The following is a 52970-nucleotide window of genomic DNA, read 5'->3' as shown; positions in this document are numbered from 1 at the left end:
TATCGCACCGTTGTGTCGATGTACTTATGGTGAGCTACAGGCTAAATAAAATCAACCAAAAGATAAGTCAAAGGCTAAAAAAATACCGCCAATCGGCGGCATTCTTTTGAAATTGAAGTGAATTTATTTTTCTCTGGTAGTCGGATCTACGTTGTCAGAGTAAAAATCTTTGAGTTTTTGTAGCCGCATTTGGAATGCAGCCAGCATGTTGCGCCTCTCGATAGGCGGCAATTCGCGGAAAACTTCAATAAGTGCAATTTCGTCTTCAGTGTATGTCCCGCCGAGTTCCTCTGCTCCTGTAAGTATCCATGAGAGCGAGGTTTTAGCGGCCTTGGCTAGCTTGGCTGCTGACTCCTTGCTTATGGTTTCCCTCTTAAACCAGTTGGTTACAGAGGTAGGACTAACTCCCGCAATCCGAGCCATTTCTGTGCGAGACCAATGATTCACTTTCATCAGCTCATCAAGTCTTGCGGCAAGCGTGCTTTGTGGCTTTGAGCCTGATTCATGCTGGGTTTCTGTCTTCATAGCAACAATTGTAAGCCACTGGCTAACACATTAATAATTTCTTGTTGTTGATTTTTTTTAGCCATTAGCTCAATATAATTGCACAATGGCTAAAAGAGAGGTTCACATGTCAGGTCTTGATAAGGCAATTACAGCTGCAGGTGGCAAACGTCGGCTTGCACTTGCCTTGAACATTAAACCGTCGTCGCTGAGTCGATGGATCCATAAGTACCAGGGGCAAGTTCCACCAAAGCGCGTAATTCAGGTTTACGAGGCAACTGGAATTACTCCGCATGAGTTGCGTCCTGATCTTCACCCAAACCCAACCAGTGGCCTTCCTGAGAATGATACGGCTACAGCACAGAAGGAGTCTGATTGATGGAAATCAAACACGAGCACGTTGAAATGGTTCTGCTGGCCTGGGCTGCAGAAGTTGGTCAGGCGTTCGCGGCAAATGCTATCGCTGAGGAATATGCACGTATTGGCGGTAATCAACTGCGCCTGGTTCCGGGGAAAACCTGGAGTAACCAGCAGAACATTTTCCACCGCTGGTTGAAAGGTGAGACCGAACTACAGCGCGAGAAAATCCGTTTGCTGCTTCCGGCAATCCTGCGTGTTCTGCCGCGTGAAATCCGTCATCGCTTGAGCATCTTCGACACCATTGAGCGCCGGGCGCTGCTTGCGGCTCAGCACGCTATTGGAACGGCAATTGATGCTCACGATGACGCTATTGAAGCCGTCTACAGCAAGGCTTATCAGCCTGGAGCTGTTGAAGTGCCGAAGTACCACTGATTCCGGAGGTGGCTATGTGTAACCAGTCTGCTGCTGAATTGATTGCACGCCTTAAAAAGGCTTATCCGTCGTATGTGCCATCCGAAGGGGATTGCGCAAGTAACGGGATACCCAAGGCGGGAGCACGCTTTCAGCACAGACACAAGGGGCACATGGTGACGGTACTCACGGCAACTGAGAAAGACGTTTCCTATCGGAGAGACTGCGGAACTGTTGGCTGGATGGGGTTACGTGAGTTTTTACGGCTACACAATGAGGTTTTGGTATGAGCAATCAGGTCTTTGAAATTGTTCAGGCCATGTCAGGGCAGGGGAACTGCATAACGATTCCCGGCCCGTATCTGGATTTCTTTGCAGGAGACAGGCAGCAGCATTTGCTGGCAGCGATTCTCAACCAACTGGTGTTCTGGTCGGGTAAGTCGAGTCTGGATGATGGCTGGTTTTACAAGGAGCATGCGGCGCTTGCGAAAGAGGTACGCGCTAAAGATGGCGATGTTGTCCGAAAAGCGATGTTCAAAATTACGGATCAGTACCTGTCAGGCGTCATCGAAGAAGAGCTTCGCCAGGTCGGTGGAACACCCATAAAGCATTACCGAATTGACCAGGAAGCGCTGATTTCACGGATATTCCCGCAAATACTGGATTCGGCTCAAGAGCCGAATGGGAATAAGTCACTGAAAGTAATGGAAACGGCTTATAAGCCGAATGCAATCGGCGCAAAAGCCGAATCGAAGCAAGTTACTGAAAATAATGGAAACGGCTCTCAAGCCGAATGCATTCGTCCCAAGAGCCGAATGGAAACGGCTCATGAGCCGAATCCTGGAAACGGCTCTCAAGCCGAATCCTATCTCTATACAGATCTTAAAAACAGATCATTACATACAGATCATAAAAACCACGCGGGAGAGATTTCTCCTGTGGATAACTTTTCTGAATCGACTCAAAAAACTGTCATCCCGGAAGCAGTCATTCCTGACGCTACCGAAGCCAGTAACCTGGCTACCGATGACGATTTCGACCTCGCTACGTGGTTCTGGTCGACCATCATCGAGCTGTACGAACGCGCAGCAGAGTTCGACGGCACTCTGGCAAAACCGAGAGAGCCGAACTTCTCAGCCTGGGCGCAAGAAATTTGCATGCTGCGCCAGGAGCACGGCTGCAGCCATGACCAAATCCGCACCATGATTGAGCGCATTCAGCGCGATCAGTTCTGGTGCTCCCGAGTTCAATCCGTGAAAACCCTACGCAGCAAATGGCAGGAGCTGGCTCTGAAGTTATGCCCGGCAAACCTGGCAACCGGCAGCTCGTTCGGTGTGAGCAGCAAACTGGATACCGACATCCCGAAAGGTTTCCGGGGATAGGTGTTTTACATGAAAACGACGATATCGAAGAAAACGCAACACAACGCATTCTGAGACGTTTTTATTTTAACCCTATGGGTTGGGGTTGGTTGTAGTGGTTAGTCTTCACTGCGGTCGATTCCGGCACACCATTTCTGATTATGAGAGTGAATCTGATGGAAAAAATTACTGACGTGCTGAAAGAACTGGAGAAGGTCACCTGCCGTGAGCTGGCTGTCTATTTCGACCTGACAGCACCTGAAATGCTGGCCCGCCTGATGGTGCTGGAGCGCGAAGGCAAAGCGCAAAACCTGAATGGCTACTGGATGCCGGGTGGAAGTACCGAGCCAGTAGCAGTAACGAGCAAACTCACAGCACTGGATATCAAACTGCTCCAGTCAGTGCCGGTTGGCGCCTGGTTTGAGTGGCAGTCCCTGGCTGGTTTCGTTGATCGCCCTCGCTACCGCTGCGAGCGTCTGGTGGCCGCCGGGTTTATGAATTCGAAGGTTACTAATCCTGGCAATCCGCACCACGGCACTAAATTCCAGAAAATCCGCGAGGTGACCCGGTGATGCGAGAGATACCTGATTGCCCGGTCTGCGGTTCAGCTGCTGAGTTTTATTTTCGGGATTACCAGGCTGGCGCCTGTTCCGGGGCCCTGCGATGCCCTTACGGACATCTCCGCGTACAGGATAGCTACTGGGCTGGTGGCAAGAGTAAATCGAAAATCCGGCTGATTGAAAAATGGTCTCAGCAGGTCGAACAGAAAAAAGGTGAAGTGAAAAATGGCTAAAAACTCGATCGACGCGTATGGCGCCAGCGGCAAAACCAACGTTCTGATGTTCGAACCGGAAAATCTGCACCTTGTTACCGACAAAACCCATCTTCTCTACGATGAACGTATCAACCTGCCGATCGACGAAGGGATGGTTATGAACATCAAGGAGCTGGGTGTACTGGAGCCTATCATCGTCTGGAAAGACCCTGAAACAGGTCTCACCTGCGTGGTGGTTGGCCGTCAGCGCGTTAAACATACTCTGGAGGCAAATAAGCTTCTTTTGAAAGAGGGTAAGGACCCGCTGCTTGTTCCCGGAGTCGTTAAGCGCGGATCCGCAAATCAGATGGCTAAATACATGGTCAGCGAAAACGAAATTCGCCGACCTGATACACCGCTTGGCCGGGCTAAAAAAATGTCAGACGCGCTCGACCGTGGGCTCGATGAGGACGACATTGCGGTGTTGTTTGGCTGCAGCGTTCAGACCGTGCGTGCAACGCTATCCCTGCTGGATGCCACCCAGGCTGTTCGCGATGCAGTGGAGTCCGGAACGGTCACCGTTACCCAGGCGCGTCAACTGGCGTCACTGAAACCCGAAGAACAGCGGGAGAAGGTCTCTGAAATCGAAGCGGCAACTGCTGGCACAACCGGCCATGAAAAAGCCCGGCGTCAGCGTCAGATCCTCGGCGAGGCAAAGCCGCGCCTGAAAACCCGCAAAGAAATCATCAAAGCCCTGGAATCAGCCGAGGGTGAGTATGCAAGCGCACTCCTTTGGGTGCTTGGAGAGGCCAGCCATGACTGATATCACCGAACTGGCGAGAGAGCGCCTGAAAGAGAAATTTGATGCGTGGTGGGAGCGCGAGTATAAACATCTCGAATCCTCGAAATATACCGATGCAGTGCCGCATATCAAATACGGTTTCTGGATGGCATATCAGGCCGGTGGCGCTGAGCTGGTAGAGGCGCTGGAGAAGGCGAAGGGGATGGAAGCCTACTGGAAAGTTCAATGCCGTGGGATAACGGACCATTGCGAGGTGTTGCAGGCGCGTATCGCCGAGCTGGAGCCCCGCACCGTGAAGCTGCCAGCTGAAAGATTTTGCCCTGCGGAGTACGCGGGTAGTCAATTATGGTCAGAAACTGAAGTTTGGAATAAGGCGATCACTGCATGTGCTGACGCACTTCGCGCCGATGGCATCAAGGTGGAGGCTGAGTGATGGGAATAACTGAAGGATTTTGCGCCGATTTGTATTGCGACTGTGATGGTTGTCAGTCAGGGAAAATCCATCCGCAGGGGCAGGCTGATTTTATTGGCCGGAATATGACCGACATTTCTCAGCAGGCGCGCAAAGCTGGCTGGCGCATCAGCAAAGACCGCCAGCGCTGCTATGCGCCGGGCCACAAAATTTCACGGGGAGCCAATCAATGACCAGCAAATTAACCAGAGAGCAGCTGGAAGAATGGGTTACACAATTTGATGAAGATGGCGGCTGCGATGCCACTGACAGGCAATTAGAGGCTCTCATTCGTCAATCGCTGGCCGCAATGGACAGCGAGCCAGTGGCTTACATCTTCAAGCATCCAGCAGGACGGTTGTTCTGGTCGCTGACGGATGAAAGTAACAAGGGTCACGATGATGTCATGCCGGTCTACGCCAGGCCGCAGCCAGCGCCGGAGGAATGGACTATTGCTGATGCCGTGAAGTTTTGCAAAGAAACTGGTAGGCAAGATGCCGGATCTGCAATGGACGCCTGGAACGCCTGCCGCGCCGCCATGCTCGCAGCCGCCCAGCAGGAGGTGCCAGATGGAAAATGACAGCGACAACGTCATCACTCTGGTGCAGCCAAAGCGCGACGAAGAGAAGCTACTTAACATCACCGTAACCGACAGAAAGGACTACAGGCAGCAACACTGCAAGCATAAAGCCGTAGAGGTCGATGAGAAGGGTCGGGTCATTCTGTGCCTGCAATGCAGCTGCGCTGTTGACCCTTTCCAGTACGTTCTACAGTGCGCGACTGATGGCGAGGCTGTGGTGAGAGAGATTCAGCAGCTTCATAACCGTCGTGATGAGTTGCGCGAGGCCGTCGCCAACCTCGAACGCGAAGAGAAAAACGCAAAGGCCCGCTTGCGCTCAGCCAGGACCGCAATTCTCTTTGCAGAGAACGACCTGAAAAACACAGAGCAAGGGACAAAACAATAAAACGCAAACGCGCTATTTGTTATCAACAAATCACAGGTTTGTATTTATGCGAATGATAACCAGAAAGAAACCGGCCTTCACTGAGCTATATCAGACCGGCGTACTGACTCGCATAGCCGCCGTAAAAAGTCCTGATGGCGGCGGCTGGCGATTGTTCGGCTTATGGCGGGGGAAGGATATAGCTGTGTTTGTGGAGGCTGCTCGCGGAGGGATTCGCGAATGGTCTGGGCTGGACTATCTTGCCAACTTCTGCGCGAGCTGCGGCATTAGCCTGTGGGAAGTTCACAGCAAGGTCGCCGAAAAATCCCCTCAATGAGACCCCGCTTCGGCGGGTTTGTTTAATCATAAGAGAATCTTGAACATTTATATTCATTATGTGAGTAAATAGGGGGTTGCACGCTATACAAAATGTGCATTCTTTGTCGCGGTGGTGTTTTCTGCTACTCAATTTTTCATGTAATTAATTAAATCCTGAAATTGGCTGAATTCTTCTATCTGAGTGAAATAGGGGGTTGCGCCGGAGAAAAAATGTGAATGACTTTTTTATGTTTTTTCCTTTCATTTAAGATATTGAATTTATATGTTTTTATATTTTTGTTTTCATTCACCCCTTCCCGTGAAAATAGGGTCTTGATGGGCGATTTAAATATGTCATTGTATTCCAGAACGTCGCGAGTTCATTTTTAGCCATCCCTGTACAGGAAAAGCAAAAACCAATATTTATGGAATAATCACAAGGTGCTAACTAATAAGTGAGAAAGAGATTATTGAAGCAATTCGCATTCTGGGGCGTTATGTCGTTGATAGTCTGCCAGGGGGGATTTTTGTTCTTACCCCATTAGAGGATGGGGAAATCATAAATACCGAGGAATCTCACAAGCAATGCAAAAGCTTCTTCCGGAAGAAGAAAAGCTGATTTATACTAATCACTTCGGCTGAACACCGAACCTATCGCGCCATCACCGGAGAAAAGTGATGACGCAAAAACGCAGTAATTCCATTCAACGCCGTGCCTTTGTGCGCGGTGTTTTTGCTTGTCTGTCGCACCATGGCGGTGCGATATGAGCAAATCTAAAACCAAGGCTGAAAAGCTCCATCTGAGCCGCGTAGCTGCGCTGGGTTGCATCGTATGCCGGAACCTCAATTACGGCGAATCACCTGCTGAAATCCATCACTGCAGCTCTGGTACTGGCTTATCTGTCCGCGCTGATAACTTCCATGTCATTCCGCTATGCCATGCCCATCACCGTACTGGTGGCTACGGCGTTGCTATTCATGCTGGCCGTAAGTCATGGGAAGAAAAGTTCGGTACTGAGGCTGAGTTACTGAGTCAGGTACTCCAGGAGTTAGGGGAGAGCGTGAATGACTAATTTTTACTGTGAGGCCCTTACGGCGCTGCGTTCAGCACCCCATCACTATTTAAAAGAAGTCGGCGACCAGTGGCGGACTCCGGATCTGCTGTTCTGGGGTATTAACGCGATGTTTGGCCCGCTGATGCTGGACCTGTTCGCAGACGACAGCAATGCAAAATGCCCTGTCTGGTACACCGCAGAAGATAACGCGCTGACACAAGACTGGTCGGAAATGCTTTCCTCAATCGGAGGCGCAGCCTACGGAAACCCGCCTTACAGCCGCTCTCAGTACCACGAAAAGCAAGCCATCACTGGCATGACGCACATCATGAATTACGCCGCTGCACAACGCGAGAAGGGCGGTCGCTATGTCTTCCTGGTGAAGTCAGCCACAAGCGAAACGTGGTGGCCGGAAGATGCGGATCACGTCTGCTTTATTCGTGGGCGAATTGGTTTCGATCTGCCCGAGTGGTTTAAGCCAGCCGACGACAAACAAAGGCCGACCAGTGCGTTTTTCGCTGGCGCCATTGTCGTTTTTGATAAGTCATGGGCTGGCGAGCGGTTTAGTTACATCAATCGAGCGGAACTCGAAGCGAAGGGCCGCGCATTTATGTCACTGGCGCAGTTTGCTGCTGGCCAGAGCAATACCCAAAATGAGGTGAATGTATGATCAACCCTTCTGAAGTTGGTAAGTCAGGTGAAATGATTCGCCTCCGTACGCTGGAAAGCATCTGGATACAGGGAAAGCTGCGCATGTGGGGCCGCTGGTCATACATTGGAGGCGGTAGCGGCGGCAACATGTTTAACCAGCTACTGGCGTCCGGGAAGATAACGAAGACTGCTATCAATGACGCACTGCGCCGTATGAAGAAATCGGGTATTACCAAACCTGAACTGGAAGCCTTCTTCAAGGAAATCCTCAGCGGTAAAAATAAAAGCGGCCTGGCGTTTTGTACTGACGAGGAGGGATTGAAAATTGATTCAGTGCTTAGCACCGAGCTTGTGCGCTCCGGGAATAAAGCTCTCTATAAGCTAATCAAGGATCGGTATGTTTATCGCATGAGCAAGAAGGCCATGGCAAAAGAGCTAAACGAAAAGCATCCAGAATGGTGCTTGAGGACTTGCGAGAGCAGGGTTGATGTTTGGCTAAATTTAGCGGAATCGATGCTTTACGCACCAATGTGTGATGCGTTTGGCACAAATAGCGACAGATTTTACTTGAATAGTTGCGCGGGAAGTGCTTGAATTGTGATAGGCTCGGGACGTTAAAGCGAACTGAGCAGCAAGAAAAAATTAAAAGCCCAAGGCTAACCCCCTTGGGCTTTGTCATTTCTGCAATCCGGTCAGGGCTCTTGGGTAGAGACGTGCTGCACGACACGTTAAAGCCTTACACGCGCAGAGCCCTTAACCAGATTGCATCTGTCGTAGTTTGGTAATTACGTCTGGCTTCCAACCAGAATATGCGGGTTCGATCCCCGCCAGATGCTCCAATCCCTCTACCTTGGGATCATTACGGCTACCCGCCGTCACTTTTTACCCTTGGTATTTCTTCCCGCCTTGAGCGGGTTTTTTATTGAGCATGCCCAGACCCTCGGAAATCATCCCCGACGTGCTTTGTTGATAAATCAGCCCGCAGGGTCTGGGCCTCTTTTCCCCTTTACGCACAGCGCCATCCGTCATCAACGGAGGTCAGAGGCCATGAAAATGAACAACCAAAACGAGAATATCGTTACCCATTTCTTTGCGTGGCTGGCTGCTGTTGCCTCAATGCTGGGGATCACTACACAGGACATGGTTTATATCCTCTTTGGTTTTATCGGCGTGGTGATTTCTCTCGCGTCGTTTGTGCTGGGGAGAATGGATGCACGGAAAGAGCGTAACGAAGACAGTAAGCGAACGCAGTTGCTGGCTGATTATCTCCATGGCGTGCAGCAGAAACCGGTTCGTGAACGCCCATCGTCTGCTGAAGTGATCACCGAATCAATGAACAGGATAAATAACGATGGTGCAACTGACTAAAAGAGCTGGTGCCACCGGCGCGGTTTGTTCTGTGGCAGCGATTATCGCAATAGTGCTGAATGCCGGTCATGTGCGCACCAACGAGCGTGGCCTTGAACTGATTGGCAATGCTGAAGGTTGTCGGCGTGATCCATATGTCTGTCCGGCAGCCGTGCTCACCGATGGCATCGGGAACACGCACGGAGTTAAGCCCGGTGTGCGCAAAACTGACAAGCAGATCGCCGCTGACTGGGAAAGAAACATCCTTGAGGCCGAGCGTTGCGTAAATACCTATGGCAATGGCCGACGGCTAAGCGACAACACATTTTCAGCAGTAACGTCGATCACCTTTAATGCGGGCTGCGCCAATATGCAGAAATCGACATTGTTTTCGTTGCTGCTGAAAGGTCAGGTTACGCAGGCATGTAACCAGTTCCCTCGCTGGGTGTACGGTGGTGGGAAAGTTCTTCCCGGCCTTGTGACTCGTCGCGCAGCAGAGAAACAGCTCTGCCTGGACGGTGTGAAATGAGCCGATTAACCGCCATTATCAGCGCCGTTGTGATCTGCCTGATGGTTTGCCTTGGGTGGCTGGTAATGCATTACCACAACGCTGCTTCTGAGCAGAAAACCCGAGCCGATAATGCAGAGCAACAGGTAAACGCAGCCCAGACCATTACATCCAATGTTCTGACCACCATGACCATCTTCAACACCATCGCCGAGGCCAATCAGCATGCAAAAGAGCAGATCGCACTGGACGCATCGGGAGCCTCGGCTGATATCCGGGTTGCTGTTGCGAATGATGATTGCACTAATCGCCCTGTGCCTGCTGGCGCAGTTAAGCGGTTGCAACAATTCGCGAACGGTCTACGTCAAAGTGCCGGTGGTCCCGTTACCGGCCATCCTGACGGCTGACACCCCGCAACCGGAAATCCCCGACAATCTGACGTGGGGCCAGAGCCTTGATTTAAACGTCAGTCTGCTATCAGCGCTGGGCCAGTGCAACCGGGATAAAGCGGATATCAGGCAGGCAGAGAAAAAACGAGCCTCGCAATAGCGGGGTTTTTTATTACCAGAAGCAGGAGAAGAAAATGTTTACCGTTAAGCAGATTATTAACAACGCAACCTCATTGTATGAGGCAAAAGAAATCACCGTTGCTCGTCCTGGCTCTGAGCAATGGCGTCAGGCTTTTGCTCTTGCTGATGAACTGGAGGTTATGGCGCCTGACATCATTGAGCATATCCCAATGTCCTATGAGGACCAAGATATGACGAAACCAGTTGGCGATGAGCATCAACTAATGGTCGAGCGTACTGGAGCAAACCGGGCTGATTGCATTGCCATTATTTGTTCAGGAATTCCTTCACCAGCTTTCCCTGACATTCCTGAGCTTGGTGGTGTTGGATACCAGTTCCTTTATAAGGGCGATCAGATTTACATCACCAACAGCCACGGTTCGACCATTGAAACCGTGAAGTAGGGCATTACAGAGCCACTTCATGAGGTGGCTCGATAATGTCAAGGCGAGGACAAAATTATGGCAACACCGGACTGGGAGGCCATCGAGTCGGCATACCGGGCCGGAGTCCTTAGTCTCCGTGATATAGGCGATAAATACGGCGTTACTGAAGGTGCTATCAGGAAGAGAGCGAAGAAGTTTGAGTGGGTACGCAAGGCCAGTACGCAGGTACGCAAAAATGGTACGCAAAGTGGTACGCAAAAAGGCAAGGTGCGTACCAGCGAGAAGCCCGTCAACTCTAGCGGTACGCAAAAAAGCGCGCAACCAAAAGCTGAGCCGCTTCCAGAAACGAAACCGATACGCGGAATGCGTACCGATCCCCCAACCAATCCATTCCAGACCGGTAATCAGCATGCTCTGAAGCATGGCGGTTATGGGCGTCGGATGTTGCTTTCTGATGCGACAACCGAAGACGCTCAGATGCTCACGCTCGACGATGAGTTGTTCTGGTTGCGCGCTGCGAACCTGACTGCTGCGGAGAATATCGGGCGCTGGCAGACAGAGCTGGAGACGGCAGACAGCGAGCAGGTCAAAGATTTGCACGACCTCATATCTCAGGCGCAGAAAGCCATGCATCGCAATACTGCTCGTATTGAATCACTGGAGTACACCAAGGCATCCATCATTAAGCAGCGCGCTGACGTTACCTATAGAGAGGCTGCTACTGATAAGGTGTCGCTGGAGGCCGATCGTCTTCGCCGTGATGCAGGTATTGATGATGGCAACGGAGAGCGTGACCTCAATGACTTCTACTCAGATATCCAAGCCGACACTGAATCCGGCTCTACGTCCGTTCTGGACGAAGAGAGCCAGGAATAAAGTCCTTTACGGTGGTCGGTCATCGTCGAAGTCGTGGGATGCCGCGGGGATTGCAATTTTCCTGGCAAATAAATACACCCTCCGTTTCTGCTGCGCTCGTCAGATCCAGAACAAAATTGAAGAGTCGGTGTATACCCTGCTCAAAATCCAGATTGACAGGTTTGGCCTGCGGCATCGTTTCCGCATTCTGAACAACAAAATCATTAACCGGGTGACCGGCTCTGAGTTCGTGTTTTACGGCCTCTGGCGCAATATCGAAGAGATTAAGTCGCTGGAGGGAATTGACGTGCTCTGGCTGGAAGAGGCTCACGCGCTGACGGAATACCAGTGGAAAATACTGGAGCCTACCATTCGTAAAGAGGGCTCAGAGTGCTGGTTTATCTTTAACCCCGGACTGGTGACTGATTTCGTGTGGCGTAACTTTGTGGTCGATCCGCCAGAGGATACGCTGATACGCAAAATCAACTACGATGAAAACCCGTTTTTATCCGACACCATGCTGAAGGTTATTGAAGCCGCCAAGCGTCGGGATCCGGATGGGTTTAAGCACGTATACGAAGGCGTGCCAGAGTCGGATGATGATGCGGCCATTATCAAGCTGTCATGGATTGAGGCTGCTGTGGACGCCCACAAAGTCCTTAATTTCGAACCGAGCGGGCGTAAGCGCATTGGTTTCGACGTTGCCGATAGCGGCGCCGATAAGTGCGCTAACGTCTATCGCCACGGTTCTGTCGTCTACTGGGCGGATGAGTGGAAGGCGAAAGAAGACGAATTGCTGAAGAGCTGCCAGCGTACGTATCAGGCGGCGCTGGAGCGCGATGCTGATATCGTCTACGACTCAATCGGTGTTGGGGCATCTGCGGGCGCTAAATTCTCAGAAATTAATGAGGATCGTAAGCGCGAAAACATGAACGCATCCCGCATCAACTATCAGCGGTTCAATGCTGGCGCTGGTGTGAATGAGCCGGACTACGAATATATTGGCATCCCGAACAAGGATTTTTTCGCCAACCTCAAAGCGCAAGCCTGGTGGCTGGTAGCGGATCGCTTTCGCAACACCTTCAACGCGGTTAAGAACGGTGAGCAGTACCCGGTAGATGAGCTGATAAGCATCGACTCATCCTGTCCACTACTGGAAAAACTCAAGCTGGAGCTAACCACTCCGCACCGTGACTTTGACAAAAACGGGCGTGTGATGGTGGAAAGCAAGAAAGACCTCGCCAAGCGCGATGTGCCATCGCCGAACGTGGCCGATGCCTTCATCATGGCATTTGCCCCAACCGATACGGCAATGGATATCTGGGAAGCGCTGGGAAACAGCTAAACCCCCGGAAATAAGCGTTTCACGCAAAATTACCGCTATTCATTTTTTGACCCTGTTTATGCATGTTTTATTCACGCGCTTTTAGCCACTTATCCCGGATAAATAAGCCTTTGGCGGACATTTCATCATGGGAGGGATCCGGCTGGTGCGGGTAACAGTCATTATGTTAAATCGGGTCATTTTTTAACAAATTATCCTATCCGCCACGACTACCGAAAAAGCCGGAGAATAATCACCATGGCGAAGAAAACAGGACGAGTCGCCACGGCGGATTCGTACGATAACTTTGTTGCCCGTGTCGGTATGCAGCAGCCTAACCAGCATGCCGCATCGACCTATCGGGCGAACTATACCAGCCGCAACCGCCTGCTCATCGAGTGGGCTTATCGGTCCTCCTGGATTATTGGCGCTGCTGTCGATTCGAAAGCGGATGATATGACCAAAAAGGGCGTGCGGATCACCAGTGAGATAGACCCGAAACGCCGTGGCGTTCTGGAATCACGGTTCGATGAGCTTCAGTTGTGGGATTGCATCAACGAGACGCTGAAATGGTCCCGGCTGTATGGCGGGGCGGTGGCGCTGATTCTGATTGAAGGTCAGGCACCACTAACGCCGCTGGTGCTGGATAAAGTAGGCAAGGGCAGTTTTAAAGGCCTGGCTGTGCTCGACCGCTGGATGATTAACCCTCAACTAACCAGGCGCATTAAGGCGCTTGGCCCCAACCTCGGCAAGCCTGAATTCTATGACATCGTGACGACGGCGCAGGGGCTTCCTGCGTGGACCGTTCACCACAGCCGCCTGATCCGCATGGATGGTGTGAAACTGCCGTACCAGCAGAAAATCACCGAAAACGAGTGGGGCATGTCCATTGTCGAGCGCATCTTCGATCGCCTGACCTCCTACGATAGCACCAGCGTCGGCGCCGCCCAACTTGCCTACAAGGCGCATCTGCGAACGGCAAAGATTAAAAAGCTGCGTGAAATTATCGCCACGGGCGGTAAGGCGTTTGAGGCGCTTATCAAGAATATGGAGATGGTCCGCCAGTACCAGACGAACGAGGGTATGTCCCTGTTTGATTCGGAGGATGAATTTGAAACACATTCCTATTCTTTCGCAGGGCTGTCTGACCTTCTTAGCGAGTTTAAAGAGGATATCGCGGGTGCTGTCGGCATTCCTCTTGTCCGCCTGTTCCGCCAGTCACCGAAGGGTTTTTCAACCGGTGATGCCGACCTCGCGAACTACTACGACGACGTGGGAACGCTTCAGGAGCGAGATTTACGCCCTCACATCCGCCTGTTATTCGATGTACTGCATCGCTCAGAGTTTGGCGAACCGTTGCCGCAAGATTTCACCTTTGAGTTTAACCCCCTGTGGCAGATGAGCGACACCGACCGCTCCACGGTAGCGACCAACACAACTACCGCTCTGGCAACCGCTGTGCGTGATTTGGGAATGTCTCCGGCGGCTGCGCTGACCGATTTGCGCGAACTTTCTGACGTTACCGGCATCGGTGCTTCAATTAGCGGTGAGGATATCCAGAATGCGGCGAAACAGTGGCAGGAGACTGAATCTGAAACCAGCCCTCCGCCGCCGATCGGAGGTCCAGTACCAGAAAAGCCTACTGGCGATAGTCGACCAGATAAACCAAATCGTCACGGGCTCCTACGATGGTTCACAGGCAAGCGCTGACAGCATTGCTAAATCGCTTGTTGACTACTCCGGGGTGATTGACGACTGGGCCGAAATGGTCGGTCGAAAGATGTTTGCCCAGGTAGAGCGTGAAGAGTGGAACCAGTGGCGCTCTGTTTCGGAAGAAATTTCCTCTGGCCTGCGTGACGTGATTAATAACACTCCCGTCGGCATGGTGGCGCAAGACATCGTTTACCGTCAGATTCGCTACATGAAGTCTCTGCCATTAGAGGCGGCTGGGCGTGTCAGGGAAATTCAGGAGCGTGCGATACAGGCTGTCATCCATGGTGAGCGCCCCGATCAGCTTTACGAGATGATCTTGCAATCCGGTGACGTGGCGGCCAGCAGGGCGCGGATGATAGCCCGCACTGAGATAGGGCGTGCAACTGGCGCATTAACTCAGGCTCGGGCGTTATCCGTTGGTTCTGAGGGGTACTGGTGGCGTATTGAAGGTGCAGGCACCAGGCCATCACACCGAAAAATGAAAGATAAGTTTGTACGCTGGGATAGTCCGCCAACGCTCGATGGTATGACCGGACACGCCGGGTGCCTGCCTAACTGCAAGTGTTGGTCGGAAGTGCAAATACCTGACCCTGTAAAATAACAGGCCGCCAATGAGCGGCCTTTTTTGTTGCCCGAAGAGGTGAGAATGAAAAAGGTCCATATCGAATCAAAGCGAGCCGGCGACCGCAGGGTTATCGAAATATCGATAGGCGGCATCACCGCGCGTTACCGCGCCATTGGCGATCTCTCAGAGTTAAAAGCCACAGGTCGCGGTAACGTCCGCCAGGTTAAGGCGCTGCTACGTGAGTTCATTCGAAACTCCGACCCCGCGCTCATTTAGCGAGGCACCATGAAATATTTCTTTAAAACCCGCCTGGGTAATACACGCTTTCAAATTGCTGATGGGTCAGTCCTTTTTAAGGACGTCCCGATCGCACGGACTGGTGAGCAGGAGTACGACGCCACAGAGCGGCCTGAGCTTGTCCCAAACGACAGGGGGAAGGTCATCGTACGCCGGGCACCAGAAGAGGTGTTCAGCGAGAGAGCCATGGCGTCATTCGAAGGAATGGCAGTCACTATCGGCCATCCGCGAGATTTTGACGGGCAGATCATCTTTGTTACCCCTGATAACTGGCGCCAGCTGGCTCACGGGCACATCCAGAACGTACGACGTGGCACGGACGATAAAACCGATCTGCTGCTGGCTGATGTCATCGTCAAAACCCCGGAAGCCCTGCAGGCCATTGATGATGGTGATGACGAGGTCAGCTGCGGGTACGACGCCGATTACGAACAAATTTCACCTGGTCTCGCAAAGCAATCTGCGATTACCGCTAACCATCTGGCCCTTGTCCCTAACGGGCGGGCCGGTTTCCGTTGTGCAATAGGGGATTCTATGCCAAGCACTACTAAAAACTGGTTTACCCGGCTCCTGAAGGCCCGTAAAACCGGGGACGCTGCCGAAATGGCAAGTCTCATTGATAACCCGCCTGATGATGTCACGGGCGATAACGATGTATCGACCTCTATGACACCCGGCGGAGTGATCATTAACCTTGCGCCGCAAAATCCACTGCCGGGCCCGGCATTACCTGGTACCGGCGATGGCGAGGAAGAAATTCCTGCATGGGGTAAGGCGCTGATTGATGCGGTGGCCAAACTCACGCCTGCGGCAACTGCTCCTGGTACCGGCGATGCCGAAGACGAAGAGGAGAAAAAGGAAGAAGAGGGCAAAGTAACCGGTGATGCCGCTTATCGCGCCGATCTGATTCAGCCAGGCATCCAGTTGCCAGAAAAGGCTAAGCCGACAGCGTTCAAACGCCAGGTGCTCGCCTCTGCAGATCAATCTCTGGTGCGCTCTATTGTCGGTGATGCCGATATCAGCAAGCTGAAAAAAGCCACGGTAGATATGGCTTTCACGGCTGTTTCTGAGCTGGCGAAAAACCGCAACACCAAAACCGTCGACAGCCTGCAAACGCAGACTGCCACCACTGTTAAAACCATTGCCGGTATGAATCAGGCCGCGCAGGAATTCTGGTCTAAACGAGGCTAACCAATGGGTAATACATTTCTTTACCGGATGCCTGCGGGCATCGCCGGGGCAATTTCTCGTCCGCAGGATCTGACGGTTGAACCTCAACTGCTGGACTCTTCCAACCTTTTCCCCGCTTACGGCCTTGGCGGCAAGATTTCCTCCGGGAAATTTGTGCCAATCGCTGCGAGCGACGAAGCGTCGGTGCTGGCGGGCATTTACGTTCGTCCGTATCCGACCGCCAGCCAGCCGGATAAAGTCCAGCAGGTAGGCAGCGGTAAAAACTTCACCGGCGATTGCCTGGTACGTGGCTACGTCACGGTAAACATCGGCGCGGATGCATCCAGCGTTGCGCTGCATGGTCCGGTCTATATGCGAGTGGCCACACCATCCGCCTCAAGCCCTCTCGGCGCGTTCCTTGCCGCCGCTGATGGCTCGAATACCGTCCAGATCACTAATGCTTACTTCAATGGCCCTGGCGATACCAGCGGCAACATTGAGCTGGCCTTCAATATTTAAGGAAATCGCAAATGCCAATGACATTTGACCAGGCGACAGTCGACGGTACTGGTGCCTTTCTTGTCCATGAGCTGGAGCGTCTCGATCAGACACTGAATCTGCCGCTGGTGAATTTCACCTGGTCGCGCGATATCCAGTTGCGTGAAGACGTGTCTATTGCTGATGAGATCAGCTCGTTCACTAACACCACCTTTGCTGCTGCAGGTACACCGAATGCCAACGGTAAAAACTGGCTGAGCAAAACTGCGACCGCGATGGCTGGCCTTAACGTCGACATCGCAAAAACTGGCTTCCCGCTTACTCTGTGGGGTATGGAGCTGGGCTGGACTGTTCCAGAATTGCAGGCAGCTGCGCAAGTTGGTCGCCCGATCGACACGCAGAAGTACGACGGTATGCAGCTGAAGTGGAACATGGACACGGACGAGCAGGTTTATATCGGCGATTCCGGTCTGGCGGTAAAAGGCCTGCTGAACCTGACGCAGGTAACGCCGACCAACGCCGCGAAGACCTGGGCGACCTCCACCGCTGACGAAATCCGAGCGAGCATTAATGCCGGGTTGAGTGCAGCGTGGGCCAACTCGGCTTACTCCATGGTACCGACGGACCTGCTGATCCCGCCGGAGCAGTTCTCTCTGCTGGCAAGCACCATCGTATCCAGCGCTGGTAACCAGTCCCTGCTGACCTATCTGGAAACCAACACCATCGCCTACCACCAGAACGGACGTCCTCTGAACATCCGTCCGGTGAAATGGGCGAAAGGTCGTGGCGTGTCGAACTCTGATCGCATGATGTTCTACACCAACGACAAGAAATACGTTCGCTTCCCGATGGTTCCGCTGATGAGCGTGCCGATTCAGTATCGCGGCCTGTATCAGCTCGTAACCTATTACGGCAAGCTGGGTGCAGTAGAGCCGGTTTATCCGGAAACTCTGGCCTACGTCGACGGCATCTAACCTGAGGCGGCCCGAAAGGGCCGCTCATGAGGACTTGCAATGAAAAAGATTTATGTACTCTCCCCGTTTAATTTCAACGACGGCAAAGAGCAAAAGCATTTCCAGGTAGGTTTCCATGACGTCGATGATTCGGTTGCAGATCACTGGTTCGTAAAAGCGCACTGCTCACCGGATGGTGAAGCGCCAGCGGTAGCAGAAGATCCGCGCATTGCTGATCTGGAAGCAAAACTCGCCGAGAAAGACGCGCGCATTGCTGAACTCGAAGCGAAATTGCCGGAGACTACCGATAATGGCAAGAAATCAAAGTCTGCCGACGCCTGAGCAGTTCAGGGCAACCTTTCCGCAGTTCGCTGACGAAACAAAGTACCCCACGCCAATGATCCAGGCTCGCCTGAATTTTGCTGATTCCCCGCTGAGTGAGTCGCGCTTTGGCGTGGATATCTTTCCCTACATCGTCGGGCTGTATGTTGCGCACTACATGTACCTTTACGCCGCAGATATGCGTGGTGTGGCCGTGGGTACTGCTGGTGGCGTCAATAGCGGCATACAGACGGCGAAATCAGTGGATAAGGTTTCTGCCAGCTATGATGCCAGCGCGACACTGGACCCTAACGCCGGTTTCTGGAACAACTCCCGTTACGGATCCGAGTTCTGGGAATACCTGATGATGTTCGGTGCAGGAGCGGTACAACTGGGGACGCCGGAATGAAAAGCGGGATCACGATTCGGGAAGACAATTACAGCAATGTTCTGGATGCGCTGAAGCAGTTATCAGGCACTGATGTGCTGGTTGGTATCCCGGCAGGCCCTCCGCGCGATGATGCGCCGCTGAGCAACGCTGAGCTGGGTTATCTCCAGTCCACCGGGGCAACCGTAGAGATAGACGGCGAGACCGTCACTCTGCCACCAAGGCCATTTCTGGACATGGGTATTGAGGATTCGCGGGATAAAACGACCGAGCGTTTAAAGCTGGCCGCTCAGTCTGCGCTTGAAGGTAAAGCGGATGTGGCGGCGATGCATCTTGAAGCCGCAGGCCAGATTGCGCGTGATGCCTCAAAGGCTGTCATTGAGGCAGGCGATCGACTGACCCCGCTATCTGAAAAGACCATCAAGAAGCGCAGAGCAATGAAACCTCCCATCCCTGGCGATAAGCCGTTGCGTGCCCGAGGATTCCTTTTCAGAGCGATTCAGTATGTCGTGAGGAAAAAATAATGCCGTTTCTCGATGTGACTGATGTTCTGCTTGATCCGGACTTTGTCGACCTTTCGCTGGTGTGCTATCGACAGGTGCAGACAGTGGATGAAGATAATTTCCCGACCAATACCGCGCAGGCCATTCCGTTCTCTGGTGTCGTAACCGTCGATCGCTCGCTTGAGGCTAAGCGAATGGCCGCCGGGCAAAACATCAATGGCGCCATCCTCATCGTTACCCAGTTCAGGCTAACGCAGGGAATGCCTGCCAGTGACTCAACGCCAGAACTCGACGCTGATATCGTTTTATACAGTGGCAGACGGTACCGCGTGACCTTTGTCGATCCGTACACCCGATACGGTGCCGGGTTCGTGCAGGCACATTGCGAGCTGCTGGAGTTTAACGGAGGAATTCCCGTTGAGTAACGACAGCACAGAGCCTGGGTATCTAACCCCCGTCGGGGATGCTCCTGATTACGATAAGGAGCTGGAAAAGCAACTGAGCCGATGGGTAAGAGGCGTGACGGGAATTCCGGTTAACCTGGTATTGCCCCGGTTTACCGATCCCCAGCCCAAAATACCGCCGAACGGTGAGACATGGTGCGGATTTAACTTCTCCACGCTTTCACGTCCCGGCTCGCCCGCGAATGTCCAGGTAAGCGAAGAGCAGAGCGAACAATGGTCATGGGAGAGCATCCAGGTGCTTTTCTGTTTCTATGGCCCCGGCGGTTCCGGGATGGCCACTCGGTTTCGCGACGGAATGTTTGTAGATCAAAACGCAGATACGTTGCGACGAATCTCAGGTTTGTCGCTGGTGAGCGCTGATGATATACGAAACCTCCCCGAATTGATCAACAACCAGTGGGTGCGCCGGTATGACCTTGCCGTGACCCTTTCCCGCAAAAACACCCGTACCTACAACGTTAAATCTGTCGTTGACCCTAACGTCACGATAGTTACCGGAGACTAAAATGGAAAAAGGGCTTCCCCTTAACCGTATCGCTAACGTGACGGTGACGCTTTCTGCTCGGGCCGCGCAGGGGCGCAATTTTGGCTCAATGCTCATCCTGGGCGACTCAACTGTTATTCCGATTTCTGAGCGTCTGCGCCTTTACTCCAGCGCTGATGATATCGGCGATGACTTTGGTGTAGACAGCCAGGAATATGCAGCGGCTGTTATCTGGTTCTCCCAGCAACCGCAGCCGACTCTGGTGTATGTCGGTCGCTGGGCGAAAACGCTGGCTACTGGCGAAACAGGCAGCGCAGAAAGCCTCCTGCAGGCCGTTAACGCCTTGCTGGACTGGAATTCATGGTATGGCCTTCACCTTGCTGTGCCGGCTGCTGATTATCCTTCCGACACCGACATTATCAGTGTCGCTGCTGCTATCGAAGCCGCGAGCGTATCGCGCATCTTTGGCGTTACCTCGGCTGATTCAACGATTCTTGACGCGGCTACCACGACGGATCTGGCTTCCAAGCTGAAAGCAGCGAAATACAGCCGTACCTTTATCCAGTACTCGACCAGCAGCCGCTATGCTGCGCTGTCCTCGTTTGCGCGTGCGTTCACTGTTGACTTCACCGGAAGCAATACGACGATCACCCTCAAGTTTAAACAACTGCCGGGTTTCACCTACGAAACCCTGGGTACCTCGCAGGCGAACAACCTGGAAGCGAAGAACTGCAACGTTTACGTGTACTACGAAAACGATACGGCGATTCTTGAGCAAGGCGTTATGGCAAACGGCGATTTCTTCGACGAGCGCCATGGCCTCGACTGGCTGCAGAACGCCGTGCAGACCGCTGACTACAACACGCTCTATACCAGCACAACCAAAATTCCCCAGACCGACGCCGGGACCACAACCCGTATCGCCAACATTGAGCTGGTGCTCGATAAGGCTGTGCAGAACGGTCTCTTTGCTCCGGGTAAATGGACTGGTGGCCCGCTTGGTCAGCTCAATACCGGCGACATGCTGACTAAGGGCTACTACACCTGGGCAGAAAACGTTGATGACCAGCTTCAGGTCGATCGCGAAGCGCGGAAAGGTGTGCCTATTCAGGTTGCCGGGAAACTGGCCGGAGCCGTTCATTACGGTACCGTCGCAATCACGGTCGTGCGCTAAACGTGCTATCATTGCTTTTTTGATGTTGAGGAAAGGCAATGAAAAAATGTTCGCGTTGTGGTGAAGAGAAAACCCTCGATAACTTTGGGAAAAATAAGCGTAAAGCAGACGGCTTGCACTATTGGTGTAAGTCGTGCTGTTCTGCACACAAAAAAGAACATTATCAGCAAAACAAAGAGATCCTTAGCGAAAAATCGAAGATTTATTACCAGCTTAAAGGTGACGAGATTAAATCTCGTGTTAGGCGTCGTTATTGGGAAAATCCCGAATCTCACCGAAAATCAGCAATTGAATATCAACGCGAAAACCGTGAGGCGGCTTATAAAAGACAAGCGGAATGGAATCGTCAGCAGTCGATAGAAAATCCTCAATTCTTGTTGAGGAAGAAGATAAATCGCCGCCTTTCGCGATGGATTAAAGGAACAGGTAGATTTAAAACTATTTTGGCAGGCTGCAATGAAGCTCAATTCATTAGTCATATTGAATCTCAATTTGTCGGCGAAATGAGCTGGGAAAACTACGGAATAGCATGGACCTTTGACCACATCACTCCTTTAACCGCATTCGATTTAACCGATGAAACGCAGGTAGAAAAAGCCTGTCATTTTTCTAATATCCAGCCTCTTACCTCTGCTGAAAACGCGAGAAAAGGAGGTGCGAACAGGATGAAATAAAATGGGATCAACCTATAGTTTTCTTGATGTTTCGGCCTCTCTCGCAGGGCCTACCGGGTTAGTTGAGCTTGGCTACGGCTCAGCGAACGCCGAAGAGGGCATTACTGTCACAATGACAGAGGCCAAAAACACCATGACCGTCGGCGCCGGTGGCGAGGTGATGCACAGCCTGCACGCCGGAAAGAGCGGCACTATCACAGTAACCTTGCTGAAAACCTCCCCGGTCAACAAAAAGCTCTCGCTGATGTACAACGCACAGAGCTTGTCTTCGGCAACGTGGGGCAATAACGTCATTGTCATTCGCAACAAAGTATCAGGTGATACCACTACAGCGCGTTCTTGTGCTTTCCAGAAGCAACCCGATCACGCTAACGCCAAAGTCGGCAATACGGTCTCCTGGGTCTTTGACTGCGGCAAGATTGATCAGCTGCTTGGGGAGTTCTAACAGATGGAATTTGAAATCAAAGGCGTTAATTACCGCACCGCCAAGTTGGATGTTTTCCAGCAGTTGAAGGTAAGCCGCAAGTTGCTTCCGGTGTTGGCTGGTCTGGTTTCAGACTTTGGCACGCTGAAATCCATGATGGTCAGAGACGGCGAGGGCAAGCTTGTTTTCGGTGAGAAAAGGGCGTTCGACGCTCTGGATATCGTTTTGCCGAAGATTGCCGATACGCTGGCGGCCCTGCCGGAAGAGGACGTTAACGCGGTGATTCATCCGTGCCTGGGCGTTGTTATGCGCCAGCATGAAAAAGGATGGGTAAAAATTTTCGATCAGGGCGCGCTGATGTTCGACGATATTGACCTGCTCACGATGCTGCAGCTGGTGGCGCGGGTGGTCGCCGACAGCCTGGGAAATTTTTTGAAAGAAATCCCCGGCAGCGGGACGCCTACCCAGCCATAGGTCCTGTCCTGGAATCCTTGCCAGAAGGTGAGGATTTTCTGATGCGCCCGGTGGATGCCGGGTACATCCCTTACACCGCCCTGAAAGACGGATCGGTAGACCTGGCCGATATTGCCCGTATGAATGACTGGCTTGACCTGAAAGCCGATAACGAAAACCGTATAGCGAAATGGAGAGAGGCTAATGAACGCTGAAACGCTCAAGGACTTTCTGATCTCGCTTGGGTTCAAAGTGGATGAGGCTGGCGCCAGAAAATTCGATGCCGTCGTTGCCGGGACAACGCTTAAAGCGATTGAACTGGGCGTCAAAGTTGAAGCAGCAGCGCTTTCCGTCGTGGCGTTCACCGCAAAAATTGCCAGCGGTCTCGACGACCTGTACTGGGCCTCCCAGCGCACTGGCGCGACGGTGGAGGGCATTAAGCAGATTGGGTATGCGGTAAGTCAGGTTGGCGGCAGTGTCGACGGAGCCCGCGGCTCTCTCGAAAATCTTGCCAGGTTCATGCGTAACAATCCCGGCGCTGAGGGTTTCCTGAACCGGCTGGGGGTTCAAACGCGTGATGCCAGCGGCAACATGCGGGATATGGCGACGATCTTTACCGGCGTCGGCCAGCGTCTTAGCAGCATGCCGTACTACCGCGCGAACCAGTACGCTGAGATGCTGGGTCTGGATGAAAACACCCTGATGGCAATGCGTCGCGGTATCGGCCAGTTTAGTGGCGAATACACCGCGATGGCGAAGGCGATCGGCTATAACGCCGATGTAGCCGCTGTCAGCTCTAATAAGTTCATGACCTCTCTGCGCTCCTTCGGGCTGATGGCTGGCATGGCGCGGGATAAAATAGGCTCCAGCCTCGCTGATGGCCTTGCTGGTTCTCTCGACAGGCTGCGTCGCCAGATACTGGACAACTTTCCCAAAATTGAAGGCGCTATAACCGCTACCGTCAAAGGGATTCTCTGGGCTGGTGAGATGGTAGGCAGGGTAATATACCGCCTCATCCAGTTGGGTCAGAGTATCAGCAACTGGTGGGACTCTCTTGATAAGCAGTCGCAGGAGCTGATCGAACTGATTGGGGCGCTTACCGCTGCCTGGTGGATGCTAAACCGCGCTATGCTCGCATCGCCGATTACGTGGGTTCTCGGCCTGGCTGCTGCTGTAGCGTTGCTGTGGGAGGATTACCAGACCTGGAAGGAGGGCGGAAAAAGCCTAGTTGACTGGGGTAAGTGGAAGACGGAGATCGACAACGCAGAGAAGTTTATTAAGTCGCTGCGTAATACGGTTTCTGACCTCACCAACTCAATCGCAAAACTGCTTGGCATAGACCCGAAAGCCTGGTCACTGAAATGGGACTTCGACAACTTCATTACCCAGATGGGTGAGTTCAGCAAGATGTTGAGCATGATCGGCGATCTGCTGAATGCCATCAACGAAGGTAACTGGAGCGAAGTGAAGCGCTTGGGTATCGCGATATGGCAACAGGGCAAGACGCCTGTCTCCGGCGCCGGAGAGACCCAGACGAGTATTGTTCATGGCGCCAATATCCAGCCGGATATCCCTGGTGGGACTGGGAATACGCTGGCTGATCGCAATAACAACCCCGGCAACATCCGTCCCGTTGGCGGTGGTGGCTTCCGTACCTTCGAGAATGCTCTACGCGGCTGGGCTGCTATGAAAAACCAGCTGATGCGGTACTTCACAGGGAAAACGACCGGTCGTCGCCTGCAGACTATCATGGATATCGTCAGCACCTGGGCGCCCGCGGCCGATAACAACGATCCTGCCAAATATGCCCGTGACGTTGCTGGCTGGATGGGTGTATCGCCGACAGCAGCCTTAAACCTGTCCGACCCCAATACGATGGCTATGCTCATGCAGTCTATGGCCCGCAAAGAGGGTTATTCGAACTGGAATAGCCCCCTTGCCCACCAGGCTGCTGGCGCGACATTGAACCAGAATACCGTTATCAACATTTCTGGTGTCAGCGATCCGAGAGAAGCAGGGAAAATCGTCTCTGATAGCCAGAGCAACGTTAATGCACGCGCAACCCAGCAACTAACCAGGGGGCCGAGCTGATGGATATTCTTTCAACTCTTTTCCAGCAGCGTAGCCGCCGTATTGGCCTGATGATACCCGATGTAGTGGTTTCAGAGCGTCATAGCGATGCTCTGGAGGTGACGGAACATCCAGTGGAAAGGCCTACAAGCGCTGGTACAGGGTTCATTGCTGACCATGCGTATCGACGCCCCTCAGAAGTCGTTATGGAGATGGGCTTTGCTGGTGGCGGTTCCCTGCTTGATTTTTATGATACAGCAGGCATTGGATTATCTACACCGCTCAATAGCATGGGGCCGAAGGAGGTTTATGCTGAACTGCTTAAAATGCAGCAGGAAAGGCAGTTGCTTGATGTGACCACCGGGAAGCGCCTGTATACCAATATGGTGATCCGCTCCTTGGATGTGACGACAGATCGCCATAGCGAAAATGTACTGATGGTGACAGTCACACTCAGGGAAATAATCACCACCCAGACGCAGACAGTCAGCGTGGCCGCAAAAGAAAACATGAAAGAGGGGGTGAACACGTCTGCGGTGCAAAACTCAGGAGTAAAGACGCCGACTCCAAAAGATGAGTCGCTACTAAGCCGGTTTGTCGGTTTCATCTCTGGAGGCTAAATGGCTGTTTCAGAAATACCTCTTTCCCCGGAAAACCAGCGATTTTCCATATCTGTGGCAGGTCAAAGTCTGCAAATGGCTGTGACCTGGCGTGCTGCTTTCTGGTGTCTGGATATCATGGACAGTACGGGCGCCGACCTGATAAAAGGCATTCCTCTTATCACCGGCGCCAACCTGCTGGCGCAGTATCGCTATCTCGGGCTTGGATTTTCGCTCTATGTAAATTGCGACGATCCGGCAAATGATAACCCAACCCAAACCGACCTCGGCATTAAAAGCCATCTCTACGTGGTAACGGAGTGATTATGTCTCAGAACTGGATGCGACACTTTGAGTTGCAGCTTATTGACGATAAGGGGGATGGGATATCGCTGTCGGATTTTAAGGTGACGTTTAATATCCAGAAGATGCCCGCGACTATCTTTAACGGGTTTGTGGGAAACTTCAAAATATATAATCTGTCGCCAGAGACCCAAAACCGGATCACGGGAAAAGAATTTACCCGTGTAAGGGCTATTGCCGGGTATAACGGCACAGCAGACAGCAGTGGAAACTATCCAGATAAAAATGTGGGAATCATCTTTAACGGCGATATTCGCTTTACCGTCACCGGCAAAGATAACGTCACCGATAGTTGGGTACTGGTCCAGTGCATTGATAGTTGGGAAGGGCATCTCAACGCCAGTGTTAAAACGACGGTATCGGCTGGCTGGAAGCATGCTGACCTTTTTGATCTTGGCATGCAGTCCCTACGGCCTTACGGTATCTCAGAAGGCAGCAGGCCCGATTTCGGCTCGACCGTCTTCCCGCGCGGGAGAACAATTTATCAAAATACCGGTCGCCTTATGTATAGCCTCGCTGGTCAGTGCAAAGCCAACTGGTGGTATGAAAACAACCAGGTGCATATCGTTCCTGACGATAAGTACATTCAGGAAGCAATTGTGCTTAATGCTGATACTGGATTGATAAGCATGCCACAGCAGACGATGGGCGCCGGGGTAAACGTGCGTTGCCTGATAAACCCAAATATTAAGCTTGGTGGCCTTATCAGGCTGGATCAAGCCTCCGTGTATCGTCAGTCTCTCGGTAATGACCAGGTTGGGCAGTCACCTGGCAGACTGGGTGAAAGCACCACAGACGGTAACATCTATGTCGATGGCCTTCCCGGTGCGCAGCTGGCAGCAATCAATACCGACGGTGATTACATTGTCGGCAGCATTGACTATACTGGCGATACTCGCGGGCAAGCGTGGTATATGGACCTGCTGTGTCTGGCGAAAGGGGCTCGGGATTTGCTCAACTCAAAAGGTTTGGATGCGGCGCAATACTCATGAAGAAAATCATCACTGGTTGTATTTTTCCCCTCTTTCTTTCTGCCTCTGCTTTTGCGGATACAGCCTGCGGACCATTTGGGATCAACTGGAAAGCGCAGGATGGGTTTGCGCGGATAGATGGCGTCAAGCCTGAGTCTCAGAAAATTACCTTTCTAAAGGTAAAAAATGATTACAACAATGTGAAAATACAGTGGATGCTTCCAGATGCCAGATCTGGTCGCTGGCTTGGAATGGATTTTGTTGCCCGAAACGGCAAGCCCATCCTTAATGTTGAAGTTGTTCGTAAAAATATGGATGATCCCCGGGAATTTTGGACCTATGATTGCAAGCGTATAAAATGATTGTTACATAACGGATTGCGTTTGGTGGGGGGGGGTATAAATGGCGGTAGGTACAGGGAAGAAGATTGTTTTGGCTGTTATTGTTGTCGTTGGATATTTAATCGGCAACCACTCTAACGATAGTAAAAAGTATGAAGAACTAAAAAATAAGGACCCATCATCCCTAAGTCAGGACGATAAGTCATTTATTAAAACGATTGAGGATGGGCGGGCGAAAGCAGAAGCCGATCGACGCGACTACCAGAAAGAACAGGTAGCCGAGAAGGAAAAGACAAAACCAAAACCTTTATCGGAAAAAGCTTTGCTTCAAAATGATGTGATATTTACATGCAAAGACATTGCAAGAAATTCTCTCAACTATCCTGATACTTTTGAAGTTGAAGATACTAATAGCGGTGTAGATAACCAAAATGGAAAGCAAGTCTATTACTTCACTCTTGATTATTCTGGGGTTAATGCTTTCAATGTCCGAGGATCACACACTATTGAGTGCTATGGGACCATAGGCGACCCATCGCACAGTGTAACTTATAGAACATTCAACTAACCCGCTCCGGCGGGTTTTTTAATGCCCGGAGTAAACCAAATGCCCGTAGCACTAAATTCCCAGCTCGGTAGTAAAGAGCAGGCCGATGCGCGGCTGGCACAGGCAATCATGTCTGCAATGCGCGTTTCCATGCCTGGCATCATCCAGTCGTTTGACCATGATGCCGTCACTGCTGTAGTTCAGCCCGCAATTAAAGGCGTAGAACTGGACGAATCAGGCGCAGATGTGTCTGTTAACATTCCGCTGCTGGTGGATGTTCCTGTCGTTTTCCCTCGCGGTGGAGGCTGCACGCTGACGTTTCCTGTTAAGGCTGGTGATGAGTGCCTTGTTATCTTTGCGGACCGTTGTATTGATTTCTGGTGGCAGAGCGGAGGTATTCAGGAGCCGGTAGACGAGCGCATGCACGATTTGTCTGATGCGTTCTGTATCGTCGGCCCGCAGTCGCAGGCGAAGAAAATCGGCGGCATCAGCACCAGCGCGGTAGAGCTGCGCAGTGATGACGGGGAAACAAAGTTGAGCCTTAATCCTGCCAGTGGAGCTATCAACGGTACGGCGCCGGGAGGTTTTAACCTCAACGGGCTTAAAATCCTTTCTGATGGCCGCCTGCAGCTGGTGGATGGCTCAATCGTCGATAAGCATACGCATGGTGGCGTTGAGCCAGGCGGGAGTAACACGGCGCCACTCGGAGGATGATATGCGATACCGTCGAGAAGATGATGACGGGGATTACACCTTCGGTCAGGGTGATGATACCTGGCTGGTTAACTCCCCAGAGGCCGTCGCGCAGGCCATTAAAACGCGCTTCCTGCTTTGGTACGGGCAATGGTTTCTGGATACCACAGCGGGTACGCCGTGGATTCAGTCAGTACTGGGTAAGCAAAAGCCAGACACCTATAACCTCGCCATTCGTAAACGCATTCTCGAAACACGCGGGGTAAAATCCATCACCGAATTTAACACTGAAGTTGATGGCCGTACGCGGCGTGTAACGTTCACAGCGACAGTGGAAACCATCTACGGGACAACCACAGTAACTTCGGAGGCGTAATGTCTTTGGACCTCGACACACTCGGCTTATCGGCAACGGTAACCGCTGAGGGGATAAGTGCGCCCGACTATCAGACCGTGCTGGACACCATCACCGGTTATTTTCAGCAGATTTATGGCAGTGATGCCTATCTCGATCCCGATAGCAAAGACGGCCAGATGGTGGCGCTGGTGGCCCTGGCTATTCACGACGCCAATAACACGGCCATTTCGGTTTACCGGTCGTTCTCGCCAGCGACGGCAGTGGGTGACGCACTGACGAGCAACGTCAAAATTAATGGCATCACCCGGCGTGCAGCGACCAATTCAACTGTCGACCTGCTGCTAACCGGAACCGTCGGTACAGCCATCACCAACGGCTCGGTACGCGATACCAATAGCGTGATCTGGAATCTGCCGGCGACGGTGGTGATCGGCACTGACGGTACCGTGGTCGCTACGGCAACGTGTGCGAATAGCGGGGCGGTTGCTGCGGTCGCCGGGTCGGTAAACGGCATCAATACACCGACGCGCGGGTGGGCCTCAGTAACTAACCCGCTGGCGGCCACCGTTGGTATCGAGGCGGAAACTGACGCTGAACTACGGGTGAGGCAGTCACAAAGCGTTGCCCTGGCCTCTCTCACACCATTTGCCGCGGTAGACGGTGCGATTGCCAACGTTGAAGGCGTGACCCGGCACAAGCTGTTTGAGAACGATACAGAGACTACCGATGCTAACGGGCTACCGGCTCACTCCATTTCGGCAATCGTCGAGGGTGGGGATGCGACGGAAATCGCAAACACGATACGAAGCACTAAGGGGCAGGGCGTATCAACGTACGGTACGACGGCGGTAATAGTCACCGACAAATACGGCAACCCTTACACCATTCGTTTCTCTCGCCCGGTCGACGTGCCGATCTATGTGTCGATAACGATTCAGGCGCTGACGGGTTATAGCTCTGAGGTCGGAGACGAAATGAAGGCGGCGGTGGCGGCGTATATCAATTCGCTGGCCATCGGTGACAGCGTTCTGCTGAGTCGGGTTTATTCCCCGGCTAACCTGGGTGTCGTCAGCGGCGGGAACGCACGTTATTACGACATAATGGAGCTGTTGATCGGTCGAACGGCAGAGGGGGTCGCCGCGGCTAATGTGGTGCTTGCGTACGACGAGTCGGCATCCTGCAGCGTGGATAACATCGCACTGGTGGTGACGCCATGAGCAAATACACCGACCTGATCACCAATTACCACGCAGGAAAGCCGAAATTCTTCGACCACGTTGATTTATCAACGCGGCCACTTATTGATGTTTCCGATGCGACAGCCGGACTAATCACTGCTTTCGACGTCGATACCGCCGTTGGCGACCAACTGGATATCCTCGGAAAGTGGATCGGCGTTTCACGCGCGGTAGCGGCACCTATTACCGGCGTTTTTCTTGAATGGGATAAAGAGCGTGTCGGTTGGGATCAGGGGATCTGGCTGGGCCCTTACCAGTCCACCGATGCGCTGACGTATCTCAGCGATGATGTTTACCGCGTGGTGCTGAAAGCCCGCATAGGGATAAACAACTGGAACGGCCAGAACGGAACACTGCCGGATATCTTGGAAACGGCATTAGCAGGAACAGGAATTAAACTGGTTATTCTGGATAATCAGGATATGACGATATCGGTTTTAATCGTCGTGGATGATGAATATATCATTCCCAATATTGACAGGTTGATATTTGACTCAGCAATTAACCACGGCCCGTTTATTCCTCTGCCGGAAGGATATGAGCCTTCTCGCTACGATATAAACCCGATAGATAAACTTCCTGCTGAATTTGTTTTTGTAGTTCGTGCTGGCCTCCTTACGGTAAAAGCGGCCGGAGTAAGAGTTAGAGAAACGGTTACGCCCTCAAACGGGTATAAATTTTTTGGTTTTGATGTTGAAAATGACTATATCGCCGGTTTCGAAACCGGCGCATGGGGAGAGAACTTCTGATGCCAGTTAATAATTTTAAACCGTTCGCGATAGCTTCCGGGGCAAACGTGGCGACACAGGCTGAGTGGGAGGCGCTCATCGCTTTGTCTACTGGGTTTACAGCGGGCATTGCTCGTTCAGGTCAGGTCAATAAAGCACTGAGGCAGGCAACGGTAATTGCATCTGCTATTGCGCAGTTCATTTCCGATCAGTCCGATGTTGACGTTCTCGATGACGGAGATATGGACAAACTGGGAGGACAGTTGCGGTCTGCTCTGACGTCGCTACAGGTTGATTCCGTTTACCCCGTTGGAATCGTGCTGTTTTTCGCACAGAACAAAAACCCCAACACACTGTTTCCGGGTACGACGTGGTTATACGCAGGTGAAAACAAAACCATTCGCCTGGGCCTTCAGGATGGCGCAGACGTTTTGACTACGGGGGGATCGGATACCGCCACTATTGGTAAATCTAATTTACCGGCTGTGTCATTGACCGTTTCCGGATCGGCGGCGTCCGTGGATCTCGGGACAAAAACCACCAGCAGTAATGGCGATCACACCCATGGCTGGGGTTCTTCAATGCAGAAACAGGGAGGTAGTGATCAGGCCGTCGGTAATAATTCGGGGACAGATTTCGGCACTACATCTACCGCTGGCGCCCACACGCACAGCGTCGCTCTTGGCTCCCACACACATGCCGTTTCCGGTACTACAGAAAATATGGGTACCGGCGCTGCCCTGACAGTTACTAACGCCTACGTCAAGTTGATGGGCTGGTATCGCACCGCCTGATTAACCCGGCGCATATTTTTTGAGGTAATCCCCCTATGCCATTTTATTTGACGCGGGACCCGGTCCCGTCGGCAGACATGCGCAACGTATTCGATAATGCGCAGAATTTAGACCTGGCCCTGAACGATATTACATCCTCTTTCTGGAGTGATCGGCTCGGTCGTAGCCGTATGTCATGGTTCGGACTGGAGTCTGCGTTTACGGTAAAATTGAGTGACTTTGAGTCCCGTTTTTCCACCCAGATAGTCGAGCAGGAAGGTATTTTTGAATCATCTCAGACGGATAAAGAAAATCGCTTCCAGCAGTTTCTTGTTTCATCCGGTTATGTCTTCCTGGGGGATTACGAAAATGGCCCATTCCAGTTTAGCGCTCGTAACCAGTACATCCGCTATAACAACCAGTATTACCGCCTGAATGCTGCTACTGACGTCGGCTTTACGACCACCGGAACCGATGCGACCAGCTTTGCGAACGACGTCACTCACTTTGTTCTGATGGATGGTGATACGCTTCGCCAAGACCTGAGTTCAGGTTTAGGTGGCTCTCAGCTAATATTTGGGTTGGGGTATTGGGTTAATGCTACTACTGATGTTTTTGAATTAACCGGCACACCCGGTGAAATTCGTACTCGTGGTTTTTATATTCAGAATGATGGTGGTGAGGGGGTATGGGTTGCCACAGGGGATACTGATATTTCCCGCGCAGGAATGCATTTTATTACCGAGGCCCGTATTTACAATGCGGCAGGTATTGAATATCAGTTAAAGGTAGACGCTGGTTCAAAAATAAACCCAAAAATCAACGGGGCACAAGAGGCTGCGACATATGACGAAACGCAGCTTGATACTGACGATTTTGTTTGTCTGGGGCAGGCGATTAACGGTATTTACGCTGCTCTGCCCGTGCTTTATCAGGCAGAAAATACCCTGAGCACATCAACAACATTTTCGGCAATAGACATCACAATCCCCTCCGGAATTTATCGGGTTGGTAAAGAGGCAATCAAGCTCCGCAGTAACATTCACTACGATTTCGGGAAGTCCACGATTGTCGTGAAGGCGGCTGCCTCTCGAAAATATTCGGTAACGGGTAAATACTTAAACGGGCTGGAGCACTCTGTTGAGGATATCGAGTCTATTTATGCAGCCTGCGGGAACAATCTTTTCTGGGAATCGGTCAGCCTTGGCTTTACCAGGATTACCGGTGGCGCGCTGATTGGCGACCACGTTCCAGGCACTCTGGATGCAGACTGTACCGCCGGGGTGGGTATTCTCGCCCTCAACGCGTGGTACTGTTCGTTCTCGGACATGCGCATCGAAGGGTTCCGCGTAAATCTGGTAGGGATGCAGGTTCGGATTGACGAGGATGGCGTGATGTCCAGTGATATCATCCCCTACAAATCTACCGTCCTCCCTGAGAAAATCGGTAACTTCTACGGATGCGTATTTAAAAATATGTATATCAGCACAGCCCGTTACTGCTGTGCGCGTTTGCATATCGACTGGTGCCAGTGGATAGGTGGGACTATCTCCAACAACGGGCGCTGGGCCTCTTCGCCAAGCGGCCAGCAGTGCGACTACTATTTAATCGAAACTGGTCATGGCTTCCATTGCTCAGGCGCATATCTCAGCATCCCGGCGTACAACCCGACCGAACGCAAACCGAACAAGTCTGTTATCGCAACCGCTGCCCGTGGCTCCGTCTACACTGCGTGCTACATGGAAGACACTCCTTCCTATGTCACCATCCTGAACAAGTGGTGGAACGACGGCAACGAGAAGGGATTCGGCTTAAATATCGACTGTATTGGTTCGCAGTACCGTCCTGACCGAACCTATAAGTACCTGACTTTCGAGCCAGGCGCATTTGGGTATTATGATGCTAATGAGAACTGGGTGCCGCCAGCCGGATACGGTTCGTACCCGTCAACCAACGGCATTGACTTCGTTCGCTTCGGCAGCCCGACACACGATACTGGCGCATTCCCACATGGCGGATTTGACTTCAAATACGGCACCTATGGCGTGATGTACAGCACCAATAGTACCTACGAGAATCCGCCTGATGTTGACAGCCTGCGCGGGCACAAAACCACCAAGGAGATGTTCTCTCCGTATGGGCTGATGGCGGCGAATGGTATCCTGCAACTGCCTGTGTTGTCGCCTGCAATGCACAGCAATATCTGTATCTGGTACAAAGACCTGACTGGCAATTTTGACTTGAACAACGTTGTGTTGTGGCAAGGTGCGAATATCGACCAACTCAGTACAGATAATGGTTATAACTACAACTTGTTTATCGCCAAAGCCGAAATGGCCATTGATTTTGGTAATGGCTACAAAATGGCGATTATCCAGAACCTGAAATGGAACAACAATGACGGCGTTGGTACAGCAGGAAGCCAGCAGTCATTGCAGTTTACTATCCCCGGCACCACTCCGATTATTCTCAAGGCTGTCCAGGCATTCACTGGGGGTATTCCAGTTTTTCCTGTCGGACTGGATTATCGCCCAGAGACGTCAGATTTATGTGTGTGGGGTCACGTCAATCCGAGTAACGGGTTTAGGTACAACCTGTTTAAAAAGGTTGGCGGCGGTATCTTCATGCCCGAGGATGTCATTTACCCCTGGACGGCACACCAGCGGGCGAACACAGATTATAAGTTTGCGACCACTGTTTACGAGGACTATGGCTTTACGAATCTGCCGTTAATCATCAAAGGCGGGAATAGCATTGGTGCCTTCTTCGCTAAAGAGTTCACTGTATCAATCGTTGATGTGGACTCCACTAATGGCCGGACAACCGTAGACGTACCCGCAGCGTATAAGCCATACGTTTTCATGGGGGTTCCTCTTAAGATTACTGGCGGGTCTTCTACCGGATATACAGGGGAAGTTCGCATTCATAAGCGTAACCTGAAAACAGACGGAACTCTTAGCGGGCAGTACGTTCTCGATGCGGTCGTTGGTGCCGTTGGCGATACTCTGAATATTAACCAGAGAACGCTCACAGCACGGACTTATCGCCGGGACTATACCGCAGACGCCTTGACAGCGAACGGCAGCTTTACCCTACGTGGTACTACAATGCGATTCGGGTATAACGCTGGGTCGACAGGCACGCGAACCATTGAATTTTTTGTCGGAGGTGCCACCACTAAATCCGCAGATATAAACGCATACGGAACCTCACTTGGGCTTAACGCCTCGGCACTTGTCTTCGGTGGGAATATAGGTTTCAGCGCGACAAATACCTGGGATATAGGCTCCCCGGGTAATACGGTCAAAAACATCTACGCCCAGAATGCGGTAACTGTGGTTTCAGACCGCGACCGTAAGCCTGTACGGGAAGGGATACCGGATAAGATCCTTGATATCTGGGGAACAATCGGTATCAAGCGGTTTAAGTATGACTGGGCTATTGCTGGGAAGGGTGAAGATAGTGCGCGCTGGCATGTTGGCTACATTGCTCAGGACATTATTGAAGCATTCGAAGCGGCAGGGGAGGACGCTACCGAATGGGCGTTGCTTGTACGCAATGAATGGGACGCGGTTCCGGAGCAGGTGGAGTCATGGGACGATGAGTACGAAACCATTCCGGCGCAGTACGATGAGCAGGGGGTTAAGATCTCAGAGGAAACACAGGTTCTTATACGCCAGGCAGGATCTCGAGTAACTAAGGAAGCGATACCAGCAGGAAGCGAATGGCGTCTGGTAATGGATGAGTGCAATGTGCTGGAGGCTGCGTATCAGCGCAGGCAGCTGGAGCGTTTAGAATCAGCGCTCGCGCAGTTGCAGAAGTAGCTACATTGCCCGGGAATGGATTCCCGGCAGCAGGTAGCCGATGTGATAGGGGTTAATGTGAAGACGCTATATAAGTACCTGCCAGCTTCTTAAAATCATTACGTTGCGTCGGTGTGTCTGATCGATAGCTGTAACCTGTATTTACGTAAAACGCAACTTTCACGGTTATGCTGCTTTCATGATGTTAAGTGCAGCGTCAACTCTCCTTAGCTTTACCATCAGAATTGACAGGTAACAGGGAATCCCGCCAGTTATGAGCTGGCGGGGCAAGCATCAGGATGCGCTTGAAGAAGAGCTCTGCGAGTAACCAGCGAATTTATTAAAATTATTTTGTAGATGTGTAGTTGTCGTTTTTGCTGACGAGTCAGCAGCTTTAGGGGATGAGCTGCTGTTAAGTGATTGCTTTAAATTACCCACTTCCAAAATTTTTGTATTAAGGTTCATCATGACGTTTCCAGCCCTCGTAACTAACTGTGTTGTTGATAGCAAACTGCTGCATTGGTGGTGGAGATACCTGAACTTTCTGCAACAGCCCTTGAGTTCGCATCTGGTAAGAACACGTATCTGTAGACTCTACTAATGCTCTAATGGCTGTATATTGCTGTTGAGGAGCAGAGCCAAGCGTGGTATTGACATCAAAAGGCTTACCAAGTTCCAGCTCGCTCTTGATATCAACATAGATAGAATTAATCAAGCCATATAATGTTTCTGAGGGTTTTTCTATTGTAAGCCCAAGATCATTTGTGGCTTCTCTTCTGCTGATAGTGTAGTCGTGGCTACCAGAATCCGTGCAAAGAAAGCTCACAATCCGCTCAATCTTATCCTGTTCAGATACCTGGTGTGTCAGAAGCCTTCTGGCGAGCATCTGAATTTGAGTTTGTGCCCGATAAACGCTTCCTAACACAAGGGGATGCACTTTTTCGCTCAGCTTAAGAAGGATATTGATAGCATCTTCCGGTTTTTGAATGCCTAACTCATCCTTGGCCAAGGAAAGATAAGCCTTGATATCTTCGACACTTACCGGGGAAATATTTGTCTGTCCATTAATTGTTACAACTGGATTTAGAGGGGATGTAAGGCTTGGATCTATAGGGCCAAGGGTGGCCTGCTTTGTCATCACTATCCTGTTAGCTCCAAGAGCCATAATAGTTCCAGCACTGAGGCATTTTGAGGGAATTATTACTTCGAGTTCATCACAAAATTGCCTGAGCAGATTAACTAGGCTCCATGCTGTAAGAGTTTCTCCCCCTTTAGTGTAAAGAAGTAAAGATATTTTTGGGGTTACGCCAATTTCATCTAAGTGATTCACAAAGAAATCATAAACTTCAGAATGGATTTTCGTTTCCATGCCAGGTCTGTCACCGGTTACATAAGTGATAACTTTCGACCCACGCTCTCTTTCAAGATCACGATACAACGCCTGTCTATCTGTAAACATCTTCAATCCTTTTTATTGTTAGTTAAGAGCATTTACATCACTTGTCCATCCTCTTGAAACCAAGATTATCGTGGACAGAACTAAAATTGTTAAAGTAAGTACACACAATATATCTCCTAAAAATATTTAGTAACATCCTGATAAAAGATCAGTGATCGCGGCTTTCCATAGACAGGGGCGCATAGGCGGCCGCCGCAGAATGATGACCAAGGAGGTAGTGGAACGCTGCCGCCAGATGCTTGCGAACGGCTCTACCCGACAACAGATCGCAGATGTTATAGGGGGGGAGTGAAGACGATTTATAAAGATTTCCCGGATAGCATACTGCATGAGGCTGGGTGAGGATTTGGTGTAAAATCCCACCCGGCAGCAGCATGCATTAGTTGCCGGGTGGGCGTGGGCTCAGGCAGGGGGAGCACCGCTTTTGATTCTACTCAATGTTTTTGCTTTTCTGCAACTTATCGAATTTCTCATGCAGCGTTTTCGGAAATAGCTCAGTGTAAACCTGCCACAATATATTGAGTGAACGATGTCCTGTGACCTGCGCCACCTCTTCAATACTGAATCCTGCTTCAAACAGACGGCTTGCCCCTTCGCGCCGTAGATCGTGATACCTCAGATCCTCAATCCTCAACTCGTCACGAACGCGCCGATACATGGCTGTTATACTTTTCGGATTGAACGGGAATACCCTGTCGTCAACACGAGGCTGCATCGTCAATATCCTCCAGGCATCACCAAGTAAGGGCACTAACATGTGGTTGCCGATTTTTTTCCTCGGGTCCTTCCTGTCTCTAACGATAACAGAACGCTGAATATCGTCCACATCCTCCCAGAGAAGACGACAAACCTCTCCAACCCTCATACATGTAAGTATGGAAAACATAAATATTTGATGTAATGGCGCCCCGGTGTATGCCGTTTCGGCCTTAACTTTAAGAACTTCATACAACCGATCAACCTCGGTAGCACTTGCGCGGCGACTACGTCGCTGTGAAGGACCTGTGATCCCCATATTTCTCAACCAAACTTTAGCGTCAGATAATTCGTTCAAATTAGCTGGGGCGCCAAAAAGTGGCTTGGCCGCTTCAAGCGCAACACTTAAATACGATACGTCCTGAGAGATAGTGGAAGGCGCAAGTCCTTGCGCTTTTCGGGTCTGGCAGTGCTCGATAATATGTTTTGCGGTCAAGTCCGTAAGTTTGATTTCTGCCAGAAAGGAACGGCCAAGGGTGCGGAGAGAGCTTCTTTTTGATGCGCCGAGCGTTATGTTTGGGTGGTTTTCATACTGAGTAAGCAGGTCACCAACAGTTATAACAGAGATCTCTTTCATCTCTTTTTCTGGCTCTGGGAGACCATGCTCTTCAATGTATGCTACACGTTTAGCCCCCCAGGACTTCGCAAGGGTGTTCTTGGAGAAGGTTTTGTTCTCCCGGTGGACGTACTTACCATTTTGTTTAACGGCTACAGTACAGCGATAACGGGCAGTTCCATCACTGCGTAATCTTTTCTCTATGGTGAAGAAAGCCATATCCAAACCTTAAACTGTGGGGTGCTGTGTGGGGTGCTGATAACAACATAATGGGTTAAAACGGGTGAAAACAGCCTAAAATATAACTGTCTCGATATCCAGTGTATTTTTATATATGACTGATATTGTTATATATATTTTATAGGGTCTGATTTGTGGCTACGATTGAACATCGCCACGAACTGCGCCAGCGGGAAGACCATCACGATAAACCCGGCCATCTCTTTCATCGGCTCAATCATCAGCTGCGGCAGGTCGGCCTGGCGGCGAATTTTGCCGGTGGCGATGCCGTATGCCAGCGACACGACAAAGAAGAAAAAGATAATCAGCGGCACGATGCCTTTGATAAACGGCGAGGGCATGACCGTATGTTGAACCGGGTCGCGAAGAATACCGTTCTCGGGGACCACCATCAGGGCGACGACCGCCACGAATACCAGCGTTGCCACGCCGGCGATGCGCAGGCCGAAACGCTCCTCGGGCGTCAGCGTCTGCAGCTTTTCATCACGACTGCCTTGCCACTGCCCCAGCCGAGGCTCCACCAGCTTATCGGTGATCAGTCCGCCGACGAGCGTCAGAACGATCACCGAGGTCGCCATAAAGTACCAGTTGTCGATCACGCTGACGTGCAAAGAGGCATCGATGGATTTTGCCGCCTCGGTGCTGATCCCTGAGAGCAGTACGTCGGTGGTGACAATCAGTAAATTGGCGGTAAAGCCGCAGCCCACGCCGGCAATCGCCGCCAACAGGCCGGCGACAGGATGCCGACCGACGGCGAGGAACATCAGCGCGCCCAGCGGCGGCATAATTACCAGCGCCGCGTCGGAAGAGATATGGCTGAAGAAGGCGATAAACAGCACCATATAGCTGGCATAGCGGGCGCTGACGTGAGAGGCCATCTTCACCATTAGCGCGGGTAACAGACCCACCCGCTCGGCGAAGCCAGCGCCCAGCACCAGGGCGAGGATCGCCCCCAGCGGCGCGAAACCGCTGAAGTTTTTAATGACGTTGGGCAAAAACCAGTGCAACCCTTCCACGCTGAGCAGATTTTTGACCACCACCCGTGAACCATCCGTAGGGTTCTGCACCCCGACGTTGAAGGCGGAAAGTATCGCCGTGGCCGCGATCAGCGCCACGATAAGATAGATAAACAGCAAAAACGGGTGCGGGACTTTGTTACCGATCTTCTCTACCCAGCCATAGCGCTTTCCGCCGGGGGAAGACGACGGTATGGATGACATACTCATGGGCGTTCCTCTGTTGTCGTTGTTGTGTTGGGCAGGCCTGCTCCCGTACTGCCGGCGGTTATTATGGTCGGTGCGTGCCGCGATGCCGGTCAGCGTTGGCCAGGAGTAGCCTGTCTTAAGTGGTTATCGTAAAACGGACGGACTCACCTCCGCCGGGATCGGGCAACGATAGGGGCGTTCGGCCAGTACCTGCCTGAGTTCTTGCTGGCTGGCCGCCAGCAGGGCGCTGTCGCTGAATAAACGGATCGCGGTCGCCGCGAGCACTTTCCCCGCCAGCAACATCCCTTTATGGGCAATGGAGGTTCTGCCCTGGCTCACCAGCTGCCAGCTGTGCAGCGGGGTTCCCACCGCGAAGCACGGGCTGAAGCACTGAGCCACCGGCGCTTTCCAGCTGACATCGCCGACGTCAGTGGAGCCGGCGAGGACGTTATCCGTGGCCGCCCAGGGCGCCACCTCATCAATCAGCAGCGTGTCGCGGTGGCGAAGAGCGAACGTTTTGCCTTCCTCCCCACTGGTGCCGGCAATATTGTTCAGGCTGTTGTTAATATCGTTGGCGCTGAGGGTGGCGCGTATCGCCGCGGCAAAAGCGCGCTCCTCGTCGCTCCAGGCGGGGGTACCGTAATGACAGACCGCCTGATACATCACCGCCTCAAGCGTGCGGTTGGGGAGATAGCTGGAGCAGGCTTTTTCAAAGCGGCAGCTGACGTGGGTCTCGGTCATCAGAGCGGCCCCCTGGGCAATCTTCTCGATGCGGGCGAAAATCTGCTCCGCGTCGGCCATCTCCGGCGCACGGATCAGATACAGCACTTCCGCCTGAGCCTGCACTACGTTGGGCGAGACACCGCCGGTATCGGTAATGGCATAATGGACCCGCGCCTTCTCGATGATATGTTCATTGAGGAAGTTGCTGCCGGTGGTCATCAGAGTGACGGCATCCAGCGCGCTCCGGCCCAGGTGCGGCGAATTCGCAGCGTGGGCGGCGGTGCCGGTAAAACGCCATGCCGCCTGAATATTGGCGAGGGTACGGGTGCTGAACATCCCGGCCCAGGCTTCCGGATGCCAGGTCAGCGCCGCATCGACATCATCAAACAACCCTTCGCGCACCATAAAGGTTTTTCCCGATCCGCCTTCCTCGCCGGGACAACCATAGAAGCGCAGCGTGCCCGCGCCGCCATGCTGTTGCAGCCAGGCTTTGGCGGCGACCGCCGCGGCGAATGCCGCCGTACCGAGCAGATTGTGCCCGCAGCCGTGGCCGTTGGCTCCCGGTGTCGAGGGTGTCGGTTCCGCGCAGTGGGCCTGCTGGCTGAGGCCCGCCAGGGCGTCAAATTCGCCGAGCAGGGCAATGACCGGTTGGCCTTCGCCGACGCTGGCGATAAAGGCATTCGGGATCCCACCCGCATCGCGAGTGAGCTGGAAACCTTCTGCCTCCAGCGCATCCGCCAGGCGTTGGGCGGACCAGTACTCCTCAAAGCGGGTCTCCGGGTGATCCCAGATGTCATCGGCGATGGCGCAGTACGTCTCGCGTCGCGTCTCAATCATCTCGTCCACAAACTGAAAAATGGCTTCCATTACACCCCCCGCTGCCAGGGAAAGTTAAGCGCAATACGCGCCAGAGTTTCTACCGCTAGCGCCATGACGCTCTCGTCGAAGTCAAACTTCTCGTTGTGGTGACCGGCGCTCAGTTGGGTGCCGAAGATCATGTACGAGGCGAGGCCGCCGCGCGCCTGGACCCGGGCCATCATCAGGGTGGCGTCTTCCGAGCCCGCCGGGGCGGCGATACGATCCACCGCCTGTTGCACGCCGGGCACACGGGCGGCCTGTTCGCGCAGATAGTCCACCCACGCCGGCGACGGCGCGCTGGCGGTCGCCGCACCCATCATGCGCAGTTCGTAGCGGGCTTCGTACATCGCCGCCGCCCCGGCGACGACGTGCTGCGCCCGCTCGAACACGTACTGGTTAATGGCTTCGCTTTCACCGCGGGTTTCCACTTTTAACAGCGCGGAAGAGGGCACCACGTTGCGCCCGGTGCCCGCCTGCATCACCCCGACGTTGACCCGCGAGGCGCCGGCGCTGTGCGGCGGGATGGCGTGCAGGCCAAGAGCGGCCTGGGCGGCTGCCAGTAGTGCGTTGCGCCCCTCCTCCGGCTTGCCGCCGGCGTGGGCGGCCACGCCGCTGAACTGCACGTCGAATTTAGTAGTGGCCATAAAGTTGTCGCCGCCGCAGACGACGGTACCTGCCGGCACACCGGTCCCGATATGGATCGCCGTGAAATAATCCACGTCATCCACCACGCCGGCGGCCACCATCGCCCGGGCGCCGCGGGTGCCCTCTTCAGCGGGCTGGAAAATCAGTTTGATCACCCCGTTGAGCTGCGCGGCATACTGCTTCAGGACATGCGCCAGGCCCAGCCCGATGGCGGTATGGCCATCATGGCCGCAGGCGTGCATCATGCCGGCGTTGCAGGAGGCGAAATGGTCGCGATGAGGGCGGTGGCTGTCGTCGTGCTGTTCATTGAGGTCAAGGGCATCCATATCGACGCGGAAGGCCAGGGTTGGGCCGGGACGTCCGGTGTCGAGCGTGGCGACCACGCCGGCGAAACCGCCTTCAAACGCCGGCAGCCAGCGCTCCGGCGCGCCCTGTTCGCGGGCGCGCTCGAAAGCCTGGGCCAGGGTATCCTCGTCCGGCAGCCCCATCCGGCTATCGGCATCGATGACATCGCGCCCCAGCGCCAGCTGATAGCCGAGCCCGTCGAGGATCTCCGCCACCTTGCTGGCAGTGCGGAATTCCAGCCAGCCGGATTCCGCGTGCAGGTGAAAATCACGGCGCCATTGGATCATGGCCGGCGCCAGCTGGTGGAGGTATTCATCAAGTTGCGGCATAGCTCATCCTGTCATAAGTAAAAAATGTGACGGCGTTCACGATGTGATAGCTTTTGTTTATCACTTACGTTTTACAGGCCGTATCCCACTTAACCTGCCATAGCCTGATGGATTACAGTAGATGTGATTTTCTTCTGTCTGATAAACAATGGTTATCACCGAAAGCATGGCATTTCAGATTAAATTTCATCATATCCGCGCCTTCGTCGAAGTGGCCCGGGAAGGGAGTATTCGCGGCGCCAGCCGGGCGCTGGCGGTCTCGCAGCCGGCCCTGACCAAAGCGATTAAAGAACTGGAGGAGGGGCTTTCCGCCCAGCTGTTCGTGCGCCGCAGTCAGGGGGTGGCGCTGACCGAGAACGGCGAAAGCTTTTACCAACATGCGAGCTTGATCCTTGAAGAGCTGCGGGCGGCGCAGGACGAACTGCTGCAGCGCCAGGGCGAGCAGGCCGGGCAAATTAATATTGGCCTCGGCGCCAGCGTCGCCCGGTCGCTAATGCCGTCAGTGATCTGCCGCTTTCATCAGCAGCATCCGCAGGTAAAGGTGCGGATTATGGAGGGCCAGCTGCTGGCGATGATCAATGAGCTGCGCCAGGGAGAGCTGGATTTCACCATCAATACCTATTACCCCGGGCCGTACGACCATGAGTTCAGCTTTGAGAAACTGTTTGAGAAACCGTTCGCGGTGTTTGCCCGCGCGGGACATCCGGCGGCGCAGGCCACCTCGCTGGGGGAGTTGATGGATCACCACTGGACCATGCCGACGCCGCGCGGCAGCTACTTTAAACAGCTGCAGGACCGGCTTAATCAGGCCGGGTTAGCGCCTAAGGTAGATATTGTTTGCGAAACCTTCTCGTCGTGCATTAGCCTGGTGGTGAAAAGTGATTTTCTCAGCATCCTGCCGGTGGAGCTCGGCAACGATCCGCTGATGGCGGACAAGCTGGTGATGATCCCTGTCCGCGACGTCTTGCCGACGGCCACCTATTATCTGATCCAGCGGCGCGATACCCGGCAGACGCCATTAACGGCGTCGTTAATCACGCTGTTTCGCCGCCAAAGCCGACAATTGTTTCCTTAATCGCCCGTCGCGCTCACTTTGCCAGCGAACGCGGCTAAACGCGTTGAGGGGGGAGCGCCGGGCGGCTATAGTAGCTGGCGACAGCCGCTGGAGGAGAGCCCATGAACCTTGATGACAAATCCCTGTTTCTTGACGCCATGGAAGATGTCCAGCCTCTGAAACGTAAAAATGACGTGCACTGGCATCCCGGGCGCAACAGCCGGGCCCCGCAGCGCGTCGATACCCTGCAACTGGATAATTTTCTCACCACCGGCTATCTCGATATCGTGCCGCTCGCCACGCCGCTGGAGTTTAAGCGTGAAGGGCTGCAGAGCGGCGTGCTGGATAAGCTGCGGCGGGGGAAATACAGCCAGCAGGCGAGCCTCTCCCTGCTGCGCCAGCCGGTGGAACAGTGCCGACAGATGCTCTTCGCCTTTATGGTGCAGGCGCAGAAAGAGGGGTTACGTAATGTGCTGATCGTTCACGGCAAAGGCCGCGACGACCAGTCCCACGCCAATATTATCCGCAGCTATCTGGCGCGCTGGCTGGAAGAGCTGCCGGAGGTGCAGGCCTTCTGCGCCGCGCTTCCACATCATGGCGGCAGCGGCGCCTGCTATGTCGCGCTGCGTAAATCGGCCGAGGCGAAGCAGGAGACCTGGGAGCAGCACGCCAAGCGCAGTCGTTAGCGCAGAAGCAGCGTCAGCTCGCGGGCGGCTTTTTGCAGCTCCGGCAGCACGCGATCGATCATCTCGCGGGCCGACATCTGGCCCGCATGCACCCCAACGTTCAGCGCCGCCTGGACCTGCCCCTGAGCGTTAAACAGCGGTACCGCGAGGGAGCGCAGGCCCATCTCCAGCTCCTGGTCGTTGAGGGCATACCCCTGCTGATGCACCCGTTTCAGTTCGGCGCGCAGCTTCGCCACCGAATCCACCGTCTGCGGGGTGTAGCGGATCATGGTCACCCGAGCCAGCATGTCGTTGAGCTTCTCCTCCGGCTGATGGCTGAGCAGCACCCGGCCCATCGAGGTCGCCCAGGCCGGAAGGCGGCTGCCGATATCCAGGTCGATGGTCATAATCCGCGAGCTGGAGGCGCGGGCGATATACAGAATATCGTCCCCGTCGAGGGTGGCGATGGAGCAGGACTCGTTGAGCATTTCGCTCAGATGTCGCAGCACCGGCTGCGCCGAACGCGCCAGCGGCGTCGAGGCCAGCCAGGCGTGGCCCAGCGCCAGGATCCGCGGTCGCAGCTGGAAATTCTTACCGTCTTCGGCATACACGAACCCCAGCTTGCTCAGGGTATACAGGCAGCGGCGCACCGCCGCGCGCGGAATGCCGGTCTTCTGGCTGATCTGCGAGATAGACAGCAGGGGCCGCTGCGGCGTGAACGCCTGAATCACCTCCAGGCCGCGCGCCAGGGAGGCCATAAAGTTAGGATCGCCCTTAAACGGATCGCCGTCGCCGGTCAGTAAATCGTCTGGATGCTTGTCCATTTCTGTTCCCCATATTTGCCATCGATCACATTCTTTCGCTAAAGATAACCGATGTTCGATTATCGCACCATATTTCGATTATCGCCCTTGACCGACATCGTTAAGCGGGTCACATTTTGTGCGAACAACGAATAAAAGTGCGATTACCGCACATCACTGGAGCGACCTGATGATTGATAAAAGCGTATCGACGCTGAGCGAGGCCATCGCCGGGATCCACGACGGGGCGACTATTATGATCGGCGGCTTTGGTCCCGCCGGCCAGCCGACCTTTCTGATTGACGCCCTGATTGACCAGGGCGCCCGCGACCTGACCATCATTAATAACAACGCCGGCAACGGGGAAGTGGGTCTCGCGGCGCTGCTGAAAGCCGGGCGAGTACGCAAGATGATCTGCTCCTTCCCGCGCCAGGTGGATTCCCAGATTTTCGATGACCTCTATCGCAGCGGCAAAGTGGAGCTGGAGCTGGTGCCGCAGGGTAACCTCGCGGCGCGGATCCAGGCGGCTGGCGCCGGGCTGGGGGCAGTGTTTACCCCCACCGGCTACGGCACACCGCTGGCGGAAGGCAAGGAGACGCGGGAAATCGATGGTCGCCATTACGTACTGGAATATCCGATTAAAGCCGATTTCGCGCTGATTAAGGCCCATCAGGGCGACCGCTGGGGCAACCTGGTCTATCGCAAGGCGGCGCGCAACTTTGGCCCGATCATGGCGACGGCGGCGAAAACCACCATCGTCGAGGTCTCGCAGCTGGTGCCGCTGGGCGACCTCGACCCGGAACACATCATCACCCCCGGCATTTTCGTCCAGCGTGTCTTCTCGCTGGAAAACCTGACTGCCGCACAACGCGCCTGAGGAGCCCGAGATGCAAAAACTGACCCGTGACGAAATGGCCCAGCGCGTGGCCCGCGATATTCCCGAAGGCGCTTACGTCAACCTCGGCATCGGCCTGCCGACCCGCATTGCCAATTACCTGCCCGCCGACAAAGAAGTGTTCCTGCACAGCGAAAACGGCCTGTTGGGGATGGGGCCGAAACCGCAGCCCGGGGAAGAAGATCCCGAGCTGATCAATGCCGGTAAAGAGTATGTCACCCTCCTGCAGGGCGGCTGCTATTTCCACCACGGCGACTCCTTCGCCATGATGCGCGGCGGCCATCTCGATATCTGCGTGCTGGGGGCCTATCAGGTCTCCGCCAGCGGCGACCTCGCGAACTGGAGCACCGGTGCGCCGGATGCGATCCCGGCCGTTGGCGGGGCGATGGATCTGGCCATCGGCGCCCGCCAGGTGTTCGTGATGATGGACCACCTGACCCGTGACGGCGAGTGCAAGCTGGTGGCGCAGTGCAGCTACCCGCTGACCGGCGTCGGCTGCGTCAGCCGGATCTATACCGACCTGGCGGTGATCGACATCACCGACCGCGGCCCGGTGGTACGTGAAATCTTTAACGGTCTCTCTTTTGAAGAGCTGCAGCGCATCACTCCGGTGGCGCTGACCTTTGAACAACTGGCGGAAAGCGCGTAAGGAACCTATGATGAATCAGGCATTTATCTGTGATGCGGTACGTACACCCTTTGGCCGTTTCGGTGGTACCCTGGCGACGATGCGCGCCGACGACCTCGCGGCGCTGCCATTAAAAGCCCTGCTGGAGCGTAACCCGGGACTGGATCCCTCGCGCATTGACGATGTGATCTTTGGCTGCGCCAACCAGGCCGGGGAAGATAACCGCAACGTGGCGCGGATGGCGCTGCTGCTGGCCGGGCTGCCGGAGAGCGTGCCCGGGAGCACCATCAACCGCCTGTGCGGTTCCAGCCTCGATGCGATCGGCGTCGCGGCGCGGGCGATTAAAAGCGGCGAGACGCAGCTGATGATCGCCGGTGGCGTGGAGAGCATGTCCCGCGCGCCGTTTGTGATGGGGAAAGCAGAGAGCGCCTTTAGCCGCAGCATGCAGATGGAGGATACCACCATCGGCTGGCGCTTTATTAACCCGCAGATGAAAGCCCTGTACGGCGTGCATTCCATGCCGGAGACGGCGGAAAACGTCGCCGATGAGTTTGCCATTTCCCGTGCCGATCAGGACGCGTTCGCCTTACGCAGTCAACTGCGTACCGCCGCGGCGCAGGAGGCGGGGCGTTTCGCCGATGAGCTGATCGCCGTCCAGGTGCCGCAGCGTAAAGGCGAGCCACTGCTGTTTAGCCGCGATGAGCACCCGCGCAGTACCTCGCTGGAGGCGCTGGCTAAACTGCGCGGCGTGGTGCGCGCCGACGGCAGCGTCACCGCCGGTAACGCCTCCGGCGTTAACGATGGCGCCTGTGCGCTGCTGCTGGCCAGCGAGACGGCGCTGGCGGCTCACGATCTTCAACCGCTGGCCCGGGTGGTCGGCGTGGCGACGGCGGGTGTTGCGCCGCGGATCATGGGCTTTGGCCCGGCGCCCGCGGTGCGTAAGGTGCTGGCGCAGACCGGCCTGACATTAGCCCAGATGGATGTCATCGAACTGAATGAAGCCTTCGCCGCTCAGGCGCTGGCGGTGACCCGTGATCTGGGCTTACCGGATGATGCCGCCCACGTGAACCCTAACGGCGGGGCGATCGCGCTGGGCCACCCGCTCGGTGCCTCCGGCGGCCGGCTGGCGATGACCGCGTCTTATCAGCTGAAACGGACCGGCGGCCGCTACGCCCTGTGCACCATGTGCATCGGCGTCGGACAGGGGATCGCCCTGATTATTGAACGTGTTTAAGGAGCCAGAATGAGTTTGTTGACCCCAATGCTGCGCAGCAGTCCGCTGACCGACTGGTTCAGCGACGCGCAGCGGGTGCAGGGCATGCTGGATTTTGAAGCGGCGCTGGCGCAGGCGCAGGCCGTCTGCGGGATGGTGCCGCCGGAAGCGGTCGGGCCGATTGTCGCGGCCTGCCGCCACGAGACCATCGATTTTGCCGCGCTGGGCGAGGCGGCGGTGGGGGCCGGTAACCTGGCGATCCCGCTGGTGAAACAGCTGACGGTACAGGTAAAAGCGCGAGATCCCGAGGCTGCGCGCTACGTCCACTGGGGAGCCACCAGTCAGGACGCCATCGACACCGGACTGGTGCTCCAGCTGCGCGGGGCGCTGGATGCCGCTGAGACCTTGCTTGAGCAGCTGTTGGCTGCCCTGGCTCTCCAGGCGGATCGTTATCGCGATACTGTCATGCCGGGTCGGACCTGGATGCAGCATGCGCTGCCGGTGACCTTTGGCCTGAAGCTGGCGGGCACCCTCGACGCGCTCCTGCGCTGGCAGCAGCGGCTGCGCGAGATGCGTCCGCGGCTGCTGGTGCTGCAGTTTGGCGGCGCCGCGGGCACTCTGGACGCGCTAAAAGAGAAAGGGCCGGCGGTTGGCCAGGCGCTGGCGCAGATCCTCGGTCTGTCGCTGCCGGATACCCCGTGGCACAGCCAGCGCGATCGGCTGCTGGAGGCGGGCGCCTGGTTTGCCGGTGTCTGCGGTACCCTGGGGAAATTCGCTAACGACTTCTCCCTGCTGATGCAGACCGAAGTGGCTGAGGTCGGCGAGCCGGTGGCGGAAGGCCGCGGCGGCTCATCGACGATGCCGCATAAGCGCAATCCGGTGGCCTGCGCGGCGATCCTGACCGCCGCCCAGCGTACGCCGGGGCTGATGGCGACCCTCTACGCCAGCCAGCTCCAGCAGCACGAGCGGGCGCTGGGCGGCTGGCAGGCGGAGTGGGAGACGCTGCCGGATCTGATTACTCTGGTGGGCGGGGCGCTGGCGCAAAGTGAAGCGCTGGTGCGCGATATGCAGGTCTTCCCGCAGAAAATGCGTGCCGATCTCGATATCACCCACGGGCTGATCATGGCCGAGGCGGTGACCCTGGCGCTGGCGGAATTCATCGGCAAAGCCGAGGCGCATCATCATATCGAGGCGCTGTGCCGTCAGGCGCTGGACCGTCACTCTCCGCTGGTCGATCTGCTCGCGGCTGACCCACAGGTCAGTCAGTATCTCTCTCGTGAACGCTTAACCACGCTGCTTGACCCGGCAACGGCGACCGGCAGCGCCGAACGCTTTGTGCGCCAGGTACTGGCGCGTTATCAGGAGAAACGTGATGAATCTTGATTATCAACTCGACGGGCCGGAGGGCGCGCCGGTTATCGTCCTCTCCAACTCGCTGGGCACCACCCGGGCGATGTGGCAGCCGCAGATCGAGGCGTTAACCGCCCATTTTCGGGTGCTGCGCTATGACACCCACGGTCACGGTAATACGACGAAAAATGGCAAAGTGACCCTCGCCCAGCTGGGGGAAGATGTGATTGCGCTGCTCGATCACCTGAATATCGACCGCGCCTGGTTCTGCGGGATCTCGATGGGCGGTCTGACCGGCCTGTGGCTGGGACGCTTTGCGCCAGAACGTTTTTATGGTCTGGCCGTTGCCAACACCGCGGCGCGCATTGGCGATCAGGCCAGCTGGCTGTCGCGGGCGCGGGCGGTACGCCAGGAGGGAATGGCGGTGGTGGCTGCCGGGGCGGCGGATCGCTGGTTCACTCATGCGTTTCGCCAGAAGGCGCCGGAGGTGGTGGAGGCGCTATGCCACCAGTTAACCCATACCGACGTCGAAGGCTATGCCGCCTGCTGCGAGGCGCTGGCCGCCGCCGACCTGCGGGGCGAAGTGGGGCAGATCCCGCTGCCGACATTAATTATCGCCGGTGAAAGTGACCCTGTCACTACGGTCAGTGACGCCAGTTTCCTGCAGCAGCAGATCCCCGCTTCCCAGGTGGTGGTGCTGGCGGCATCGCATCTGTCAAACATTGAGGCGCCGAAAAGCTTTACTTCGGCGCTGCTAAGCTTTTTCCAGGGGGAACGCCATGGAGGATAAACAGCGCTATCAGGACGGAATGACGGTACGGCGCAAAGTATTGGGCGACGCCCACGTCGACCGTACCCTGCAGCATCTGACGCCGTTGAATGACGAGTTTCAGGACTTTATCACCCGCTACGCCTGGGGTGAGACCTGGACCCGTCCGGGGCTCGACCACCACACCCGCAGCATGATCACCATTGCCATGCTGATTGCTCTCAATCGCGAGGCGGAGCTGAAGATGCATCTGCGCGCGTCGTTTAACAACGGGGTCACCCGCGATGAGCTGAAAGAGTTGATCATGCACTCTGCGCTGTACTGTGGGCTGCCGGCGGCGAATGCCACGATGCATCTGGCGCAGCAGGTGTTTGACGACATCGACGCCGCGCAGGGTTGAGTCGTCGTCCGAGTCGGATTGCCCGGCAGTCGTTGTAGGCCGGGTAAGGCGCAGCCGCCACCCGGCGAAATAACGGCACAACCGGAAATGTCCCTGTTCGCACTATGTTTGGCAGGGCTACAACTTCTATGTTAATTCCGGGCAGATTGCGCTCCCGGTTGATCTTCTGCGTTATGTCTCTTATGGCACAGGGGGCGGCCAGTCGCCGCCGCCCCCTGTACCCCCGGGCTCCGGCCAGCAAAATCGCCACTGCGCGGTCCCTTCGACTTATCCCTGCAGGCTGCCCCGGCCTTCCGGGAACGTCACAGCGATTTTGAGGCCGCCAGCACCGGCAGTTTCAGTCGCGCAAGTGGGTAAATGAGTGACAGGTCGCACGATCCGTAGGCCGGGCAAGGCGTTAGCCACCGCCCGGCACAAACGCGGCTCTGCGCTGGCTGTTCTTGCTCAGCGGTGAAGCCGCCACCCGGCGGAAATGCCGCTATATTAGCCCTTATTTCTCAGGCTCCTGCGGCGCGACGGCTGGGGCGGCGTACCAGGCCTCCTGCGGCACCACCACCGCCGCCTTGGGCTGCATCACAAAGTTCGGCGACATAATCTGCACGCCGAATTCGTTAAACACATCAATAATACTGCTATGCAACGCGTTGCGGCCATCCGGCAGCTTAGTTGTGGGGAGCAAGCGCACCTGCAGCTCATACGCGGTGTACCAGTCAAGCAACCCCAGCTTGCGAACTATCGGGGCGATTTGTTGATCCATCCCAGGGGTGCGTCTTGCCGCCAGCTCCAGCAGGGCATGCACCTGACGCCACGGCGTATCGTAGCCGATGGTGACGCTGGTGGTGAGATTGAACCCGCCGTCGGTGCTCTCGGCGCTGAGATTAATAATTTTCCCGCTCACCACCACGGCGTTCGGGACGGTGACAATGTAATTCTCACGGGTGAGGATCTTGGTCGCCAGCACGCCAATCTCGCTGACCTGTCCCTCATTGTCGGCGAGGCGGATCCAGTCGCCTTTGCGCAGCGCCCGGGAGTAGATCAGCACCAGGCCGCTCATCGCATGGGTCATCACCCCGGTCGACCCGAGAGTCAGCATCAGGCCGAAGAACACGCTAATGCCTTTGAAGGCGAGGGAGTTGGCGCCGGGGAGGAACGGGTAGGCGGCGGACAGGGCAAACAGCCAGATGACCACCGAGATCAACCGGCGGGTGGCGCTGACGGTTTCCGGATGGATGCCCGGCACCTGAATGCGGCCGGCGGCGACCTGGTCGAGAGCCACTTTCACCAGGCGAATGATGAGCCAGGTGATCAGGAAAATAAGCACCACGATCATCAGCCCCGGCAGGGAGGCGACAATCGACAGGGAGAGATCGCGGATCACGCCCAGCGACCAGTCACCCAGCGATTCACTCCACACCCGTGTCCAGGGAAACAGGCTGAAGGCCCAGCTCAGCCAGAGATAACTGGCCAGCATGCCGACGAGAATGACCAGCACAGCATAGAGTCGAACTTCAATATTGCCGAGATAGCGCCGCCAGTGCTGCGGGATGGCGCTGCGTTTTTCAAGGATCCGCAGCAGGAAAAAGCGCCGCACCCGCCGCCAGGCGCGGAAGGCGCCGTAGTAAAACAGCGCCAGCAGCAGCCCACCGGCCAGCGCTTTGCCGGCTGAAAGCAGCAGATAACGGTCGTTGAACTGTTCCTGCAGGCTGGTGCGCTGGGCCTCCATTCGCGCCAGCACCCGCTGGGCCGCCTGGTCGAGGGTTAAATCATCGCCCTCATCGAGATCCGCCTGGCTCAGCAGCAGCACCGGTTTGCCGTTCATCAGGAACAGCCGGCCTGGCTGACCATAGCGGATAACCGGCATGACCCGCAGCGGCTGGCGGATATCATCCTCGGTAAACGCGCGCAGGGCGCTGCGGGTACGCAGGACGCGCTCTTCGGGCGTGGTCTGGCCGAAAGTAGCCTGCAACATGACGACAGGTTGATGGAAAATCGTGACCGTGCGTGCCTGCTCGCGGGCGGTCGGCTGCTGTCGCGGTTCGGCAGCCAGCGCCGGCTTTAGCACCAGCAGCGCCAGCGCCCAGAGGATCACCACGCTCATCCTGTTCATAGAGGCACCTGAGAAAGAGAATTATTGTTATTTTTCAGCAAACAACGGACGGCTTGTAGTTGAGCATAGCCTGGCGCGAAATGAATTCAAGCTGGCGCGGCGTGGGCATAAAAAAAGCCGTCGCCCAAACGGCGACGGCCTGATATCAGCGTCAGAAGTGAGCGTTAGCCGTGCTGTTGACAGCCGGCACACTGCTTATTCTGGATCTGCTGGAAGAAGTCGTTACCTTTATCATCAACCAGAATAAACGCCGGGAAATCTTCCACTTCGATTTTCCAGATAGCTTCCATCCCCAGTTCCGGATAGGCCACGCACTCGAGGCTCTTAATGCTCTGCTGGGCGAGCACTGCTGCCGGGCCGCCAATGCTGCCGAGGTAGAAGCCGCCGTGTTTATGGCAGGCATCGGTCACCTGCTGGCTGCGGTTGCCTTTCGCCAGCATTACCATGCTCGCGCCGTGCGACTGCAGCAGATCGACATAAGAGTCCATGCGGCCTGCGGTAGTCGGACCGAGGGAGCCGGAGGCATAACCGGTCGGCGTCTTCGCCGGGCCCGCGTAGTAGATCGGGTGATCTTTGACGTACTGCGGCAGCGCCTCGCCGTTATCAATAAGCTCTTTTAGCTTGGCGTGGGCGATGTCGCGGGCCACGATGATGGTGCCGTTGAGGCTCAGGCGGGTGGAGACCGGGTGCGCCGACAGTTGCGCCAGGATTTCGCTCATCGGCTGATTCAGGTTGATGCTGACGACATTGCCTTCACCCTGCTGACGCAGATGTTCAGGGATATATTTCCCCGGATTGCTCTCCAG

63 protein-coding genes, 1 tRNA gene and 3 pseudogenes are annotated in these 52970 nt (G+C 54.5%); 58 read left to right on the top strand and 9 right to left on the bottom strand.

From position 1 onward, the window contains the following. Nucleotides 1-123: 123 nt before the first annotated feature. Entirely contained in the window at nt 124-525 is a 402-nt protein-coding gene (locus tag HMPREF3096_RS22875; protein WP_064175995.1) for a helix-turn-helix domain-containing protein, read from the bottom strand. A gap of 85 nt (nt 526-610) precedes the next feature. On the opposite strand from HMPREF3096_RS22875, the gene HMPREF3096_RS29845 reads away from it, so the two are divergent. The 49 genes and pseudogenes from HMPREF3096_RS29845 (at nt 611) to HMPREF3096_RS30605 (ending at nt 35185) form a co-directional block, all read left to right on the top strand. Next, a complete protein-coding gene (locus tag HMPREF3096_RS29845) occupies nt 611-883 on the top strand; it encodes a transcriptional regulator (protein ID WP_309598408.1) in 273 nt (90 codons plus the stop codon). After that, a complete protein-coding gene (locus tag HMPREF3096_RS22870; RefSeq protein WP_070544645.1) occupies nt 883-1296 on the top strand; it encodes a toxin YdaT family protein in 414 nt (137 codons plus the stop codon). The genes HMPREF3096_RS29845 and HMPREF3096_RS22870 overlap by 1 nt, the downstream gene beginning before the upstream one ends. A gap of 265 nt (nt 1297-1561) precedes the next feature. Continuing rightward, on the top strand, nt 1562-2656 hold the full coding sequence (locus HMPREF3096_RS22860) for a hypothetical protein (protein WP_065782092.1): 1095 nt from the start codon (nt 1562-1564) through the stop codon (nt 2654-2656). Between the two features lie 155 nt (nt 2657-2811). Next, nucleotides 2812-3207 (top strand): hypothetical protein, encoded by a 396-nt coding sequence (locus HMPREF3096_RS22855; protein WP_070544644.1) that lies wholly within the window; start codon nt 2812-2814, stop codon nt 3205-3207. Between the two features lie 213 nt (nt 3208-3420). Then, a complete protein-coding gene (locus HMPREF3096_RS22845; RefSeq protein WP_070544643.1) occupies nt 3421-4212 on the top strand; it encodes a ParB/RepB/Spo0J family partition protein in 792 nt (263 codons plus the stop codon). Further along, nucleotides 4205-4624, top strand: coding sequence for a hypothetical protein (locus tag HMPREF3096_RS31620; protein ID WP_070544642.1), 420 nt, complete (start codon nt 4205-4207; stop codon nt 4622-4624). Before HMPREF3096_RS22845 ends, HMPREF3096_RS31620 begins: the two co-directional genes overlap by 8 nt. Beyond that, complete coding sequence (locus tag HMPREF3096_RS22835; protein ID WP_070544641.1) at nt 4624-4836, top strand: hypothetical protein; 213 nt, start codon at nt 4624-4626, stop codon at nt 4834-4836. The genes HMPREF3096_RS31620 and HMPREF3096_RS22835 overlap by 1 nt, the downstream gene beginning before the upstream one ends. After that, complete coding sequence (locus HMPREF3096_RS31070) at nt 4833-5222, top strand: hypothetical protein (protein ID WP_070544640.1); 390 nt, start codon at nt 4833-4835, stop codon at nt 5220-5222. The genes HMPREF3096_RS22835 and HMPREF3096_RS31070 overlap by 4 nt, the downstream gene beginning before the upstream one ends. Continuing rightward, nucleotides 5212-5607 carry a hypothetical protein gene (locus HMPREF3096_RS22825; RefSeq protein WP_070544639.1) on the top strand — a complete coding sequence of 132 codons (396 nt, stop codon included), beginning with the start codon at nt 5212-5214 and terminating at the stop codon, nt 5605-5607. Before HMPREF3096_RS31070 ends, HMPREF3096_RS22825 begins: the two co-directional genes overlap by 11 nt. A 46-nt stretch (nt 5608-5653) precedes the next feature. Further along, nucleotides 5654-5923, top strand: coding sequence for a hypothetical protein (locus HMPREF3096_RS22820; RefSeq protein ID WP_032454813.1), 270 nt, complete (start codon nt 5654-5656; stop codon nt 5921-5923). Between the two features lie 745 nt (nt 5924-6668). Further along, entirely contained in the window at nt 6669-6977 is a 309-nt protein-coding gene (locus HMPREF3096_RS22815; RefSeq protein ID WP_029498746.1) for a Ref family recombination enhancement nuclease, read from the top strand. After that, a pseudogene (locus tag HMPREF3096_RS22810) lies at nt 6970-7608 on the top strand (phage N-6-adenine-methyltransferase); the annotation flags it as partial. The gene HMPREF3096_RS22815 and the pseudogene HMPREF3096_RS22810, both read left to right, overlap by 8 nt. Nucleotides 7609-7625: 17 nt before the next feature. Beyond that, the gene (locus tag HMPREF3096_RS22805) at nt 7626-8204 is read left to right on the top strand and encodes a DUF1133 family protein (protein ID WP_070544638.1); all 579 of its coding nucleotides are present in this window, start codon (nt 7626-7628) and stop codon (nt 8202-8204) included. A 170-nt stretch (nt 8205-8374) separates the two neighbouring features. Next, nucleotides 8375-8449: transfer RNA gene (locus HMPREF3096_RS22800), tRNA-Gly, on the top strand. A gap of 208 nt (nt 8450-8657) precedes the next feature. Then, nucleotides 8658-8978 carry a hypothetical protein gene (locus HMPREF3096_RS22795; protein WP_048964767.1) on the top strand — a complete coding sequence of 107 codons (321 nt, stop codon included), beginning with the start codon at nt 8658-8660 and terminating at the stop codon, nt 8976-8978. Then, nucleotides 8962-9486 (top strand): lysozyme, encoded by a 525-nt coding sequence (locus HMPREF3096_RS22790; protein ID WP_070544637.1) that lies wholly within the window; start codon nt 8962-8964, stop codon nt 9484-9486. Before HMPREF3096_RS22795 ends, HMPREF3096_RS22790 begins: the two co-directional genes overlap by 17 nt. After that, entirely contained in the window at nt 9483-9872 is a 390-nt protein-coding gene (locus tag HMPREF3096_RS29840; protein ID WP_077270183.1) for a DUF2570 domain-containing protein, read from the top strand. Before HMPREF3096_RS22790 ends, HMPREF3096_RS29840 begins: the two co-directional genes overlap by 4 nt. Continuing rightward, a complete protein-coding gene (locus tag HMPREF3096_RS31615) occupies nt 9757-10014 on the top strand; it encodes an Rz1-like lysis system protein LysC (RefSeq protein ID WP_228704809.1) in 258 nt (85 codons plus the stop codon). The genes HMPREF3096_RS29840 and HMPREF3096_RS31615 overlap by 116 nt, the downstream gene beginning before the upstream one ends. A gap of 34 nt (nt 10015-10048) precedes the next feature. After that, entirely contained in the window at nt 10049-10438 is a 390-nt protein-coding gene (locus HMPREF3096_RS22775; protein WP_070544634.1) for a hypothetical protein, read from the top strand. A 57-nt stretch (nt 10439-10495) separates the two neighbouring features. Beyond that, nucleotides 10496-11296 (top strand): hypothetical protein, encoded by an 801-nt coding sequence (locus tag HMPREF3096_RS22770; RefSeq protein WP_070544633.1) that lies wholly within the window; start codon nt 10496-10498, stop codon nt 11294-11296. Beyond that, nucleotides 11220-12620, top strand: a complete 1401-nt coding sequence (locus HMPREF3096_RS22765; protein WP_070544632.1) for a PBSX family phage terminase large subunit — start codon at nt 11220-11222, stop codon at nt 12618-12620. The genes HMPREF3096_RS22770 and HMPREF3096_RS22765 overlap by 77 nt, the downstream gene beginning before the upstream one ends. A 237-nt stretch (nt 12621-12857) precedes the next feature. Beyond that, the gene (locus HMPREF3096_RS22760) at nt 12858-14309 is read left to right on the top strand and encodes a DUF1073 domain-containing protein (protein WP_070544631.1); all 1452 of its coding nucleotides are present in this window, start codon (nt 12858-12860) and stop codon (nt 14307-14309) included. A 55-nt stretch (nt 14310-14364) separates the two neighbouring features. Continuing rightward, nucleotides 14365-14913 (top strand): phage head morphogenesis protein, encoded by a 549-nt coding sequence (locus HMPREF3096_RS22755; protein ID WP_070544630.1) that lies wholly within the window; start codon nt 14365-14367, stop codon nt 14911-14913. Nucleotides 14914-14958: 45 nt separating this feature from the next. After that, nucleotides 14959-15153: a hypothetical protein gene (locus HMPREF3096_RS22750; RefSeq protein WP_025714258.1), complete on the top strand. Its 195-nt coding sequence runs from the start codon at nt 14959-14961 to the stop codon at nt 15151-15153. Nucleotides 15154-15162: 9 nt separating this feature from the next. Then, entirely contained in the window at nt 15163-16365 is a 1203-nt protein-coding gene (locus tag HMPREF3096_RS22745; protein WP_070544629.1) for a DUF2213 domain-containing protein, read from the top strand. A 3-nt stretch (nt 16366-16368) separates the two neighbouring features. Then, nucleotides 16369-16863 (top strand): structural cement protein Gp24, encoded by a 495-nt coding sequence (locus HMPREF3096_RS22740; protein WP_032729800.1) that lies wholly within the window; start codon nt 16369-16371, stop codon nt 16861-16863. A gap of 11 nt (nt 16864-16874) precedes the next feature. After that, the gene (locus HMPREF3096_RS22735) at nt 16875-17816 is read left to right on the top strand and encodes a DUF2184 domain-containing protein (RefSeq protein WP_064173840.1); all 942 of its coding nucleotides are present in this window, start codon (nt 16875-16877) and stop codon (nt 17814-17816) included. A 39-nt stretch (nt 17817-17855) separates the two neighbouring features. Continuing rightward, on the top strand, nt 17856-18137 hold the full coding sequence (locus HMPREF3096_RS22730) for an STY1053 family phage-associated protein (RefSeq protein WP_023284783.1): 282 nt from the start codon (nt 17856-17858) through the stop codon (nt 18135-18137). Beyond that, nucleotides 18106-18525: a DUF4054 domain-containing protein gene (locus HMPREF3096_RS22725; RefSeq protein WP_070544628.1), complete on the top strand. Its 420-nt coding sequence runs from the start codon at nt 18106-18108 to the stop codon at nt 18523-18525. The genes HMPREF3096_RS22730 and HMPREF3096_RS22725 overlap by 32 nt, the downstream gene beginning before the upstream one ends. Then, nucleotides 18522-19028 (top strand): hypothetical protein, encoded by a 507-nt coding sequence (locus tag HMPREF3096_RS22720; protein WP_032729805.1) that lies wholly within the window; start codon nt 18522-18524, stop codon nt 19026-19028. Before HMPREF3096_RS22725 ends, HMPREF3096_RS22720 begins: the two co-directional genes overlap by 4 nt. Further along, nucleotides 19028-19432: a hypothetical protein gene (locus HMPREF3096_RS22715; protein ID WP_009652660.1), complete on the top strand. Its 405-nt coding sequence runs from the start codon at nt 19028-19030 to the stop codon at nt 19430-19432. The genes HMPREF3096_RS22720 and HMPREF3096_RS22715 overlap by 1 nt, the downstream gene beginning before the upstream one ends. Beyond that, nucleotides 19425-19976: a phage neck terminator protein gene (locus HMPREF3096_RS22710; protein WP_070544627.1), complete on the top strand. Its 552-nt coding sequence runs from the start codon at nt 19425-19427 to the stop codon at nt 19974-19976. The genes HMPREF3096_RS22715 and HMPREF3096_RS22710 overlap by 8 nt, the downstream gene beginning before the upstream one ends. A 1-nt stretch (nt 19977) precedes the next feature. Then, a complete protein-coding gene (locus tag HMPREF3096_RS22705) occupies nt 19978-21129 on the top strand; it encodes a DUF3383 family protein (protein WP_064173838.1) in 1152 nt (383 codons plus the stop codon). A gap of 38 nt (nt 21130-21167) precedes the next feature. Further along, nucleotides 21168-21803 (top strand): hypothetical protein, encoded by a 636-nt coding sequence (locus HMPREF3096_RS22700; protein WP_070544626.1) that lies wholly within the window; start codon nt 21168-21170, stop codon nt 21801-21803. A gap of 1 nt (nt 21804) precedes the next feature. Next, nucleotides 21805-22248 carry a DUF3277 family protein gene (locus HMPREF3096_RS22695; RefSeq protein WP_070544625.1) on the top strand — a complete coding sequence of 148 codons (444 nt, stop codon included), beginning with the start codon at nt 21805-21807 and terminating at the stop codon, nt 22246-22248. A gap of 3 nt (nt 22249-22251) precedes the next feature. Then, nucleotides 22252-22701, top strand: a complete 450-nt coding sequence (locus HMPREF3096_RS22690; protein WP_070544624.1) for a phage tail assembly chaperone — start codon at nt 22252-22254, stop codon at nt 22699-22701. Nucleotides 22702-22742: 41 nt separating this feature from the next. Beyond that, nucleotides 22743-22895: a DUF6889 family protein gene (locus HMPREF3096_RS22685; RefSeq protein ID WP_049073657.1), complete on the top strand. Its 153-nt coding sequence runs from the start codon at nt 22743-22745 to the stop codon at nt 22893-22895. After that, complete coding sequence (locus tag HMPREF3096_RS22680; protein ID WP_070544623.1) at nt 22885-24771, top strand: hypothetical protein; 1887 nt, start codon at nt 22885-22887, stop codon at nt 24769-24771. Before HMPREF3096_RS22685 ends, HMPREF3096_RS22680 begins: the two co-directional genes overlap by 11 nt. Beyond that, a complete protein-coding gene (locus tag HMPREF3096_RS22675) occupies nt 24771-25370 on the top strand; it encodes a phage baseplate protein (protein ID WP_070544622.1) in 600 nt (199 codons plus the stop codon). The genes HMPREF3096_RS22680 and HMPREF3096_RS22675 overlap by 1 nt, the downstream gene beginning before the upstream one ends. Further along, entirely contained in the window at nt 25371-25673 is a 303-nt protein-coding gene (locus HMPREF3096_RS22670) for a phage baseplate plug family protein (protein WP_042929830.1), read from the top strand. A 2-nt stretch (nt 25674-25675) separates the two neighbouring features. Continuing rightward, on the top strand, nt 25676-26704 hold the full coding sequence (locus HMPREF3096_RS22665) for a hypothetical protein (RefSeq protein ID WP_070544621.1): 1029 nt from the start codon (nt 25676-25678) through the stop codon (nt 26702-26704). Further along, nucleotides 26701-27045 (top strand): hypothetical protein, encoded by a 345-nt coding sequence (locus HMPREF3096_RS22660; RefSeq protein ID WP_048289801.1) that lies wholly within the window; start codon nt 26701-26703, stop codon nt 27043-27045. The genes HMPREF3096_RS22665 and HMPREF3096_RS22660 overlap by 4 nt, the downstream gene beginning before the upstream one ends. A gap of 40 nt (nt 27046-27085) precedes the next feature. Then, entirely contained in the window at nt 27086-27592 is a 507-nt protein-coding gene (locus HMPREF3096_RS22655) for a hypothetical protein (RefSeq protein WP_070544620.1), read from the top strand. A 39-nt stretch (nt 27593-27631) separates the two neighbouring features. Next, nucleotides 27632-28285 (top strand): Gp138 family membrane-puncturing spike protein, encoded by a 654-nt coding sequence (locus tag HMPREF3096_RS22650; protein WP_070544619.1) that lies wholly within the window; start codon nt 27632-27634, stop codon nt 28283-28285. A gap of 1 nt (nt 28286) precedes the next feature. Next, the gene (locus tag HMPREF3096_RS22645) at nt 28287-28640 is read left to right on the top strand and encodes a thioredoxin domain-containing protein (RefSeq protein ID WP_070544618.1); all 354 of its coding nucleotides are present in this window, start codon (nt 28287-28289) and stop codon (nt 28638-28640) included. Beyond that, on the top strand, nt 28640-29839 hold the full coding sequence (locus HMPREF3096_RS22640; RefSeq protein WP_070544617.1) for a baseplate J/gp47 family protein: 1200 nt from the start codon (nt 28640-28642) through the stop codon (nt 29837-29839). Before HMPREF3096_RS22645 ends, HMPREF3096_RS22640 begins: the two co-directional genes overlap by 1 nt. Next, nucleotides 29836-30609, top strand: coding sequence for a baseplate wedge 1 family protein (locus tag HMPREF3096_RS22635; RefSeq protein ID WP_070544616.1), 774 nt, complete (start codon nt 29836-29838; stop codon nt 30607-30609). Before HMPREF3096_RS22640 ends, HMPREF3096_RS22635 begins: the two co-directional genes overlap by 4 nt. Beyond that, on the top strand, nt 30609-31382 hold the full coding sequence (locus HMPREF3096_RS22630; RefSeq protein WP_070544615.1) for a phage baseplate protein: 774 nt from the start codon (nt 30609-30611) through the stop codon (nt 31380-31382). The genes HMPREF3096_RS22635 and HMPREF3096_RS22630 overlap by 1 nt, the downstream gene beginning before the upstream one ends. A gap of 35 nt (nt 31383-31417) precedes the next feature. Then, on the top strand, nt 31418-35185 hold the full coding sequence (locus tag HMPREF3096_RS30605) for a tail fiber domain-containing protein (RefSeq protein ID WP_070544614.1): 3768 nt from the start codon (nt 31418-31420) through the stop codon (nt 35183-35185). Nucleotides 35186-35618: 433 nt separating this feature from the next. Here HMPREF3096_RS30605 and HMPREF3096_RS22620 read toward each other — a convergent pair whose 3' ends face one another. Further along, nucleotides 35619-36623, bottom strand: a complete 1005-nt coding sequence (locus tag HMPREF3096_RS22620) for an SDH family Clp fold serine proteinase (protein ID WP_040210536.1) — start codon at nt 36621-36623, stop codon at nt 35619-35621. 145 nt (nt 36624-36768) lie between these two features. On the opposite strand from HMPREF3096_RS22620, the pseudogene HMPREF3096_RS31610 reads away from it, so the two are divergent. Next, nucleotides 36769-36965, top strand: a pseudogene (locus HMPREF3096_RS31610) (helix-turn-helix domain-containing protein); the annotation flags it as partial. Between the two features lie 88 nt (nt 36966-37053). On the opposite strand, the gene HMPREF3096_RS22615 reads toward HMPREF3096_RS31610, so the two are convergent. The 4 genes and pseudogenes from HMPREF3096_RS22615 to HMPREF3096_RS22600 form a co-directional block, all read right to left on the bottom strand. Then, nucleotides 37054-38154 carry a tyrosine-type recombinase/integrase gene (locus tag HMPREF3096_RS22615; protein ID WP_064173824.1) on the bottom strand — a complete coding sequence of 367 codons (1101 nt, stop codon included), beginning with the start codon at nt 38152-38154 and terminating at the stop codon, nt 37054-37056. Nucleotides 38155-38309: 155 nt separating this feature from the next. Further along, nucleotides 38310-39401: pseudogene (locus HMPREF3096_RS22610) on the bottom strand (AbgT family transporter); the annotation flags it as partial. Between the two features lie 123 nt (nt 39402-39524). Beyond that, complete coding sequence (locus HMPREF3096_RS22605; RefSeq protein WP_032730257.1) at nt 39525-40970, bottom strand: M20 family metallopeptidase; 1446 nt, start codon at nt 40968-40970, stop codon at nt 39525-39527. Continuing rightward, nucleotides 40970-42280: a M20 family metallo-hydrolase gene (locus tag HMPREF3096_RS22600; protein WP_012968332.1), complete on the bottom strand. Its 1311-nt coding sequence runs from the start codon at nt 42278-42280 to the stop codon at nt 40970-40972. Before HMPREF3096_RS22600 ends, HMPREF3096_RS22605 begins: the two co-directional genes overlap by 1 nt. 166 nt (nt 42281-42446) lie before the next feature. Here HMPREF3096_RS22600 and HMPREF3096_RS22595 point away from each other — a divergent pair, with 166 nt between their 5' ends. Beyond that, a complete protein-coding gene (locus tag HMPREF3096_RS22595) occupies nt 42447-43355 on the top strand; it encodes a LysR family transcriptional regulator (protein ID WP_008805057.1) in 909 nt (302 codons plus the stop codon). A 101-nt stretch (nt 43356-43456) separates the two neighbouring features. Next, a complete protein-coding gene (smrA, locus tag HMPREF3096_RS22590) occupies nt 43457-44020 on the top strand; it encodes a DNA endonuclease SmrA (RefSeq protein WP_008805056.1) in 564 nt (187 codons plus the stop codon). On the opposite strand, the gene HMPREF3096_RS22585 is transcribed toward smrA, so the two are convergent. Continuing rightward, nucleotides 44017-44823, bottom strand: coding sequence for an IclR family transcriptional regulator domain-containing protein (locus HMPREF3096_RS22585; protein WP_008805055.1), 807 nt, complete (start codon nt 44821-44823; stop codon nt 44017-44019). The two genes, smrA and HMPREF3096_RS22585, sit on opposite strands and share 4 nt — an antisense overlap. Before the next feature lie 169 nt (nt 44824-44992). On the opposite strand from HMPREF3096_RS22585, the gene HMPREF3096_RS22580 reads away from it, so the two are divergent. Genes HMPREF3096_RS22580 through pcaC form a run of 6 tightly spaced genes read left to right on the top strand, consistent with a single transcriptional unit; the run spans nt 44993 to nt 50057 of the window. Beyond that, nucleotides 44993-45679 (top strand): 3-oxoacid CoA-transferase subunit A, encoded by a 687-nt coding sequence (locus HMPREF3096_RS22580; RefSeq protein WP_032730258.1) that lies wholly within the window; start codon nt 44993-44995, stop codon nt 45677-45679. A 10-nt stretch (nt 45680-45689) separates the two neighbouring features. Next, entirely contained in the window at nt 45690-46346 is a 657-nt protein-coding gene (locus tag HMPREF3096_RS22575; RefSeq protein WP_012541879.1) for a 3-oxoacid CoA-transferase subunit B, read from the top strand. Between the two features lie 10 nt (nt 46347-46356). Then, complete coding sequence (gene pcaF / locus HMPREF3096_RS22570) at nt 46357-47559, top strand: 3-oxoadipyl-CoA thiolase (RefSeq protein ID WP_070544613.1); 1203 nt, start codon at nt 46357-46359, stop codon at nt 47557-47559. 9 nt (nt 47560-47568) lie between these two features. Beyond that, entirely contained in the window at nt 47569-48921 is a 1353-nt protein-coding gene (locus HMPREF3096_RS22565) for a 3-carboxy-cis,cis-muconate cycloisomerase (RefSeq protein ID WP_070544612.1), read from the top strand. Next, nucleotides 48911-49678, top strand: a complete 768-nt coding sequence (pcaD, locus tag HMPREF3096_RS22560) for a 3-oxoadipate enol-lactonase (protein WP_012968330.1) — start codon at nt 48911-48913, stop codon at nt 49676-49678. The genes HMPREF3096_RS22565 and pcaD overlap by 11 nt, the downstream gene beginning before the upstream one ends. Then, nucleotides 49668-50057 carry a 4-carboxymuconolactone decarboxylase gene (pcaC, locus tag HMPREF3096_RS22555; RefSeq protein WP_008805049.1) on the top strand — a complete coding sequence of 130 codons (390 nt, stop codon included), beginning with the start codon at nt 49668-49670 and terminating at the stop codon, nt 50055-50057. The genes pcaD and pcaC overlap by 11 nt, the downstream gene beginning before the upstream one ends. Before the next feature lie 490 nt (nt 50058-50547). Here the strand turns inward: pcaC and HMPREF3096_RS22550 are convergent, their stop codons facing one another. Then, entirely contained in the window at nt 50548-52164 is a 1617-nt protein-coding gene (locus HMPREF3096_RS22550) for a mechanosensitive ion channel family protein (protein WP_032730260.1), read from the bottom strand. 164 nt (nt 52165-52328) lie between these two features. After that, nucleotides 52329-52970, bottom strand: a 642-nt coding sequence (locus HMPREF3096_RS31605) for a FumA C-terminus/TtdB family hydratase beta subunit (protein ID WP_228704557.1), incomplete at its 5' end; no start/stop codon positions are given.

Origin of the sequence: Klebsiella sp. HMSC25G12 (genome assembly GCF_001807705.1) — a bacterium.
GTDB lineage: Bacteria > Pseudomonadota > Gammaproteobacteria > Enterobacterales > Enterobacteriaceae > Klebsiella > Klebsiella variicola.
This window is presented reverse-complemented; position numbering and strand designations above follow the sequence as displayed.

Excerpts from the sequence above, each read along its gene's own strand:
- HMPREF3096_RS22875 (WP_064175995.1), bottom strand. The coding sequence starts at position 525 with ATGAAGACAGAAACCCAGCATGAATCAGGCTCAAAGCCACAAAGCACG.
- HMPREF3096_RS29845 (WP_309598408.1), top strand. The coding sequence starts at position 611 with ATGGCTAAAAGAGAGGTTCACATGTCAGGTCTTGATAAGGCAATTACA.
- HMPREF3096_RS22870 (WP_070544645.1), top strand. The coding sequence starts at position 883 with ATGGAAATCAAACACGAGCACGTTGAAATGGTTCTGCTGGCCTGGGCT.
- HMPREF3096_RS22860 (WP_065782092.1), top strand. The coding sequence starts at position 1,562 with ATGAGCAATCAGGTCTTTGAAATTGTTCAGGCCATGTCAGGGCAGGGG.
- HMPREF3096_RS22855 (WP_070544644.1), top strand. The coding sequence starts at position 2,812 with ATGGAAAAAATTACTGACGTGCTGAAAGAACTGGAGAAGGTCACCTGC.
- HMPREF3096_RS22845 (WP_070544643.1), top strand. The coding sequence starts at position 3,421 with ATGGCTAAAAACTCGATCGACGCGTATGGCGCCAGCGGCAAAACCAAC.
- HMPREF3096_RS31620 (WP_070544642.1), top strand. The coding sequence starts at position 4,205 with ATGACTGATATCACCGAACTGGCGAGAGAGCGCCTGAAAGAGAAATTT.
- HMPREF3096_RS22835 (WP_070544641.1), top strand. The coding sequence starts at position 4,624 with ATGGGAATAACTGAAGGATTTTGCGCCGATTTGTATTGCGACTGTGAT.
- HMPREF3096_RS31070 (WP_070544640.1), top strand. The coding sequence starts at position 4,833 with ATGACCAGCAAATTAACCAGAGAGCAGCTGGAAGAATGGGTTACACAA.
- HMPREF3096_RS22825 (WP_070544639.1), top strand. The coding sequence starts at position 5,212 with ATGGAAAATGACAGCGACAACGTCATCACTCTGGTGCAGCCAAAGCGC.
- HMPREF3096_RS22820 (WP_032454813.1), top strand. The coding sequence starts at position 5,654 with ATGCGAATGATAACCAGAAAGAAACCGGCCTTCACTGAGCTATATCAG.
- HMPREF3096_RS22815 (WP_029498746.1), top strand. The coding sequence starts at position 6,669 with ATGAGCAAATCTAAAACCAAGGCTGAAAAGCTCCATCTGAGCCGCGTA.
- HMPREF3096_RS22805 (WP_070544638.1), top strand. The coding sequence starts at position 7,626 with ATGATCAACCCTTCTGAAGTTGGTAAGTCAGGTGAAATGATTCGCCTC.
- HMPREF3096_RS22795 (WP_048964767.1), top strand. The coding sequence starts at position 8,658 with ATGAAAATGAACAACCAAAACGAGAATATCGTTACCCATTTCTTTGCG.
- HMPREF3096_RS22790 (WP_070544637.1), top strand. The coding sequence starts at position 8,962 with ATGGTGCAACTGACTAAAAGAGCTGGTGCCACCGGCGCGGTTTGTTCT.
- HMPREF3096_RS29840 (WP_077270183.1), top strand. The coding sequence starts at position 9,483 with ATGAGCCGATTAACCGCCATTATCAGCGCCGTTGTGATCTGCCTGATG.
- HMPREF3096_RS31615 (WP_228704809.1), top strand. The coding sequence starts at position 9,757 with ATGATGATTGCACTAATCGCCCTGTGCCTGCTGGCGCAGTTAAGCGGT.
- HMPREF3096_RS22775 (WP_070544634.1), top strand. The coding sequence starts at position 10,049 with ATGTTTACCGTTAAGCAGATTATTAACAACGCAACCTCATTGTATGAG.
- HMPREF3096_RS22770 (WP_070544633.1), top strand. The coding sequence starts at position 10,496 with ATGGCAACACCGGACTGGGAGGCCATCGAGTCGGCATACCGGGCCGGA.
- HMPREF3096_RS22765 (WP_070544632.1), top strand. The coding sequence starts at position 11,220 with ATGACTTCTACTCAGATATCCAAGCCGACACTGAATCCGGCTCTACGT.
- HMPREF3096_RS22760 (WP_070544631.1), top strand. The coding sequence starts at position 12,858 with ATGGCGAAGAAAACAGGACGAGTCGCCACGGCGGATTCGTACGATAAC.
- HMPREF3096_RS22755 (WP_070544630.1), top strand. The coding sequence starts at position 14,365 with ATGGTCGGTCGAAAGATGTTTGCCCAGGTAGAGCGTGAAGAGTGGAAC.
- HMPREF3096_RS22750 (WP_025714258.1), top strand. The coding sequence starts at position 14,959 with ATGAAAAAGGTCCATATCGAATCAAAGCGAGCCGGCGACCGCAGGGTT.
- HMPREF3096_RS22745 (WP_070544629.1), top strand. The coding sequence starts at position 15,163 with ATGAAATATTTCTTTAAAACCCGCCTGGGTAATACACGCTTTCAAATT.
- HMPREF3096_RS22740 (WP_032729800.1), top strand. The coding sequence starts at position 16,369 with ATGGGTAATACATTTCTTTACCGGATGCCTGCGGGCATCGCCGGGGCA.
- HMPREF3096_RS22735 (WP_064173840.1), top strand. The coding sequence starts at position 16,875 with ATGCCAATGACATTTGACCAGGCGACAGTCGACGGTACTGGTGCCTTT.
- HMPREF3096_RS22730 (WP_023284783.1), top strand. The coding sequence starts at position 17,856 with ATGAAAAAGATTTATGTACTCTCCCCGTTTAATTTCAACGACGGCAAA.
- HMPREF3096_RS22725 (WP_070544628.1), top strand. The coding sequence starts at position 18,106 with ATGGCAAGAAATCAAAGTCTGCCGACGCCTGAGCAGTTCAGGGCAACC.
- HMPREF3096_RS22720 (WP_032729805.1), top strand. The coding sequence starts at position 18,522 with ATGAAAAGCGGGATCACGATTCGGGAAGACAATTACAGCAATGTTCTG.
- HMPREF3096_RS22715 (WP_009652660.1), top strand. The coding sequence starts at position 19,028 with ATGCCGTTTCTCGATGTGACTGATGTTCTGCTTGATCCGGACTTTGTC.
- HMPREF3096_RS22705 (WP_064173838.1), top strand. The coding sequence starts at position 19,978 with ATGGAAAAAGGGCTTCCCCTTAACCGTATCGCTAACGTGACGGTGACG.
- HMPREF3096_RS22700 (WP_070544626.1), top strand. The coding sequence starts at position 21,168 with ATGAAAAAATGTTCGCGTTGTGGTGAAGAGAAAACCCTCGATAACTTT.
- HMPREF3096_RS22695 (WP_070544625.1), top strand. The coding sequence starts at position 21,805 with ATGGGATCAACCTATAGTTTTCTTGATGTTTCGGCCTCTCTCGCAGGG.
- HMPREF3096_RS22690 (WP_070544624.1), top strand. The coding sequence starts at position 22,252 with ATGGAATTTGAAATCAAAGGCGTTAATTACCGCACCGCCAAGTTGGAT.
- HMPREF3096_RS22685 (WP_049073657.1), top strand. The coding sequence starts at position 22,743 with ATGCGCCCGGTGGATGCCGGGTACATCCCTTACACCGCCCTGAAAGAC.
- HMPREF3096_RS22680 (WP_070544623.1), top strand. The coding sequence starts at position 22,885 with ATGAACGCTGAAACGCTCAAGGACTTTCTGATCTCGCTTGGGTTCAAA.
- HMPREF3096_RS22675 (WP_070544622.1), top strand. The coding sequence starts at position 24,771 with ATGGATATTCTTTCAACTCTTTTCCAGCAGCGTAGCCGCCGTATTGGC.
- HMPREF3096_RS22670 (WP_042929830.1), top strand. The coding sequence starts at position 25,371 with ATGGCTGTTTCAGAAATACCTCTTTCCCCGGAAAACCAGCGATTTTCC.
- HMPREF3096_RS22665 (WP_070544621.1), top strand. The coding sequence starts at position 25,676 with ATGTCTCAGAACTGGATGCGACACTTTGAGTTGCAGCTTATTGACGAT.
- HMPREF3096_RS22660 (WP_048289801.1), top strand. The coding sequence starts at position 26,701 with ATGAAGAAAATCATCACTGGTTGTATTTTTCCCCTCTTTCTTTCTGCC.
- HMPREF3096_RS22655 (WP_070544620.1), top strand. The coding sequence starts at position 27,086 with ATGGCGGTAGGTACAGGGAAGAAGATTGTTTTGGCTGTTATTGTTGTC.
- HMPREF3096_RS22650 (WP_070544619.1), top strand. The coding sequence starts at position 27,632 with ATGCCCGTAGCACTAAATTCCCAGCTCGGTAGTAAAGAGCAGGCCGAT.
- HMPREF3096_RS22645 (WP_070544618.1), top strand. The coding sequence starts at position 28,287 with ATGCGATACCGTCGAGAAGATGATGACGGGGATTACACCTTCGGTCAG.
- HMPREF3096_RS22640 (WP_070544617.1), top strand. The coding sequence starts at position 28,640 with ATGTCTTTGGACCTCGACACACTCGGCTTATCGGCAACGGTAACCGCT.
- HMPREF3096_RS22635 (WP_070544616.1), top strand. The coding sequence starts at position 29,836 with ATGAGCAAATACACCGACCTGATCACCAATTACCACGCAGGAAAGCCG.
- HMPREF3096_RS22630 (WP_070544615.1), top strand. The coding sequence starts at position 30,609 with ATGCCAGTTAATAATTTTAAACCGTTCGCGATAGCTTCCGGGGCAAAC.
- HMPREF3096_RS30605 (WP_070544614.1), top strand. The coding sequence starts at position 31,418 with ATGCCATTTTATTTGACGCGGGACCCGGTCCCGTCGGCAGACATGCGC.
- HMPREF3096_RS22620 (WP_040210536.1), bottom strand. The coding sequence starts at position 36,623 with ATGTTTACAGATAGACAGGCGTTGTATCGTGATCTTGAAAGAGAGCGT.
- HMPREF3096_RS22615 (WP_064173824.1), bottom strand. The coding sequence starts at position 38,154 with ATGGCTTTCTTCACCATAGAGAAAAGATTACGCAGTGATGGAACTGCC.
- HMPREF3096_RS22605 (WP_032730257.1), bottom strand. The coding sequence starts at position 40,970 with ATGGAAGCCATTTTTCAGTTTGTGGACGAGATGATTGAGACGCGACGC.
- HMPREF3096_RS22600 (WP_012968332.1), bottom strand. The coding sequence starts at position 42,280 with ATGCCGCAACTTGATGAATACCTCCACCAGCTGGCGCCGGCCATGATC.
- HMPREF3096_RS22595 (WP_008805057.1), top strand. The coding sequence starts at position 42,447 with ATGGCATTTCAGATTAAATTTCATCATATCCGCGCCTTCGTCGAAGTG.
- smrA (WP_008805056.1), top strand. The coding sequence starts at position 43,457 with ATGAACCTTGATGACAAATCCCTGTTTCTTGACGCCATGGAAGATGTC.
- HMPREF3096_RS22585 (WP_008805055.1), bottom strand. The coding sequence starts at position 44,823 with ATGGACAAGCATCCAGACGATTTACTGACCGGCGACGGCGATCCGTTT.
- HMPREF3096_RS22580 (WP_032730258.1), top strand. The coding sequence starts at position 44,993 with ATGATTGATAAAAGCGTATCGACGCTGAGCGAGGCCATCGCCGGGATC.
- HMPREF3096_RS22575 (WP_012541879.1), top strand. The coding sequence starts at position 45,690 with ATGCAAAAACTGACCCGTGACGAAATGGCCCAGCGCGTGGCCCGCGAT.
- pcaF (WP_070544613.1), top strand. The coding sequence starts at position 46,357 with ATGAATCAGGCATTTATCTGTGATGCGGTACGTACACCCTTTGGCCGT.
- HMPREF3096_RS22565 (WP_070544612.1), top strand. The coding sequence starts at position 47,569 with ATGAGTTTGTTGACCCCAATGCTGCGCAGCAGTCCGCTGACCGACTGG.
- pcaD (WP_012968330.1), top strand. The coding sequence starts at position 48,911 with ATGAATCTTGATTATCAACTCGACGGGCCGGAGGGCGCGCCGGTTATC.
- pcaC (WP_008805049.1), top strand. The coding sequence starts at position 49,668 with ATGGAGGATAAACAGCGCTATCAGGACGGAATGACGGTACGGCGCAAA.
- HMPREF3096_RS22550 (WP_032730260.1), bottom strand. The coding sequence starts at position 52,164 with ATGAACAGGATGAGCGTGGTGATCCTCTGGGCGCTGGCGCTGCTGGTG.